Source organism: Duodenibacillus massiliensis, assembly GCF_928721995.1.
GTDB lineage: Bacteria > Pseudomonadota > Gammaproteobacteria > Burkholderiales > Burkholderiaceae_F > Duodenibacillus > Duodenibacillus massiliensis.
Genome location: NZ_OV788642.1, coordinates 1,429,009 through 1,486,679, shown reverse-complemented (window position 1 = coordinate 1,486,679; position 57,671 = coordinate 1,429,009). Strand labels below are relative to the sequence as shown.

At 54.6% G+C, this 57,671-nt stretch carries 51 protein-coding genes and 2 pseudogenes (2 of these 53 only partly in view); 27 read left to right on the top strand and 26 right to left on the bottom strand.

The features are described 5' to 3' along the window. The 7 genes and pseudogenes from NXF97_RS06825 to NXF97_RS06795 all read right to left on the bottom strand — a co-directional run. Nucleotides 1-1,271 carry the 5' portion of a Tex family protein gene (locus NXF97_RS06825; RefSeq protein ID WP_274955529.1) on the bottom strand. Its footprint begins 1,045 nt before the window's first position, so 1,271 of the gene's 2,316 nt are visible here — the first part of the coding sequence; it begins with the start codon at nt 1,269-1,271; its stop codon lies beyond the left edge, outside the window. 18 nt (nt 1,272-1,289) lie between these two features. After that, nucleotides 1,290-1,769: a hypothetical protein gene (locus NXF97_RS06820; RefSeq protein ID WP_274955528.1), complete on the bottom strand. Its 480-nt coding sequence runs from the start codon at nt 1,767-1,769 to the stop codon at nt 1,290-1,292. A 15-nt stretch (nt 1,770-1,784) separates the two neighbouring features. Further along, entirely contained in the window at nt 1,785-2,894 is a 1,110-nt protein-coding gene (locus tag NXF97_RS06815; protein ID WP_074008562.1) for an amino acid ABC transporter permease, read from the bottom strand. Between the two features lie 11 nt (nt 2,895-2,905). Then, complete coding sequence (locus tag NXF97_RS06810) at nt 2,906-4,078, bottom strand: amino acid ABC transporter permease (RefSeq protein ID WP_074008563.1); 1,173 nt, start codon at nt 4,076-4,078, stop codon at nt 2,906-2,908. Between the two features lie 182 nt (nt 4,079-4,260). Next, entirely contained in the window at nt 4,261-5,277 is a 1,017-nt protein-coding gene (locus NXF97_RS06805; RefSeq protein WP_074008564.1) for an amino acid ABC transporter substrate-binding protein, read from the bottom strand. Nucleotides 5,278-5,535: 258 nt separating this feature from the next. Next, nucleotides 5,536-8,016, bottom strand: a pseudogene (locus NXF97_RS06800) (DNA topoisomerase III); the annotation flags it as partial. Nucleotides 8,017-8,188: 172 nt separating this feature from the next. After that, on the bottom strand, nt 8,189-9,094 hold the full coding sequence (locus tag NXF97_RS06795; protein ID WP_274955527.1) for a DNA-processing protein DprA: 906 nt from the start codon (nt 9,092-9,094) through the stop codon (nt 8,189-8,191). Between the two features lie 77 nt (nt 9,095-9,171). Here NXF97_RS06795 and def point away from each other — a divergent pair, with 77 nt between their 5' ends. Then, nucleotides 9,172-9,702 carry a peptide deformylase gene (def, locus tag NXF97_RS06790; protein ID WP_022372343.1) on the top strand — a complete coding sequence of 177 codons (531 nt, stop codon included), beginning with the start codon at nt 9,172-9,174 and terminating at the stop codon, nt 9,700-9,702. Nucleotides 9,703-9,762: 60 nt separating this feature from the next. Here def and NXF97_RS06785 read toward each other — a convergent pair whose 3' ends face one another. Continuing rightward, entirely contained in the window at nt 9,763-10,671 is a 909-nt protein-coding gene (locus NXF97_RS06785; protein ID WP_274955526.1) for an alpha/beta fold hydrolase, read from the bottom strand. A 160-nt stretch (nt 10,672-10,831) separates the two neighbouring features. Here NXF97_RS06785 and fmt point away from each other — a divergent pair, with 160 nt between their 5' ends. The 5 genes from fmt (at nt 10,832) to NXF97_RS06760 (ending at nt 16,778) form a co-directional block, all read left to right on the top strand. After that, nucleotides 10,832-11,791 (top strand): methionyl-tRNA formyltransferase, encoded by a 960-nt coding sequence (gene fmt, locus NXF97_RS06780; RefSeq protein ID WP_074008566.1) that lies wholly within the window; start codon nt 10,832-10,834, stop codon nt 11,789-11,791. Next, on the top strand, nt 11,788-13,098 hold the full coding sequence (gene rsmB, locus NXF97_RS06775; protein ID WP_074008567.1) for a 16S rRNA (cytosine(967)-C(5))-methyltransferase RsmB: 1,311 nt from the start codon (nt 11,788-11,790) through the stop codon (nt 13,096-13,098). The genes fmt and rsmB overlap by 4 nt, the downstream gene beginning before the upstream one ends. 8 nt (nt 13,099-13,106) lie before the next feature. After that, nucleotides 13,107-13,700: a DUF4390 domain-containing protein gene (locus tag NXF97_RS06770; RefSeq protein WP_074008568.1), complete on the top strand. Its 594-nt coding sequence runs from the start codon at nt 13,107-13,109 to the stop codon at nt 13,698-13,700. Nucleotides 13,701-13,709: 9 nt separating this feature from the next. Next, nucleotides 13,710-15,890, top strand: a complete 2,181-nt coding sequence (locus NXF97_RS06765) for a sensor histidine kinase (RefSeq protein ID WP_274955525.1) — start codon at nt 13,710-13,712, stop codon at nt 15,888-15,890. Between the two features lie 141 nt (nt 15,891-16,031). Continuing rightward, a complete protein-coding gene (locus NXF97_RS06760; RefSeq protein ID WP_022372351.1) occupies nt 16,032-16,778 on the top strand; it encodes a response regulator in 747 nt (248 codons plus the stop codon). Between the two features lie 59 nt (nt 16,779-16,837). On the opposite strand, the gene NXF97_RS06755 is transcribed toward NXF97_RS06760, so the two are convergent. Continuing rightward, the gene (locus tag NXF97_RS06755; RefSeq protein ID WP_022372350.1) at nt 16,838-17,218 is read right to left on the bottom strand and encodes a DUF1840 family protein; all 381 of its coding nucleotides are present in this window, start codon (nt 17,216-17,218) and stop codon (nt 16,838-16,840) included. 221 nt (nt 17,219-17,439) lie between these two features. On the opposite strand from NXF97_RS06755, the gene NXF97_RS06750 reads away from it, so the two are divergent. From NXF97_RS06750 to NXF97_RS06725, 6 genes are all read left to right on the top strand, one after another. Beyond that, complete coding sequence (locus NXF97_RS06750) at nt 17,440-17,844, top strand: PTS sugar transporter subunit IIA (protein ID WP_274955524.1); 405 nt, start codon at nt 17,440-17,442, stop codon at nt 17,842-17,844. Nucleotides 17,845-17,900: 56 nt separating this feature from the next. Beyond that, nucleotides 17,901-18,170: an HPr family phosphocarrier protein gene (locus tag NXF97_RS06745; protein WP_022372348.1), complete on the top strand. Its 270-nt coding sequence runs from the start codon at nt 17,901-17,903 to the stop codon at nt 18,168-18,170. A 5-nt stretch (nt 18,171-18,175) separates the two neighbouring features. After that, nucleotides 18,176-20,167, top strand: a complete 1,992-nt coding sequence (ptsP, locus tag NXF97_RS06740) for a phosphoenolpyruvate--protein phosphotransferase (RefSeq protein WP_274955523.1) — start codon at nt 18,176-18,178, stop codon at nt 20,165-20,167. Beyond that, entirely contained in the window at nt 20,142-20,810 is a 669-nt protein-coding gene (locus tag NXF97_RS06735) for a UPF0149 family protein (protein WP_022372346.1), read from the top strand. Before ptsP ends, NXF97_RS06735 begins: the two co-directional genes overlap by 26 nt. 133 nt (nt 20,811-20,943) lie before the next feature. After that, a complete protein-coding gene (locus tag NXF97_RS06730; RefSeq protein WP_274955522.1) occupies nt 20,944-21,372 on the top strand; it encodes a hypothetical protein in 429 nt (142 codons plus the stop codon). 28 nt (nt 21,373-21,400) lie between these two features. Continuing rightward, on the top strand, nt 21,401-21,766 hold the full coding sequence (locus NXF97_RS06725) for a hypothetical protein (protein ID WP_274955521.1): 366 nt from the start codon (nt 21,401-21,403) through the stop codon (nt 21,764-21,766). A 168-nt stretch (nt 21,767-21,934) separates the two neighbouring features. Here NXF97_RS06725 and NXF97_RS06720 read toward each other — a convergent pair whose 3' ends face one another. The 3 genes from NXF97_RS06720 to NXF97_RS06710 are packed head-to-tail and all read right to left on the bottom strand — an operon-like array spanning nt 21,935 to nt 24,765. After that, nucleotides 21,935-23,257, bottom strand: a complete 1,323-nt coding sequence (locus NXF97_RS06720) for an AmpG family muropeptide MFS transporter (RefSeq protein WP_423767298.1) — start codon at nt 23,255-23,257, stop codon at nt 21,935-21,937. Nucleotides 23,258-23,272: 15 nt separating this feature from the next. Further along, the gene (locus NXF97_RS06715) at nt 23,273-23,980 is read right to left on the bottom strand and encodes a pseudouridine synthase (RefSeq protein WP_274955520.1); all 708 of its coding nucleotides are present in this window, start codon (nt 23,978-23,980) and stop codon (nt 23,273-23,275) included. A 2-nt stretch (nt 23,981-23,982) separates the two neighbouring features. Continuing rightward, nucleotides 23,983-24,765: an exodeoxyribonuclease III gene (locus NXF97_RS06710; RefSeq protein WP_274955519.1), complete on the bottom strand. Its 783-nt coding sequence runs from the start codon at nt 24,763-24,765 to the stop codon at nt 23,983-23,985. A gap of 121 nt (nt 24,766-24,886) precedes the next feature. Here NXF97_RS06710 and pyrE point away from each other — a divergent pair, with 121 nt between their 5' ends. Further along, the gene (pyrE, locus tag NXF97_RS06705) at nt 24,887-25,567 is read left to right on the top strand and encodes an orotate phosphoribosyltransferase (protein ID WP_022372715.1); all 681 of its coding nucleotides are present in this window, start codon (nt 24,887-24,889) and stop codon (nt 25,565-25,567) included. A 58-nt stretch (nt 25,568-25,625) separates the two neighbouring features. On the opposite strand, the gene NXF97_RS06700 is transcribed toward pyrE, so the two are convergent. Genes NXF97_RS06700 through gatC form a run of 4 tightly spaced genes read right to left on the bottom strand, consistent with a single transcriptional unit; the run spans nt 25,626 to nt 29,319 of the window. Continuing rightward, nucleotides 25,626-26,045 (bottom strand): DUF805 domain-containing protein, encoded by a 420-nt coding sequence (locus NXF97_RS06700; RefSeq protein ID WP_274955518.1) that lies wholly within the window; start codon nt 26,043-26,045, stop codon nt 25,626-25,628. Between the two features lie 36 nt (nt 26,046-26,081). Next, nucleotides 26,082-27,533 (bottom strand): Asp-tRNA(Asn)/Glu-tRNA(Gln) amidotransferase subunit GatB, encoded by a 1,452-nt coding sequence (gatB, locus tag NXF97_RS06695; RefSeq protein ID WP_022372717.1) that lies wholly within the window; start codon nt 27,531-27,533, stop codon nt 26,082-26,084. A 23-nt stretch (nt 27,534-27,556) separates the two neighbouring features. Then, the gene (gene gatA / locus NXF97_RS06690) at nt 27,557-29,014 is read right to left on the bottom strand and encodes an Asp-tRNA(Asn)/Glu-tRNA(Gln) amidotransferase subunit GatA (RefSeq protein ID WP_274955517.1); all 1,458 of its coding nucleotides are present in this window, start codon (nt 29,012-29,014) and stop codon (nt 27,557-27,559) included. Nucleotides 29,015-29,031: 17 nt separating this feature from the next. Beyond that, nucleotides 29,032-29,319 carry an Asp-tRNA(Asn)/Glu-tRNA(Gln) amidotransferase subunit GatC gene (gatC, locus tag NXF97_RS06685; protein WP_022372719.1) on the bottom strand — a complete coding sequence of 96 codons (288 nt, stop codon included), beginning with the start codon at nt 29,317-29,319 and terminating at the stop codon, nt 29,032-29,034. A 189-nt stretch (nt 29,320-29,508) separates the two neighbouring features. Here gatC and NXF97_RS06680 point away from each other — a divergent pair, with 189 nt between their 5' ends. From NXF97_RS06680 to NXF97_RS06670, 3 genes are read left to right on the top strand one after another with little or no spacing between them, the layout of a single operon-like run. Then, nucleotides 29,509-30,864, top strand: a complete 1,356-nt coding sequence (locus tag NXF97_RS06680) for a septal ring lytic transglycosylase RlpA family protein (RefSeq protein WP_274955516.1) — start codon at nt 29,509-29,511, stop codon at nt 30,862-30,864. Nucleotides 30,865-30,870: 6 nt separating this feature from the next. Next, on the top strand, nt 30,871-32,283 hold the full coding sequence (locus NXF97_RS06675) for a M20/M25/M40 family metallo-hydrolase (RefSeq protein ID WP_274955515.1): 1,413 nt from the start codon (nt 30,871-30,873) through the stop codon (nt 32,281-32,283). A gap of 12 nt (nt 32,284-32,295) precedes the next feature. After that, nucleotides 32,296-32,556 (top strand): hypothetical protein, encoded by a 261-nt coding sequence (locus tag NXF97_RS06670; RefSeq protein ID WP_074008524.1) that lies wholly within the window; start codon nt 32,296-32,298, stop codon nt 32,554-32,556. A 47-nt stretch (nt 32,557-32,603) separates the two neighbouring features. Here the strand turns inward: NXF97_RS06670 and ilvA are convergent, their stop codons facing one another. Further along, nucleotides 32,604-34,154: a threonine ammonia-lyase, biosynthetic gene (gene ilvA, locus NXF97_RS06665; protein WP_022372723.1), complete on the bottom strand. Its 1,551-nt coding sequence runs from the start codon at nt 34,152-34,154 to the stop codon at nt 32,604-32,606. 220 nt (nt 34,155-34,374) lie between these two features. Here ilvA and NXF97_RS06660 point away from each other — a divergent pair, with 220 nt between their 5' ends. Further along, nucleotides 34,375-38,283 (top strand): DUF3683 domain-containing protein, encoded by a 3,909-nt coding sequence (locus NXF97_RS06660; RefSeq protein ID WP_423767297.1) that lies wholly within the window; start codon nt 34,375-34,377, stop codon nt 38,281-38,283. A 12-nt stretch (nt 38,284-38,295) separates the two neighbouring features. Then, nucleotides 38,296-38,730 carry an HIT family protein gene (locus NXF97_RS06655; protein ID WP_274955513.1) on the top strand — a complete coding sequence of 145 codons (435 nt, stop codon included), beginning with the start codon at nt 38,296-38,298 and terminating at the stop codon, nt 38,728-38,730. On the opposite strand, the gene NXF97_RS06650 is transcribed toward NXF97_RS06655, so the two are convergent. Both NXF97_RS06650 and NXF97_RS06645 read right to left on the bottom strand, forming a co-directional pair. Then, complete coding sequence (locus tag NXF97_RS06650) at nt 38,724-39,368, bottom strand: hypothetical protein (protein WP_022372726.1); 645 nt, start codon at nt 39,366-39,368, stop codon at nt 38,724-38,726. The two genes, NXF97_RS06655 and NXF97_RS06650, sit on opposite strands and share 7 nt — an antisense overlap. Continuing rightward, entirely contained in the window at nt 39,365-40,135 is a 771-nt protein-coding gene (locus NXF97_RS06645; RefSeq protein ID WP_074008526.1) for a type III pantothenate kinase, read from the bottom strand. The genes NXF97_RS06650 and NXF97_RS06645 overlap by 4 nt, the downstream gene beginning before the upstream one ends. Nucleotides 40,136-40,384: 249 nt before the next feature. Here NXF97_RS06645 and NXF97_RS06640 point away from each other — a divergent pair, with 249 nt between their 5' ends. The 3 genes from NXF97_RS06640 to menA are packed head-to-tail and all read left to right on the top strand — an operon-like array spanning nt 40,385 to nt 42,753. Beyond that, entirely contained in the window at nt 40,385-41,518 is a 1,134-nt protein-coding gene (locus NXF97_RS06640) for a D-alanyl-D-alanine carboxypeptidase family protein (protein ID WP_274955512.1), read from the top strand. After that, nucleotides 41,515-41,820: a YbeD family protein gene (locus NXF97_RS06635; protein WP_022372729.1), complete on the top strand. Its 306-nt coding sequence runs from the start codon at nt 41,515-41,517 to the stop codon at nt 41,818-41,820. The genes NXF97_RS06640 and NXF97_RS06635 overlap by 4 nt, the downstream gene beginning before the upstream one ends. A gap of 6 nt (nt 41,821-41,826) precedes the next feature. After that, on the top strand, nt 41,827-42,753 hold the full coding sequence (gene menA / locus NXF97_RS06630; RefSeq protein ID WP_274955511.1) for a 1,4-dihydroxy-2-naphthoate octaprenyltransferase: 927 nt from the start codon (nt 41,827-41,829) through the stop codon (nt 42,751-42,753). 77 nt (nt 42,754-42,830) lie between these two features. On the opposite strand, the gene NXF97_RS06625 is transcribed toward menA, so the two are convergent. The 6 genes and pseudogenes from NXF97_RS06625 to dnaA form a co-directional block, all read right to left on the bottom strand. Next, nucleotides 42,831-43,499: a BON domain-containing protein gene (locus tag NXF97_RS06625; protein ID WP_022372731.1), complete on the bottom strand. Its 669-nt coding sequence runs from the start codon at nt 43,497-43,499 to the stop codon at nt 42,831-42,833. Between the two features lie 19 nt (nt 43,500-43,518). Beyond that, nucleotides 43,519-44,235 (bottom strand): hypothetical protein, encoded by a 717-nt coding sequence (locus tag NXF97_RS06620; protein ID WP_143182970.1) that lies wholly within the window; start codon nt 44,233-44,235, stop codon nt 43,519-43,521. 699 nt (nt 44,236-44,934) lie between these two features. Continuing rightward, nucleotides 44,935-45,876, bottom strand: a pseudogene (locus NXF97_RS06615) (5'-nucleotidase). A gap of 32 nt (nt 45,877-45,908) precedes the next feature. Next, nucleotides 45,909-48,461 carry a DNA gyrase subunit B gene (locus NXF97_RS06610; protein WP_274956729.1) on the bottom strand — a complete coding sequence of 851 codons (2,553 nt, stop codon included), beginning with the start codon at nt 48,459-48,461 and terminating at the stop codon, nt 45,909-45,911. 187 nt (nt 48,462-48,648) lie between these two features. After that, nucleotides 48,649-49,758 carry a DNA polymerase III subunit beta gene (gene dnaN / locus NXF97_RS06605; RefSeq protein WP_022372735.1) on the bottom strand — a complete coding sequence of 370 codons (1,110 nt, stop codon included), beginning with the start codon at nt 49,756-49,758 and terminating at the stop codon, nt 48,649-48,651. Between the two features lie 124 nt (nt 49,759-49,882). Continuing rightward, the gene (gene dnaA / locus NXF97_RS06600) at nt 49,883-51,235 is read right to left on the bottom strand and encodes a chromosomal replication initiator protein DnaA (protein WP_074008531.1); all 1,353 of its coding nucleotides are present in this window, start codon (nt 51,233-51,235) and stop codon (nt 49,883-49,885) included. Nucleotides 51,236-51,743: 508 nt separating this feature from the next. Here dnaA and rpmH point away from each other — a divergent pair. The 4 genes from rpmH to yidC are packed head-to-tail and all read left to right on the top strand — an operon-like array spanning nt 51,744 to nt 54,403. Next, complete coding sequence (rpmH, locus tag NXF97_RS06595) at nt 51,744-51,884, top strand: 50S ribosomal protein L34 (RefSeq protein ID WP_022372737.1); 141 nt, start codon at nt 51,744-51,746, stop codon at nt 51,882-51,884. A 44-nt stretch (nt 51,885-51,928) separates the two neighbouring features. Continuing rightward, entirely contained in the window at nt 51,929-52,369 is a 441-nt protein-coding gene (locus NXF97_RS06590; protein ID WP_074008533.1) for a ribonuclease P protein component, read from the top strand. Between the two features lie 4 nt (nt 52,370-52,373). Beyond that, nucleotides 52,374-52,625, top strand: coding sequence for a membrane protein insertion efficiency factor YidD (gene yidD / locus NXF97_RS06585; RefSeq protein WP_074008534.1), 252 nt, complete (start codon nt 52,374-52,376; stop codon nt 52,623-52,625). Nucleotides 52,626-52,669: 44 nt separating this feature from the next. After that, on the top strand, nt 52,670-54,403 hold the full coding sequence (gene yidC / locus NXF97_RS06580) for a membrane protein insertase YidC (RefSeq protein WP_074008535.1): 1,734 nt from the start codon (nt 52,670-52,672) through the stop codon (nt 54,401-54,403). Nucleotides 54,404-54,427: 24 nt separating this feature from the next. On the opposite strand, the gene NXF97_RS06575 is transcribed toward yidC, so the two are convergent. Next, nucleotides 54,428-54,694, bottom strand: coding sequence for a hypothetical protein (locus NXF97_RS06575; RefSeq protein WP_274955510.1), 267 nt, complete (start codon nt 54,692-54,694; stop codon nt 54,428-54,430). Between the two features lie 152 nt (nt 54,695-54,846). On the opposite strand from NXF97_RS06575, the gene mnmE reads away from it, so the two are divergent. Next, nucleotides 54,847-56,217, top strand: coding sequence for a tRNA uridine-5-carboxymethylaminomethyl(34) synthesis GTPase MnmE (gene mnmE, locus NXF97_RS06570; RefSeq protein ID WP_274955509.1), 1,371 nt, complete (start codon nt 54,847-54,849; stop codon nt 56,215-56,217). A gap of 871 nt (nt 56,218-57,088) precedes the next feature. After that, nucleotides 57,089-57,671, top strand: partial view of a tRNA uridine-5-carboxymethylaminomethyl(34) synthesis enzyme MnmG gene (gene mnmG, locus NXF97_RS06565; protein WP_274955508.1) — the 5' end (the start) only. 1,328 nt of this gene lie beyond the right edge of the window; the window shows 583 of its 1,911 coding nt (coding positions 1-583); its start codon is at nt 57,089-57,091; its stop codon lies beyond the right edge, outside the window.

Below are 57,671 nucleotides of genomic sequence, written 5' to 3'. Positions count from 1 at the left end.
ACCACTACCTTTGTGAGCCCGAGCTCGGGATAGTGAGCCAAAAAGTCCCCGGCCAGTTTGTCGGTTTCGCGGCTTGCTGTGCCGTTACCGATGGAAATGAGTTTGCTGCCGTGATGCTTTGCGTAAAGCGCGAGCATCTTGATGGACTTATCCCACTCACGGCGCGGCTCATGCGGAAACATCACACCGGTTTCCAGCACGGCGCCCGTTTCAGAAATCACGGCCACTTTCACACCGGTACGGATACCGGGATCAAGACCAATCACGCCCTTGTGCCCCGCGGGTGCGGCAAGCAGCAGATCCTTGAGGTTTGTGCCGAAAACGCTGATCGCTTTTTCCTGAGCTTCATCCCGAAGCCGCGAAAAAAGCTCTGTTTCCAGGGTTGTAAGGCACTTCACGCGCCACGTCCAGCGGATCACGGACGCAATCCACTGATCTGCCGCACGCCCCTCGTCATGCCAGCCGAGAAAATCCGCAATCAATTTCTGACAGGGATGTACCGGCAGCGCTTCCTCTTCTTCCGTCAGAAGCATCTTGAGCGTGAGACCCCCCTCCTGACGGCCTCGGAAAAGGGCCAGGGCACGGTGGGAAGCAACCTCATTTAAGGCTTCGCTGTAATCAAAATAATCACGGAAATTGGCCGCTTCGGGCGTCGCTTTCTTTGCTTCATCGACCGAAGAAACAATAAAGGCATGCTTCCAGAGCCAGGCCCGCAGCATCTCAAGCATGTCGGCGTTTTCCGCAAAACGCTCGGCCAGAATATCGCGCGCACCGTCAAGCGCCGCCTTGGTGTCGGCCACACCTTTATCGGCCGAAACAAAGGCCTGCGCTTCGGCCTGAGGATCAAGTCCGGGGTTCTTCCAGAGCTTATCGGCAAGCGGCTCAAGGCCGGCCGCGACGGCAGCCTGCGCACGCGTCTTACGCTTGGGCTTGTAGGGGAGGTAAAGGTCTTCTAGACGCTGCTTGGTGTCGGCTGCCTCAAAGGCCTGCCGCAGTTCTTCCGTCATCTTGCCCTGCTCCTCAACCGAAGCAATCACGGCGGCACGGCGCTCTTCAAGCTCACGTCCGTAAATGAGAAGTTCCTGCAGGTTTCTGAGCTGTGTATCATCAAGTCCGCCCGTGACTTCCTTACGGTAACGGGCGATAAACGGAACCGTTGCACCTTCATCGAGCAACGCCACCGCAGCGCTTACCTGCGCCGTGCGGGCCCCGATCGTTTCGGCAATATGACGGGTAATGCGGGCCTGAGCCGCCAAATCAATTTCTGTCATGCTGAATAAAAAACAAAACTAAAAACCTGCGTCGTGCGCAACGGCAGAGGCAAGTGCCTGGTCTTTTGCAACCCATGCCTTCTTCCGCAGCACTTCCTCATATTCCGGATATTTTTGTCCGGGTTCTCCTTCATAGGAGAACCTCAGCAGAAAAACACCCTCTCTTTCAATCAGACGCACTGTCAGACGGGAGGCCGGTAGCGCCTGCTGACGGCTTACGTCAAAGATGACGGCGTCCTGCGTCACGGTCACCCGATCCTCAAAACTGACTTTCCCGGCCTGCAGCGACCGGTGAAAGACGATTTTTTCCGGTTCAGAGCTGTCCTGCGTCAGAGCATTCATCTGAAGCCCTTCGGCGTGCATCTCGGGGTTTTTCACAAAACGGACAAGCCCGTCAATCACACGTGAACGCAGTGCCTCAGAAGCTCCGGCATCCGCGCAGACCACGCTGCCCAAAAGGACTTCATGCTCAAAAACAGGCTGCAGATCCTCTGTCATAAAAACACTCACTTCCTACAGCGAAAAAGAGGCATTTCTGCGGCTGCCGCGCAGACGCACTTCGAGCCACTGACTGTAGCGGCTCATCACAAAGCTCGCGGAAAAATAAATAGCGGCAATGAAAATGTAGCCTTCCCGGAAGAAATCCCGCCACTGAGCGTCGCCGAGCGCAAGCGCAAGGCTGCCCGTGAGATCAAACATGGAAACCACGGTCACAAGCGACGTATCCATAAAGGTTGAAAGCAGCGAATTCACAAAGGCCGGAATCACCGCGGCAAGCGCCTGCGGAAGGATCACATAAAGCTGACTCTGCCAGGCTTTAAGCCCGAGCGAATCCGCGGCCAGAAACTGCCCCTTGGGAATGGTCTGCAGGCCACCTCTGACGGTCTCAGCCATATAAGCAGCCTGAAAAAGAATAATGCCCCAGGCCACGCGCCAGAACGGATCAATGCGTACGTCAGAGGGCAGAAGCAGCGGAAACACGAAACTAGCCACAAAAAGGACTGTGATGAGGGGCACCCCGCGGACGATCTCAATGTAACCTGCCGAAACCATTCTCACGAGCGGCAGAGAGCTGCGCCTTCCCAAAGCCAGCACAATGCCGATGGGCACCGACACCGTCATTCCGAGAAGCGTGAGAATGACCGTCAGAGGCAGACCGCCCCAGCTGTCGCTGTCAGCGGGTTTAAGCCCGAAAACGCCGCCCGCCATCAGGGTGAAAAACGCCGCCATGACAACAACCCATCCGGCAATGAGCCACTTCACATACGGTTTTTTCCATGTGACGGGCCACGCCGTCACAACGAGCATGACAAGGATCAGAAGTGTTGCCAGTGCCGGGCGCCACTGCTCATCGTAGTTGTAGCGGCCAAACAGAATCAGCCGCCACTTTTCAGTGATAAAGCCCCAGCAGGCCCCGCCCGCTTCATAGCAGGCCTTGGCATCGGCCCGGAAAACAGCGTCAACAATGCCCCAGCGGACGAGATACACAAAAACCACCGCCAGGAAAAAACCGGCGACGATGGTGACGCCCGTGGCCGTTTTCGAATAGAAAAACCGGTTTTTGATCCGGTCGGTGAGGGTCGGCCGAAAGTCAGGGCTTAAGGTCTGAGTGCTGTCAAACATGTCTGCCGCTCCTAACGTGAGACGCCGACAACGCGGGCGTTTAAAGCATTCATCAGCACACTGATCACAAGGTTGATGCACAGATACACCGCCATGATGATGACGATGATTTCAAGCGCCTGTCCGGTAATATTGATGGAAGAATTACCCACCGCCACAAGATCGGGATAGCCGATCACCACCGCCAGCGACGAGTTCTTCGTGAGATTCATGTACTGGCTTGCCAGGGGCGGCAGTGCCAGACGCATGGACTGCGGGAAGATGACATAACTCACCACCTGCATTTTGCTCATGCCGAGCGCCCTGCCCGCATTCCACTGTCCGACGGGCACCGCCAGAATGCCGGCACGGACAATTTCGGCAATCGCGGCCGACGTAAAGAGCGTGAGCCCGAGCCAGAGCGCGAGAAATTCAGGGGACAAAGCCGCACCGCCTTCAATGGCAAAGCCGTTGATCACGGGCTTACTCCAGCCGCCCACAAAGCCGAAAAGAACCCATATGACAATGCCCATCAGCACAGCCGCACCGAGCCCAGCCAAATTCGCCGCAAGATCGGTCATCGTCTGCCGGCAGTAAAGGCGAACCAGAAATAGCGTCAGCAGAGCCGCCACCAAAGCTGCCAAAAGCGAAAGCATTTCCTGATTGGGAACGGCCACCTGAAGCCCGGCCTTGGACAAAAGGGCCCAAGATCCGGCGTGCAGCGCTTCGGTGCTCATCGGCAGCAGTTCGGTAATGAGCAGGTAAATGGCAAAAAGCTGAATGATGAGGGGAATATTGCGGTAAAACTCAACATGCGCGGTACCGAGCATGCGGATCACGGGATGGGCCGTAAGCCGCATCAGACCGACAACAACCCCCAGAACCGTCGCGGAAATCACTGCGAAAAAGGACACTCTCAGAGTGTTGAGCAAACCGATGAAAAACGCCCGCGCAACGGAGTCAGACGACGCAAAAGGCAACACTGCCTCGCCGATTTCAAAACCGGCGGCATTTTTCAGAAACTCAAAGCCGCTGCGGATATTGCGCTGCTCGAGATTGTCGGCCACGTTACCGGCAAGCCACCAGACAACAGCCGCCACGATCACAAGCACCAAAAGCTGCAGACTCCGGTTTTTTCGTTTTTCGTGCGCAGCTCTTTTTCTGTAGGCCTCATCACCGATTGTCTGTAGCTCATCTGTCTGCATCTGCTGATCCGTCTGAGAACGCCGGCTGCCGGTACTGCGGCAGCTCCTGAAAAATGAGGATTATAAAAAAGCGCCTCCGTGCGCCATACGCAAAAGCGGGCACACCTTAAAAAAAAGATGCCCCGCCTTTTTACTGCGGCAAGCGTACAAACCCGTGCCGCAGTCAGAAGCTCAAACAATGCTTACCGGATCGGAGGCGCGTACAGAATACCGCCGTTGGTCCAAAGGTTGTTCAAACCGCGGGGCAGGTTCAGAGGCGTCTGCGGTCCGAAATTCTTCGTCCAGCTTTCTCCGTAGTTTCCGACCTGTTTGATGATGCGGTAGGACCAGTCCTTGTCAAGGCCGAGAAGCTTGCCGGTATCGTCACCGGTGCCGGTCAGACGCATCACCTGGGGCACCTTGCTTGTCTTGCGCTTTTCATCGACGTTGGCAGAGGTAAGACCGTTTTCCTCAGCTTCCACCATCGTGTAGAAAGACCAACGCACAATCTGGAACCACTCATCATCGCCGCGGCGCACGGAGGGCCCGAGCGGCTCCTTGGAAATCGTCTCCGGAAGGATCACGAAGTCACCCGGATTGCGGGCACGCGTACGGGCGCCCGCAAGGTCACTCATGTCCGTCGTATAAACCTGGCAGCGGCCGGACAGAAACGCGCTTTGCGTGGCTTCCGTCGTATCAAACATCACCGGCTTAAACTTCATGCGGTTGGCGGCAAAGTAGTCAGCCAAAGCCTGCACGGAACTCGTGCCGGCCTGCAGACACACCGTAGCGCCGTTTAACTGCTTGGCGCTTTTCACGCCCAGCTTTTTCGGGACCATAAAGCCCTGACCGTCGTAGTAATTGATGGCGGCAAAAACGGCACCCATGCTCGCATCACGCGTCAGCGTCCAGGTCGTGTTGCGCGCGAGCATGTCAACTTCACCGGACTGCAGGGCCGTAAAGCGCTGCGGAGACGACAAAGGCACGGCCTTTACTTTGGAAGCATCCCCCAGAACCGCAGCCGCCACCGCACGGCACGTATCGACATCAAGACCGCTCCAGTTGCCGCGGCTGTCCACACTGGAAAAACCGGGAGCAGCGGTGTTGACACCGCAAATCACCTGGCCTCGGGCGCGGACCGCGTCCAAAACGGGGCCAGCCTGCACTGACAGTGCGGCACCGGCCAAGGCAACAGCCAAACAAACAGACTTAACCTGCATTGTTCATCTCCATAAATCCTGCCCGCGGCAGGCATTGTCCCGCCCGCATTGAGCGCAAAAAACACAACTGGATCCGCCGGAGTAAGTCTCCGGCAAATCAGACGGTTTCTGAGTTTAACAACCGCTGCCCGTCCGGGATATTTTTATAACTTTTTGTGTGCGGTCGTATTGGCCTGCGTCAACACGACTGAGTACTTATCCGTTGAGGACCGGGTGTCAGACGGCCGTTTTTCAGCTTTTTGCCGCCGTTTTTCTGCGCGTGGTTTTTCCTGCAGTTTTGCCTGCGGCTTTTCCGGCCGCCGGGCGCTCCTCAAACTCAAACCCGATCTTGCCGGTCTTTTTATCGAGCACCAGATAGGCCTTGAACTTACGGTGGCTGCGGTTGGAGACAAAGCCCGTCAGAAGGCTTGATTTTCCTTCCGTCAGGATCTTTTCGAGCTCTGCGGGCTCCAACGGCTGCTGCAGAATCACACGCCCGCAGCGGAAGTCACAGGTCTTGGCGCCGAGTGTGTTTTCACAGAAGTAAGAGGCAGCACCCGCGCGCACGCGACCTCCGCACTTGGGACAGACCCCCACGACCGGCAGCTCGGACACATCCGTGCCGTCGTCTTCTTTTTCACGGTCGCCGAAGTCAAACTCAAGCGCGTTGTCGGCATTAAGGCGCAGCAGGGCGGAAAAGGGCCGCCCCATCTTGCTGATAAAACCGTTTAAAGGTCCGATCTGACGCTTTTCAAGCAGCTCCTCAACTTCAGCCGGCTCGAATGTACGTCCGGCCGGGTGCTTGCTGATATGGAAATCGCAGTCCGGATTCGTGCAGGCAAAGCCGCGGTAGTTTTCCACCACGGCACCGCCGCACTTCGGACACGGATGCTTGATGTGCACGGGATGCTCGACCGGCACATCGTCCCCCTTGTACTGTTTGGCCGAATCCACAATGCCCGTGGTCATCCGGCGGATTTCATTCATGAACTCTTCGCGCGAGAGACGGCCCTTTTCAATCTGCGAGAGCTTGTACTCCCACTCACCGGTGAGTTTCGGATCCGAAAGCGCGGAAATTCCCAGGCCCTTTAAAAGCGAAAAGAGCTGCTGGGCCTTGGCGGTGGGCCGCAGTTCACGGCCTTCGCGCAGCATGTAGTTCTGATCAATCAGGTTTTCAATGATGGCAGCCCGCGTGGCCGGCGTACCGAGCCCTTTTTCAGCCATGGCGTCACGCAGTTCACCCTCGGAGACAAGTTTTCCTGCGCCTTCCATTGCGGACAAAAGCGTTGCTTCGGTATAGCGGGCCGGAGGTTTCGTCTGAAACGCGTCCGACTGAATATGGTCCGTCAGAACCTCCGCGGCGCCCTGCAGCGCGGCGAGGTCTTCCCCTCCCCCGGCCTTGCCGTAAATCTCAAGCCAGCCGGCTTTGACGAGAACTTTACCTTCGGTCTTAAAGCTGTCCTCACCCACCTTTGTGATGCGGGTTGTGACGTCATACTCGGCAGCCGGATAAAACACCGCCATGAAACGGCGGACAACAAGGTCATAGACCTTCTGTTCAGCTTCCGTGAGCGCCGAAGCCGGCGGCTGCAGGGTCGGAATAATGGCAAAGTGATCGCTGATTTTTGAATTATCAAAAATACGGCGGGAGGGCTTCACCCAGTTATTCTGCAAAATGCCCTGAGCGTAAGGCGCAAAAGCCGGTGAGTGCGCCACGACCGCAAGCGTGTCGCGCACCGTGCCGAGATAGTCCTCCGGCAATGCCCGGCTGTCGGTTCTCGGGTAGGTAAGTGCCTTGTGCTTTTCGTAAAGCGCCTGGGCAATAGAAAGCGTGGTCTTTGCGGAAAATCCGAACTTATTGTTGGCTTCACGCTGCAGACTTGTGAGGTCAAAAAGCTGTGGAGAAAGCTGCTTTGTGCGCTTACTGGACTCCGTTACCGTCCCCTTTTTCCCGCGGCAGCGTGCCACAACAGCCTCAGCCGCATCCCGGGAAAAAAGACGCTCGGCCTTTAATTCCGGATACTTCGGATCCTTCTTAAATTCTGCGTCAAACCAACGGCCGCTGTAAGAGCCGCCCGCAAAGGAAAAGTCGGCATTAACCTCCCAGTAATCCTTCGGCTTAAACGCGCGGATTTCATTTTCTCTCTGCACCACGATCGCAAGCGTCGGCGTCTGCACGCGACCGACCGTTGTCAGGAAAAAGCCGCCGCCCTGACTGTTAAAGGCAGTCATCGCGCGCGTACCGTTGATGCCGACAAGCCAGTCAGCTTCCGAACGGGATTTTGCGGCTTCCGCCAGAGGCTGCATTTCTTCATCACTGCGAAGGTTATGCATGGCCTCACGGATGGCGCCCGGCGTCATTGACTGCAGCCACAGGCGCTTAATCGGCTTTTTTGCCTTCGTTGCCTGCATGATGTAGCGGAAAATCAGCTCCCCTTCACGCCCCGCATCGCATGCGTTGACGATGGTGCCGACATCACTGCGGCGGATGAGTTTGCCGAGGTTTTTCAGTTTTTCTGCCGACTTGGCGATGGGCTTGAGATCAAATTCCGGCGGCAGCACGGGCAGATGTGCAAAAGTCCACTTGCCGCGCTTGACTTCATACTTTTCCGGGCAGGCAAGCTCCAGAAGGTGCCCGAGGGCATTGCCGACGATGTATTCATCGCCTTCGTAATAGTCGCCGTTTTTCTTCATTCCCCCGATCACACGGGCGATGTCCGTGGCAACCGAGGGCTTTTCCGCAATAATGAGTGTTTTCATGTCAATGATTCTGGGCCAAAGGCACCGGCCGAAAAAAGAACGGCAGCACACCGGCTGCCGGGGTCTTTCCTTGCCCTCCTGACTGCCTTTTTCGGCGCTGCTCCTTTTTTCAGGATATCAACTTTTGCCGCCGCGTGATAACCGCAACAGAGCGTAAAAGTGCTTATTTACCTCAGTCCAGGCGCAGATCTGCCTTCAGATCATCAATATTTTCGACCAGGCGCGCGCCCTCCCGGATGAGCTGATGATTACCCTTATACAGCGGCGAGTGAACCGACCCTGGCAGGGCCGCCACATCCCGTCCGAGGTTACCTGCCTCACGGGCCAGTCCGAGGATTGTGCTGCGGCGCTCAGCCTGAATCACCAAAAGAGCGCGGCTCAGAGCCGCGGCAAGCCACCGGCAGCGTCCGCGGCTTACGTCTGTTGCACCGGTTCCGGGGAATTCCGCCGTCACGATGAGTCCGTTGCTCTCGATGGCTTCATAGGCCCGCAGCCTTTGAGCTGAAACCCTGTCAGGGCCGCCTGCCGAACACACGATGATGCCGAGCCCCGGACGGGCGGCAGCACTCACCAGTACCTTTTCAGCAGCCGTCTCAAGAAATGAAACGGGCACCACGCCTGAAGCCGACAGTGCCGCAGCAAAATCAGCCGCATTCTCCTGTCCCTCTTTGTCGGCCGCTGCGGTAACGGCAAGGAGCACTCGTTCTTTTCTCAGAAGCGCTCTTTGCCCGCGGATAAAAAGCAGCGCCGGCGGTTCCCCCGCATGAATCAGTGCCTGCGGATAATCGTCATCGGTAAGAACCACGATATCGGCTGAAGGCGCACTTTCAAGCCAGTTAAAACTTTTCTGCGCCGTTTCCTCAGTCTGCATCGAAAGCAGTGCGGCGGCATCGTCCATCCCGATCACTTTTGCAAGCAGCCGTTTCGGCGCGTCAAAAACATCCTCCGGCGTGCCGAAAGACCGGATCAGCGCCGTCACGGCGCGCACATTGCCTCCGAAAACACAGGCAATTTTGAGCCAGGCAAGAATCTCCTCTCGGCTTTTGCCGCCTTTTTCTGCTTTATCTATGGTTTCCATCAGCGGTTTTATACCTGTAGAACACTGTATTTGCTGTATTCTGTCAGCCAACGCGAATTTTTTCTGGAGACAACTCCGTGGCTTTACTGCCTATCGTACAGTACCCCGATCCCCGGTTGGCCGAAAAGGCGCAGCCGGTGACCGAGTTCAATGATGAATTAAAACAATTGGCCGCCGACATGGCCGAGACGATGTACGCCGCACCGGGCGTGGGGCTTGCCGCCCCCCAGATCGGCAAACTCATCCGTATGATGGTCGTGGATATCAGTGAAGACAAAAACGACCTGAGAGTTTTCGTTAACCCGGTAATTGAGCCGCTTTCCGATGAAGTCGTTGACTGTGAGGAAGGCTGTCTGTCGCTGCCCGGCGTCTATGAGAAAGTAGAGCGCCCCGCCCGCGTCCTCATCAAGGCACAGGACCTCGACGGTAAACCCTTTGAGATGGAATGCGATGAACTGATGAGTGTCTGCGTTCAGCACGAAACAGACCACTTAAACGGCATCGTATTCGTGGACCACTTAAGCCGCCTGAAAAAGAGCCGCACCGTCGCTAAGCTTGCCAAACTGCGGCGTGAGAAAGCCCGCGAAGCCAAGGAAAAAAGACAGTAATGCATCAGGCCTTACTCTGCTAACCGTTACAAAAGCGCACCCGTAGCCGGCGTGCGCTTTTTACTTGGCGGAAAAGTCCGGTCCCGCTCCGTAACAGTGGGCCGCGACAGCACGGGCAATCTCATCGATATGAGCAGGGGGCAGGTCGTGCCCCATGCCTTCAATGCCTAAAAACCGGGCACCCCGGATGTTTTTGGCAATTTCCATACCGGCAGCCTTCGGCAGCAGCGGATCCGCCAGTCCGTGCACCACGAGCGCAGGAACAAAAAGCTGCCGCAGGGCCTTTACGCGGTTACCGGAGGCAAGAATCGCCATGAGCTGCCGGGCCGTGGCTTTTTCCGGATCTTTTTGCTGAGCCGCCGCCCTGAGGACCGCATCCAGATAATCGTCCGGGTACGTATTTCCCTTCGTTCCGATCACGGCAAAAAGTTTTCTCAGTGCCTCTCTGGCTTCGGCCGCGTCAGCGGGCGGCTTTGACGCAGGCAAAACCGCTGCCACGGCCTTAAGTTTTCCCAGGCCTGTTCTCGGATTTCCGCAAGCCGTTGACATACAGACAAGAGAACTCACGCGCTGCGGCGCCTCAATGGCCATACACTGAGCGATCATGCCGCCCATGGAAATTCCTGCCACGGCCGCCTTTTCCAGTCCGAGCCTATCCATCAGTGCAAACACATCGGCGGCCATGTCTTCGAGCCGATAAGGCGCCTTAACCCGGCAGCCGATCAGATAACGGGCAATGGCGCACACAACCTGCCGGCGGCTCACGTCTCCTTCTGCGGCGGGGCTTGCCCCGCTGTCACGGTTATCCGGAACGATCACATACAGGCCGCCCTGCACCAGATCAGCAATAAACTGCCGCGGCCAGGCTGCCGCAGGCGTACCGAGCCCCATCAGAAGAATGATCGGCGGCAGATGCGGGTCACCGTAAGTTTTATAGGCCAAATCCACAATCTGATTCTGCTCTGACACTTTTGTCCACCGGATAAACGAACAATACTGTTGCCTGCGAGACTAGCAGAAACGTCCGTATTGTGACGGTTGTGCAGGTACAATTTCCCGCTGAAGTTTCTTTCCCCGGAAGTCCCCGGACACCGGCATTTTCTGCCGGTTCTTCTCAGAGAGTTCACGTATGCGCATTGCCTTTGCTGGAACGCCTGCTTTTGCCGCCGCCGCTTTATCCGCACTGCATGAGGCCGGTCACGAAATCGTGTTGGTGCTCACACAGCCGGACAGACCGAGCGGACGCGGCATGAAGCTGCATCCGAGTGCCGTCAAAACTGTTGCCGTGTCCTTGGGACTTCCGGTTCTCACTCCGGTGACGCTGTCGGTGAAAAAGTCGCCCGAAGAAGCCGAAGAAGCCCTTAAAGCGCTGGAAAACTGCGGCTGCGACGTGTTTGTTGTGGCTGCCTACGGACTGATCCTGCCGCAGCGGGCTTTAGACGCTGCCAAGGGCATCGGCGCCGACGGCACGATCCGCAGCATCAACATTCATGCTTCGCTTCTGCCGCGTTGGCGGGGCGCCGCGCCCATCACCCGGGCCATTGAATCGCAGGACGCGCAGACCGGCATCACGCTTATGAAGATGGATGCGGGGCTTGACACCGGCGACATGATTGAAAGCCGCGCCGTGGAAATTACGGCAACGGATACCTCAGAGACTCTGACGGAAAAGCTCACGCAACTCGGCGCCCGGATGATCACTGACGCCCTTTCGCGTCCGGCCGGGCTGATGGCAGCGGCTCAGCCCGCTGAAGGCGTGACCTACGCTCACAAGATCCTTAAGTCCGAAAGCCCGGTTGACTGGACAAAAAGTGCGGAAGAAATCGCCGCCCGTATCCGGGCTTTCTGCCCCTTCCCCGGCTCGACCGCACAGCGTAACGGTGAAACGTTCAAAATCTGGTTTGCCGGCGTCTGCAGCGGTCAGGGACATCCCGGGGAAGTCCTCAGCTGCTCTGCCGACGGCGTCGTGATTGCCTGCGGCAGCGGTGCAGTCTGCTGCACCCGGCTTCAGCGACCGGGTAAACCCGCCGTTGCCGCCCAGGCCTTTATTCAGAGTTCAGGCATTCAGCCCGGTGAGGTGCTCTCATGACAAGCATTGCCTTTCGGCGCTCTCTGAAGCTCACGGCCGATGCACTGCAGCTGATGCGCACCGGCTCAACACTTGAAAAAGCCCTGTCAGCTGCGTGCGCTCAGGCCAGGCCTGAAGAAAAAGCAGCCGTTCAGTCCATGCTTTACTCCTGTGCCCGCCGCGCCTACCTGTGTGAAGCCCTGATTGATCAGCTCGCGCAGAGACCTCCGCTTCCCGCGGTGCGTAATCTCCTTTCTGCGGGCTTATGCGCGCTCTGCGATTTTCCGCAGAAAAGTTATGCCATTCTCAACGAGGCTGTGACGGCAGCCAAAGCCGATCCGGAAACGGCGCCTGCCGCGGGCTTCATCAATGCCTGTCTGCGGCGCTTTACCCGCGAGGCCGAAAAACTCACGGACTTTGTAAACCGCGATCCCTGCGTGCGTTTTAATGCGCCGCGCTGGTGGATTGAGCGTCTTGACCGGGAATTCGGCCGTGCGGCTGCCGATGAAATTTTGGCCGTACAGAAGAAAAAACCGCCGCTCACGGTCCGGGTGAACCGCCGCAGAACGACCGTTTCCGCCTGGTGTGAAACAGCCCGCAGTCAGGGGCTTACGGTCGCTGCCGTGGAAAATGAAGCCGTGGTCATTAATGAGGCCGTGCCTGTCGGAAAAATTCCGGGCTTTAACGAAGGGCTCGTCAGCATTCAGGATGCCGGCGCACAGCTTGCCGCGCATCTTCTGGCGCCTGAAAACGGAGACCGGATACTGGACGCGTGCGCTGCACCCGGCGGCAAAACAGCACATCTTCTGGAACTGGCTGATTGCTCAGTAACGGCGCTTGAAGTCGATCCCCTGCGCGCCGGCAGAATCACGGAAAATCTGGACAGACTCGGTCTTACGGCCGAAGTCCGCACCGCTGACGCCGCTGACACCGCCTCCTGGTGGGATAAGCGCCCCTTTGACCGCATATTGCTTGATGCCCCGTGCACCGCAAGCGGCATCGTCCGGCGTCACCCCGACATTGTGCTTTCGAGAACCCCGAAAGACATCGCTTCGTTGGCAAAGCAACAGTATCGGCTTCTTGAAGCACTGTGGCCGTGCCTAAAGGTTGGCGGAAAGCTGCTCTATGCCGTATGCTCAGTATTTGAGGAAGAAGGCCGCGGCCAGGTCAGATCCTTTCTTTCCCGGCACGCTGATGCAGACATCGTCAAAACGGCCTGCGGGGCTGAACTGCTGACGCTCATGCCGCACGAATCCGGAAAGGATTCCTACGGCTTTGCCGGTCCGCATGACGGCTTCTTCTATGCCCTCATAACAAAGCTTGACTGACTGCCGCCATGATTTCGCGCCGTGCGCTCTGTACCGGTATTGCCCTGTCGCCGATTCTGTTGTCGGCAGGCACGTCCGTGCGCGCAGCAACGGCAGAAGTACAGCTGATGCAGGCAGGGCTTGAGCGCATCGTGCGGGATACAACGCCCGGACTTTACCTGACGGCCGACTGGGAGTTTGATCTTCCTGACGGTCTTGTCGACAGTCTTCGACGCGGCATCGCCCTTTATTTTCTCTACGAATTCAGACTGGAGAAGCCCCGCTGGTACTGGATGGACAAAACGGTTACGTCCTCCCAGCTCGTGCAGCGTATCGGCTACAGCCCGCTCTCACGTCAGTACCGCTTCTCCCGGGGCGGTCTCACGCAGTCGTTCGGGACGCTTGAAGAAGTCCTTCCGCTCTTAAAACACATCGGCGACTGGCGGGTGGCTGATGCCAATGCCGTTGACGACACAGACAAATTCATTGCCGAAACGAAAATGAGCCTTGATGTCTCCCGTCTGCCAAAGCCGCTTCAGGTCAGTATCGGCGGCAATTCCGACTGGGCTGTTGAAAGCAGCTGGGAAGAAATCCCTCTTACGGCTGCGCTTACGAGACGCTAGGAGTCTTTTATGCCGCGCTGGTTTCGCTACTGTGTCGGCTCACTGATCTGCATAGCCGCGGTTCTGCTCTTTCTGGTTGCTGCGGGCGGCGCCAATTCCGTTCTCTTTGACCAGTGGTTTCCCATCCTTCTGGTCTGCAACATTTTTGCCGCGGTAACGCTTTTTATTTTCGTTTCCGCCGTGATCTGGCGTCTGGTCAAACGCTACCGGGAAAAGCTCTTCGGCTCACGCATGACCGGGAAACTCGCCCTGGTGATTTCGCTCATCACGGTTTTTCCCTGTCTTCTTATTTACCTCGTGTCAAGCCAGTTTATCGGCCGCTCGATTGACTCCTGGTTTGATGTCCGTGTCGAACACGCTCTGGATTCCGGCGTAGCACTTTCCGGCGAAATCATCGAGCGCGAGCAGCAGCTCGTGAAACTGACGGCGCTGCGGATGGCAAAAAGTCTTTCCTCTGTTCCCTACGCGGACCTCACGTCTGAGCTCACACGGCTTAAGGAAACCGCTGACATTACGACGGCCGAACTCTTTGACGGCAATGCCAAACGGCTTTTCACCGCGGCCGATGATGCCCCACAAAGCGGCCTGGTTCCGTCAAAAGATGAACTCGCCAAAGCCCGGGAGCAAAGAGGCATCACCTCGCTTGAGGGCGACTCCGCCGAAGGGGATGAACCTCTGAGAATCCGGGCCCTGGTTCCGGCAGGCACTGTCCGTACGCCGCAGGGAACGACCCGGCTATACCTGCAGCTCACTCAACAGGTGCCCCCAGGCCTTGCCTCCAACGTCTCCGATCTCGTCAACGGTTTTCGAGACTACCAGGAGCTTGTGCTCACCCGCGGCGCACTCAGAGACATTTACGGCGTAACGCTTACACTGGCCATGCTCATGGCAATTCTCGGCGCCGTCACCGCGGCACTGCGCTTTGCCGGCAATATGGCCGCTCCCGTTTTACAGCTTGCCAAAGGCACACGAAAAGTCGCTGAAGGCGACTTGCGGCCGATCCGCGAGTACCCGGGCAACGATGAAATCAATGAGCTCACGCAGTCCTTTAACTCCATGATTTTCCAGATTGCCGAGGCAAGAACCCTCGTGGAAAATCAGAGACTGCAGGCAGAGCAGGCCCGTGCTTCGCTTGAACGGATTCTGAGCAATATTTCTTCCGGCGTTCTGGTGGTCGACTCAAAACTGCATATCAGTACCGCCAACGTCGCGGCAAGCACCATTCTTAAAAACAAACGGATCGGCGTGGGCGCGGTCCTCCCCGACATCGAACCGGAACTGGCCGAAGCCATCCGCAATCAAATCCGGCTTGCCGACAAAGACAGCATTCACACTGAACTCGAGCTGCATAAGGGAGAAACGGCCGAGCCTCTTGTCATCTTCTTAAGAGGCGCCCGGATTGACCTTGATAACGGTGAAGGCTGGGTGATTGTTTTTGACGACATGTCGGCCATGATTGACGCGCAGAAGGCGCTTGCTTGGGGTGAAGTGGCAAGACGCCTTGCGCATGAAATTAAAAATCCGCTCACACCGATCCGGCTGGCCGCCGAGCGCCTCAACATCAAACTCACGGGTAAGCTCGATGCAAAAGACGAGACTCTGCTTCACAGAGCCTGCAGCACCATCGTGAGCCAGGTCGATGCGATGAAGCAGATGGTTAACGACTTCCGTGACTATGCAAGGCTCCCTGCGGCCGTGCTTGCTCCCCTTGACATCAATGCCTTTTTAAAGGAGCTTGAAGCACTTTACAGCGCTGCAGGCACACCGATTGAACTCAACCTGACCGAGTCCCTTCCGGCCGTCAATGCCGACAGCAACCAGCTGCGGCAGGTCATCCACAACCTGGTGGGCAATGCGCTTGACGCAACGGTTGAAACGAAGGAACCGGAAATCCGCATCTCCACGGGGATTGTGGAGACAACCGGATCCGTCCGTGTCGTTCTGGAAGACAACGGCCCGGGTTTTTCACCGGATATCCTGTCTCGGGCTTTTGAGCCCTACATCACGACCAAGGCCACCGGTACCGGGCTCGGTCTTCCTATGGTGAAAAAAATTATTGAGGAGCATCACGCCAAAGTCACCGTCATGAACCGTACGGATAAGGACGGTCATGTCTGCGGGGCTTCGATTACAATGATCTTTCCCGGCCTGCAGTCCGCGGCATCACGAACGTCCGATGCCGCATACTGAGAACCGGCCGGCATAAGCACAGAAAAGAACCGGACCTTTTGCGCAGAACCGTTGTTGTCACAACGTATGCGCTTCCGTTTTTTACAGTTAAAATCAAACACTGTTCGCTTAAACCGTCTGATTTCGAGGATTTCTAGAACAATGGCAAAGATTCTGGTCGTGGACGATGAAATTGGTATCCGCGAACTTCTGTCGGATATTCTCTCCGACGAGGGATACACCGTAGAGACCGCAGAAAATGCCGAAACGGCACGTCGTTTGATTACGACTGAACCGTTTGATCTGATCCTTCTGGACATCTGGATGCCGGATACGGACGGCGTGTCGCTTCTGAAAGAGCTCAATGTCCGGCACCTGTTGCACTGCCCGGTGCTGATGATGAGCGGCCACGCAACGATTGAAACAGCGGTTGAAGCAACGAAGTTCGGGGCGCTCGACTGTCTTGAAAAGCCCATCTCCATGCAGAAACTGCTGCAAAGCGTGGAGCACGGCCTTCAGGTACACGAGCGGATTCAGTCCATGGCCCGCTACCGTCCCGAAGAGAAGAAAGCCCCGGAAGTGAAGCTCCCTGAAGAACCCGTGATGCCGATTCCGGAAGAGCTCCCGATTTTTGAAATCAAGGGCACGGGCATCGTCATTGACTTTAATAACTCACTGCGGGAAGTCCGTGAAACCACGGAACGAGCCTATCTGAAGGCTCTGATGAACTACGAAAACAACCAGATGACGCGTGTTGCCCGCAGAGCCGGTCTGGAAAGAACGCATCTGTACCGTAAACTCAAGGCGCTCAATATTCCTATTCCGCGCCATGCCGCCAACGAGCCTCTCGCAAAACTGTCCGAAAGCGCAGAAGACGGGGAACCGGCGCAGAGTTCATCCCTCGGATAAAAGCTCATCTCTGTGTTAAGAGATGAGCCTTGCGCTGTTTCACTGCCGTTGTTTCCCGGCTAGGGCACACCCCACATGATGCTCACGCCCGCATCCTGCGACTTTTTCATCATTTCCAGCAGAGGGTACACCCGTACGGAAAAGGGCACCCGCTGCGCGGCCTCGGTGCGTTTTTTCTCGCGTTCGTCTTCTTCGGCGTAGCTCAGATAACGGCTGCTTTGTTTCTCTTCGAGTTCCTGCTGACGCTTTTCCTCGGCTAGACGCTCTTTTTCAAGCTTGACGGCAGCTTCAAGCCTGGTAATGAGATCCGGCAGGTCTTCCGGCGGAATACTGCCCTGCTCCGAATACCCCCGTCCCCAGACTTTGCAGACCTGAGAAAAACTTGCCGGCATCATGTAAAAGCCAGCGGCAGCCTTTGAACGAAACTCGATTAACGCCATGTTTCCACTCAACAAAATTAACGAGAGATAACGTAAATTACGATGTTTTTATATAGTTTTAAATAAAAATCAAACCATCTTCTTCAGTTTACCCTCAAAACAAACACCATCTTCACTGCATTTTCAGCGATTTTAGCGGTGCGGGCAGCCGATCGCTTGCTCAGGTAGACTTACGCCTGTCTGAAAAAAGGCTCCTGTCCGGAGCGCTAATTATCCGCATCGTGTCCGTCTCCGTCTTCATTATTGCTCATGCCCCGCTTGCGAGCGCACTCAAATCCTGTGCAGCGCATGTCTACAGCTTCGACAAAAGAACGGCTGAGCGTATCCGGGCCATTGACGTACTGCCTGATGCCGATGCCGATGCCGTAGCCGATCTTGCCAAGGTGGCCGTCAGTGCCGACAGCGATCATGACGGAGCGCTCATCCTCACCGATGTGGTCGGAGCAACGCCCTCAAACATTGCCGTCAAACTGCTTTCGCTCAGCAACACCGCCGTGATTGCCGGCGTCAACCTGCCGATGGTTCTCACGGCGCTCTGTCACTGGGATGATTCGCTTGAAAAAGTGACGGCTCTTGTGAAAGAAGCCGGTTCCGGCAGTATCATGCAGGAAATACTCCAACAGTAGAGGCGGTGCGCTCCTGCGCATCAGAACCGAAGCCTCTTTTCATCGGGTTTTGCACCATGCTGACGCGCAATGTGACCATCGTTAACAAACTCGGACTGCACGCCCGGCCGGCGGCGCTTCTTACCAAGACCGCCAATCTTTTTGACTGTCGCATCACGATCCGTAAGGGCGACAAAACCATTGACGCCAAATCCATTCTTTCGGTCATGACGCTTGCTGCCAAATGCGACACAGAACTTACCGTCACCGCCGACGGCCCCGGTGAAGCCGCCGCCATGGAGTCCATGGTTTCACTGATTGAGTCCGGCTTCGGTGAAGAGGAATAAAGATCATGGCCAATACCCCGCCGAACGTAACGGACGAAGCCGCCGGCAGAGAAAAAGAGCTTCCCGGGGAAGTCCCCGTAGCGCTGCCGCAGGCCCAGGAGACTGTGGCCGAGAGCTCCCGTGAGCCGGAACTGTCTTCCATTGCCATGAAGGGTATCGCCGTATTTTCCGGTGTTGCCCTGGGGCAGGCTCAGATTCTTTCCGAGGGCGACCTCGAGATTCCCCGCTTCCCCATTGATGGCTCACAGACCCGTGCGGAATCCACGCGTCTGAGAGCAGCAGTCACGACCGTTGCCAAAGAGCTTGAAGAGCTCTCCGAGACACTCGCGCAAAACGAAGATACGCCGCCCGAAGCCATCGCCTTTATTGATCTGCACCGGCAGATTTTGACCGATGAATCTCTTGTAACCGACACGCAGGCCATCATCCGCGAACGCCTCGTCAACGCCGAATGGGCTCTGTCGCTTCGTATGGAAGAGCTCCGCAAGGCCTTTGATGCAATTGACAACGAGTACCTTGCCGAACGCGGCGACGATGTCGCGCTCGTCGTGGAGCGTATTCAGCGGGTCTTAAGCGGCAGGCGGCGCCCGGCCGACACCGTACGGCTGACCATGAGTGATGAAAAAATCATCCTCATTGCCGATGACCTCAATCCCGCCGATATTCTGATTCTGAAGCGCCGCAGGGATGTTTCCATCGCAGGCCTTGTCACCGCTTCCGGCTCTCCCACTTCGCACGCTGCGATTCTTGCCCGGTCACTTGAAATTCCGACCCTGGTGAGCGTGGAAGGGGCTACCGAAAACATCAGCAGTGACGATGTGGTGCTTCTGGACGCGGATCACGGTGTTCTCACCGTGCATCCTGATCCGTCCCTGCTGCCGCAGGTTGCGCAGAGAATCCGTGATCTCAACAATGCCCGAATCCGGCAAAAGCGCCTTAACTCCCGTCCGGCTGAAACCAAGGACGGTGTGAAAATCAGCCTTTGTGCCAACATCGCCCTTCCCGAAGACGTCCGGGATGCCGAACGCACGGGCGCTGACGGTATCGGTCTTTTCCGTTCCGAATTTCTGTTCATGAACCGCCCGACGCTGCCGAGCGAAGATGAGCAGTACGAAACGTATCTGCGCGTGATACGCGCAATGAAGGGTAAGCCCGTCACGATCCGCACCATGGATTTGGGCGGCGACAAACTGCCCTCGCATGAGGCCTTAGAAAGCCTCAATCTTGATGACGGAGAAGAAGTCCCCAATCCCGCTCTCGGCCGCCGGGCCATCCGCTTCAGCATCCATCAGCCCGAGCTCTTTCTCACGCAGCTCAGAGCGATTTTGCGCGCCGCCGTTGACAGTAACGTGCAGATCATGCTGCCGCTTTTGTCCCGCCCCTCGGAAATTGCCATTACCCGTGGTTTTATCCGCAAGGCCCGTGAGCAGCTCACCGACCGCGGCATAGCCTGCGCTGACAAAATCGCCTTGGGCGGCATGATTGAAGTACCAGCCGCAGCCATTGCGTTGCCCTCTTTTTTAAAGGACCTTGACTTCATCAGCCTCGGCACCAACGATCTGATTCAATACACACTTGCCGTAGACCGTCACGATCCGGCTGTGAGCGAACTCTACGATCCCCTGCATCCGGCCGTTCTCTCGCTTCTGTACAGCGTCATTAAGACCGCCGTCAAAGCAAAAAAACCGGTGAGTATCTGCGGTGAAATCGCAGGCGACCCGACTCTGGCCCGGCTGCTGATCGGCATGGGTGCCCGCAGGCTTTCCATGGAAAGCGGCCGTATTCCCGAACTCAAGGAAATGATCCTTGCGATGTCATGCGCCGAAGCCGAAAAACTTCTGCAGCGCATTCACCGCATGCACAATCCGATCAGTATCCACGAAGCCGTCAACAGCTCGACGCAGGTCGTGTCCTACACCGCGCTGCAAAATGATTATCCCGTCGGAAAAAGCAACAAAGAGACCAAACAAAATGAGCAAAGTCAGCCTGTCGCTTGAAGAAATTGAACAGCTCGGAGAGCTGCTTGCGCGCATTCCTGAAGCGTTTACCCCGATGGAACCGGACAAACTCGATGGGTTTCTCACGGCGCTCACGCTCATGAAAAACCCTCCTGCACAGCCGGACTGGATGAACTACGTCTTTGATATCGACGGTAACCCCCGCGCCCGTCTTAGTCAGCATGAGCAGGCACAGCTTCAGAAACTGATTCTGCGGCGGGGCCGGGAAATTGAGGAAACGGTACTGTCCGAAAAGCCGATCGATCCCATTTTGTACGATACCGATGAGTTGACGGGAGAACCTCTTGAAGGAGAAGAGTCCCTTGCCGCTTTAAGCCCCTTTGCCGACGGCTTTGCCACAGCCTGCGCTCTGTGGCCGGAACTAGTCCGCAGCAAGAATAAGGCTGTGCAGGCGGCCCTTGTCGGCATCATGCGCTACAGCAGCAAAGACAACGCGGAGGACGAGTCCGCCGAAGAAAACGAGACGGAAACCATCCTCCGCGATATTGAAACCGATGTTGCCTTTGCAAATCTCGATGAAGCACTGGCCGATCTTCAGGCCTGTGTCCAGGAAATTGCGGAAGTCACCCGTAAAAGCGAAATCCGCCCGCAGTCAGACAGCAGCCGAAACAGAAAGCACTGAAAACGCATCCTGTTTCGGCCCGTCGACTGTTAGTGCGTCTGCTTGGCGGCAAACTCGTTGAGAGCCTCAAGCGAGAGCCCCAGCGCCTTGGCAACTGACTTTTTACAGCCCCGAGTGGCAGCAGAAGATTTTGGTGAGCGCGGGCACTGTCTCTCAGGAAAAGGAGATTGCGCGTCTTTTACGTGCCATGGACCGCTCCCGCAGAGACACAAATCGGGAGTGCTACAACGCGGACGGCACCGTTAAAGCCGCTGGAAAAAAGATTGTCTGGAAGGAATCCAAGACCTATAAGGCAACAAAGGCAAAACTTGCGGATCTGTATCGCCGCCAGGCGCAAACCCGCCGTTGCCTGCACGGCGAAGTGATTAACCTGGTGTTCGGCAGGGCCGGCACCGTCATCGTGGAGAAGAACTCATACAAAGCATTTCAGAGAGCCGGATACGGCAAGAGTTTGGGCAAAAGCGGTATTGCAGGATTGATAACCGGCTGTTGTGTGGTGAAAGTCAGTCCCCGCAAAACTGCGCCCGAGTCAGCACGATCCCGAAACGGGAACGTACCGTAAGAAGGCTCTTTGGGAGAGAAATCATCAGTTGGGAGACACGGACTGGTACATGGACCGCGACCTTGCGACCGCCATGAACCTGTATTTTGCGGATCCCGCCACTGACAGCTACGATCTGAAGGCTGAGCAATCAGCGCTTGCGAGGCTCAAACAAGTCTCAGGGAACGCCGGATCGATAGTGCAGTACAAACCAGCGAATCGGCAAGACGAAGCAGTCCTTCGCCGGAACCGACGGATCGAGCTGATGAAGCCCGTACCCGTAGAGCGGTTGCGTTTTAAATGTTCCTGTGGTGCAGGGGACGCCCGGGCAGACAAGGCCTCAAAAACCTTGGCTGTTACGGGAAAGCCTGCACTGTGTCAGCAAACTCCGCGCTTTCAAGCGCGGGTTGTTTAGATTGTTGTTGTCAGCAACGGGAGCGCCAAACGCCGTCGTCAGGCGGCTGACACAATTTTTGATCGGATTAGCCATACGTACCTCCTATAGGGGTCAGTGCCTTAATAAGCTTTCTTAATTTCACAAGCCAATTCGATAGTTTTTGTCTTGTTTTAAGAAAATATTAAACTATTTCAATGCATTAGCATTCTCTGTCGACCGCGTAAAAACCGCGCGGGCACGGGCTGCCAGCCCCGTCAGAATCAGCACCGGAACCCCCAGACAAGCCGTTGCAATGAAAAATCCGGAATAACCGAGTGCCTCAACAGCCACCCCGGAAAAGCCGGCCAGAAACTTCGGCAGTATCAGCATGACGGAACTGAAAAGCGCGTACTGCGTTGCCGAATAGGCTGTGTTGGTAAGTCCCGACAGATAGGCAACAAAGGCTGCCGAAGCCATACCGCCCGCAAGGTTGTCCGCGCTCACCGTGACGATGAGAAAGGCGGTGTTGTGTCCGAGCTGAGCCAGTACGGAAAAAAGCAGGTTGGTGGCTGCCGACAAAAGCGCTCCGAGGAAAAGTACCTTCATCACACCGCAGCGCATGGTGAGAACTCCGCCGACAAAGGCGCCGGCCAGCGTCATCAGAACGCCGAAAACCTTGCTGACGGCCGCCACCTCTTCTTTGGTAAAGCCCATGTCGCTGTAAAACGGATTGGCCATTACCCCCATTACGATGTCACTGATGCGGTAAGTGGCAATCAGAAGCAATACAACCAGAGCCCACCAGCCGAAACGGCTGAAAAAATCCGCAAAGGGCATCCATACCGCCTCTCTGAGCCAGGCTTTCACGCCGCTTCTCCGGGCCGGTGCTCCGGAACTTTCCTGCACCTGCGGCTCAGGGCTCACGAGCACCGTTACGATTCCCGTCAGCAGACTTGCCGCCATCACAAGGTAAGCAATCCGCCAGCCTTCTCCGCTGCCCGCATCAAAAGCTGCTGCAATCGCCAGAGCTCCGGCGCCCGACCACAGCATCGCAAAGCGGTACCCCGTCTGATACATCGCCGCAAATGCGGCCTGCTCCTTCTCGTTACCGGACTCAATACGGAAAGCATCGAGCGAAATATCCTGTGTGGCGCCGAAAAAAGCCGTCACAAGCGCACAGGCAATGACGGTATCAAGGTTCCTTGCCGGATCACAGAACGCCATGGCCGCAAGTCCGGCGGCAAGCCCGATCTGCGACAGCAGCAGCCAGGCGCGTCTTCTGCCGAGGCGCCTGGTCAGCAACGGGATTCTCAGTCTGTCCACAAGCGGAGCCCAGACCCATTTAATCCCCCAGCAGAGCCCCACCCAGCTCATAAAACCGATCGTCTTTAAGTCAATGCCGCTTTCGCGCAGCCAAAATGACAGCGTTCCCAGCACCAAAAGCAGAGGTAGCCCCGAGGAAAATCCCAGAAAGAGCATCCTCAAACTGGCCGGTTCCCGGTAGACGGACAAAGACCCGAAACGACTCACATTGCCTCCTGCGTCTTACTGTTTTTTCTGCACCAACGCGAGCTCATCCGCGTTAAGCCAGTCCCACGCACCGGGAATCAGTGTTGCCGGGAGGTCGAAAGCGCCGAACATTGTGCGCTGCAGCGCTTCCACACGGTTGCCGGCTGCCGCAATCATCCGTTTGACCTGGTGGTATTTGCCTGAGGTGATCACAAGCCTCACCGTGCGGCTGTCCGTGATCTCACAGCTCGCCGCCCGGGTAAGGTCTTTTTCTCCGTCAAGAAGCACCCCTTCGGTGAGTTTTTTACACATAGCCGGCGACACATCTTCTGCACAGCGGGCAACATAGGTTTTCGGAACGTGCTTTTTGGGGTGCGTAAGCCGGTGCAGCAGCGCTCCGTCATCGGTCAGAAGCAACAGTCCCGTGGTATCTGCGTCAAGCCGCCCCACAGGCTGCACCCCACGTCTTCTTAACGGAGACGGCAGCAATGTCATGACGGACGGGTGATGCGTGGGTTTCTGAGAACACTCGTAGCCCGCAGGTTTATTGAGAACAATGACGGCTTTCTCATGATACGGCCACGCCGTACCCTCCACAGAAAACACTTTTCCCTGCGGATTAACCTCACTGTCGGGGTCCGTGGAGAGCACTCCGTCAAACGTTACCCGTCCGAGAGAAATCAATCCACTGCACTCATGGCGCGTACCGAACCCCTGGGTGAACAGAATATCCTCAAGCCGCACCGTCACACTCCTTCGGGCCAGTCATAGTCCACAGTGAGAGGCGCATGGTCGGAAAACTTTTCATCGCGGCAAATCGATGTGGCGCGCGCCGTTGCCGCCAAAGCCGGCGTGGCAATTTCATAATCGATGCGCCAGCCCACGTTTTTGGCACGGGCCTGACCGCGCTGACTCCACCAGGTGTACTGATCCGGCCGGGGATCAAGTCTGCGGAACACGTCACACCAGCCGAGCTCATCAAAGCAGTGCGTGAGCCACGCTCTTTCTTCGGGCAAAAACCCTGTGTGTTTGAGATTTCCTCGCCAGTTTTTAATATCGATTTCCTTGTGCGCGATGTTGACGTCACCGCAAAAGGCAATCTCGCGTCCAGTCTTTCTGAGTTCAGTCACATGCGCTTCAAAGGCGCTCAGAAAGCGGTACTTTGCCTCCTGACGGTCATCTCCACTCGTTCCGGACGGAAAATACACGGAGATCACGGAAAACCCCTTAAAGTCCAGGCGTACATAACGCCCTTCGGCATCAAATTCGGGGGAACCGAAACCGATCACGACATTTTCCGGTTCAATCCTTGACCAGACACCCACACCCGAATACCCTTTTTTCTGCGCGCAGTGCAGCCAGCTGCGGTACCCTTGCTGATCTCTTACCGCGGCCTGCAGATCCTGCTCCTGCGCCTTTAATTCCTGCACACACAGAATGTCGGCGTTCTGGCCGTGAAACCATTTCCAGAAGCCTTTATCTGCGGCCGAACGGATGCCGTTGGCATTAAAGGTCATGATGCGGAGCACTTTTTATTCCTTTCCAAGATCTTTCAGACTGCCTCATTGTACTGTTTAAGCCTCTGCGCCAACACGCCAAACCGTTAAAATTCAGTGTTCTGTCGTTTCAACTTTTGTGTCGTCATTACCTATGTCCGACAATCACTTTCAGTTCATCGAATTTGCGCTTAAAGCCAACGTTCTGCGTTTCGGCGAATTCAAAACAAAAGCAGGGCGTTTAAGCCCCTACTTCTTTAATGCCGGACTGTTTAATACCGGCTCCTTACTTGATCAGCTCGGTCACTACTACGCCACCGCGCTTTTAAACGCCAAAAAAGCCGGCCGCATTGACTTTGACATGCTTTACGGACCGGCCTACAAAGGTATTCCCCTTGTCGCCACCGTGGCCATCAATCTCGCCCGGCTGGGGCTTGATGTCCCTTATGCCTTTAACCGTAAGGAAGCCAAGGATCACGGCGAAGGCGGCACCATCATCGGCGCTCCCCTGAAAGGCCGCGTCGTCATCATCGACGACGTGATCAGTGCGGGAACTTCCGCGCGTGAATCCGTGACGCTGATTAAAGCCAACCAGGCAACGCCCGCCGGCATTCTGATTGCCCTTGACCGCATGGAAAAAGGCGGCAACGCTGAAGTGATGACCGAAACCTCCGCCGTTCAGGATGTTGAGAAAACGCTCGGCATCCCGGTCGTTTCCATCGCAAACCTCAACGATCTGCTGAGCTTTATGGACGGGTCCTCAGAAGCCGCAAAGACTGCCGCCGCCTATAAAGAGGCCGTAGCGGCCTACCGCAGCCGTTACGGCGCCTGCTGATAAAGCCCCGCTCAGAAGAAAATAAACCGCGGAAACGCTCTGTCGCTGCCGCGGTTTTTTATATTCGGTCCCAACGGTTGAATCCGGCCGACGGCGCCGCAAGAAAATACGCCGTAAGCAGCCAGCCGACAACCGGTACAAAAATGAGCAGCAACCGTATTCCGCTCATACCGGCGTCATGCAGCCGTCGTCTTGCCGCCCTGAAAAGGCAGACCGAGAGCACGGCAAACAAAATAAGCCACGTACAGAGCCACACCCGCAGAAAAAGACTCTCGGGCTCAAGCTGCAGACGATAGGCAATTTCCAGAGGCACAAAAAACGTGAGTAGCAGAACCACTGCATCTGCGGCCGCTGTTTCCCAGAAAATACGGCGTGACAAACGTCCGAAACGGCAACGGTCAAAAAGCCGGCCGGCCGAAAAGCAGTGCAGCAGGTAACGGAAACCGGCAAACAAAAAGGACAGCGGATTTTTTGTCATCGCAGCTGTCCTTTCCGTTATCCCTCAGATTCGGTCTCAGGCGCCGAGTCTGGCGCGCAGAATCTCGTTGACCTGCTTGGGATTGGCCTTACCCTTGGTGGCCTTCATTGCCTGACCGACCAAAGCGTTAAAGGCCTTTTGCTTACCGGAGCGGAATTCCTCCACCATCTTGGCATTGGCGGCAAGCACTTCGTCGATAATGCCTTCAATCGCGGAAGCGTCTGAAATCTGCTTGAGGCCTTCTTTTTCGATCAAAGCGTCAACGCTCTCCGCTGCGCCGCCCCAGATGAGCTGGAAGAGCTTCTTGGCACCCTTGGCGTTGACGGTCCCGTCGGTAAGCCGCTTGAGAATTTCTCCGAGCACTTCAGCCTTCACAGGAGCCTGGGCGTAGGTCATATTCTCAACGGCATTGACGTTGGCAGCCACCTCACCCATCACCCAGTTGGCGGCAATCTTCTTGTCGGCAACGGCGCTGCTTACCTTCACAAAATAGTCCGCCACGTCGCGAGAAGCCGTCAGAACCGCCGCATCGTACTCGGTGAGACCGAAATCACGGACAAAGCGCTCGCGCATTTGTCCCGGCAGTTCGGGCATGCTCTTGGCGACTTCATCCTTCCAGCTCTGCGTGATTTTGACCGGCAGAAGATCAGGATCCGGGAAATAACGGTAATCCATCGAATCTTCCTTGGTTCTCATCTGACGCGTTTCATTGCGGTCCGGGTCATAAAGACGCGTGGCCTGCACGACTTTTCCGCCCGCTTCGATCAGTTCAATCTGACGGTTGACTTCGTAGTCAATGGCGTCCTGCAGGAACTTAAACGAGTTGATGTTTTTAATTTCGCAGCGCGTGCCGAACTTTGTTTCGCCCATGGGGCGCACCGACACGTTGGCGTCACACCGGAAGTTTCCTTCCTGCATATTGCCGTGCGAAATACCGAGCCACACGACCAGCGCGTGCAGTGCCTTGGCGTAGCCCACGGCTTCAGCCGAACTTCTCAGCTCCGGCTCCGTCACGATTTCAAGCAGCGGCGTACCGGCGCGGTTTAAGTCCATACCAGACTTATGCGCGACAATGCCGTGAATACTCTTGCCGGCATCTTCTTCCAGGTGCGCACGCGTGAGGTTGATGGTCTTGACGTAGGGTTCCCCGTTTTTCGGCTCTACCGTAAAGGTGAGCTTGCCGCCCTTGACGACCGGCAGATCAAACTGACTGATCTGATAGCCCTTGGGCAGATCCGGGTAGAAGTAGTTTTTACGGTCAAAAACCGATTTTTCAGCAACTTCCGCACCGATTGCCAGACCAAAGCGGATCGCCTTGTCAACGGCGCCGATATTGAGAACCGGCAGGGCCCCGGGCAACGCCAGATCAATGTAGCAGGCCTGCGTGTTGGGTTCGGCACCGAAAGCACAGGAGGCACCGGAGAAAATTTTTGAGGCGGTTGAAAGCTGAACGTGCGTTTCAAGTCCGATCACAACTTCCCATTGCATTTTCTGTCTTCTTCCTCAAATTCTCAGAAACCGTTCGGATGGCGCTTGTGCCAGTCGGTGGCGTTCTGCCAGGCCTGGGCAATACCGAGCATCTTGGCTTCGTTAAAGCGGGCGCAGGTCAGCTGCACGCCGATCGGACGGCCGTTGGAGTGAATGCCGCAGGGCATGCTCATGCAGGGCAGTCCCGCCAGAGACGCCGGCACCGTGTAAAGGTCTCCGAGGTAAGCGGCAACGGGATCACTCTTGGCGCCGAAGTCGTAGGCTGTGGAAACGGTCACCGGACTCAAAATGGCATCCACCTTTTCAAAAGCCTGATCGAACTCACGGGCAATCAGACGGCGTACCTTCTGGGCCTTGATGTAATAGGCATCGTAATAACCGTGCGAGAGCACGTAGGTACCGATCAGAATACGGCGCTTGGGTTCGGCTCCGAGCCCTTCATTACGGCTCTTTTTGATCATGTCCTGAATATCTTCATATTCAGCGGCACGGTAACCGTAGCGCACGCCGTCAAAACGCGAGAGGTTGGAACTTGCCTCAGCGCAGGCCACAACGTAGTAAACCGACACACCGAGATCGGCGTTGGGCAGATCAATATCCACAATCTCTGCCCCCTGCGCGCGGTACTCGGCAATCACCTTCTCAATTGCGGAGGCCACTTCCGGATCCAGCGACTTCGCAAACCAGGCTCTGGGCACACCGATGCGGGTTCCCTTAACACCCTTTTCAAGGTCACGGGTGAAGTCTTCGGCCGGCATGTTTTCGCTTGTGGAATCCCACGGTTCAAACCCGACCATGTCACCGAGAACCCAGGCAATGTCTTCAACGCTGTGCGCCATCAGACCGGCCGTATCAAGGCTTGAGGCAAAGGCAATCATGCCGAGACGGCTCGGACGTCCGTAGGTAGGCTTTACGCCGGTAATGCCGGTAAAGGCCGCAGGTTCACGGATGGAGCCGCCCGTGTCGGTTGCCGTGGCAATCGGAGCAAGGCCCGCAGCCACGCAGCTTGCTGAACCGCCGGAACTGCCGCCCGGCACAGCCTTTGGATCCCAGGGGTTGAAAACCTTACCGTAGGCAGAATTTTCGTTGGCAGAGCCCATTGCGAATTCATCGCAGTTGAGTTTGCCGAGGGTCACCATACCGCTTTCAGCGAGCTTACGGACAACGGCGGCATCAAAGGGGCTCATGTAGCCCTTGAGCATTTTGCTTGCCGCGGTCGACGCCCAGTCACGCGTCACAAAAATATCCTTGTGCGCAATCGGAATACCGGTCAGACGTCCGGCCTTTCCTTCGGCAATGCGCTTATCGGCGGCCTGCGCCTGCGCGAGCGTCACTTCCGGACGCACGTCCAGAAAACAGTTCAGTTCTTTATGCGCTTCAATCCTTTCCAGATAGGCCTTGGCAAGTTCAACGGCACTCACCTCTTTGGCCTGAAGCGCACGGGAAAGCTCAACAACGGAGCTGAATTTCACATCATTCATGAATTTTTCTCCGCCCGTTATTCCACAACACGGGGCACCAGGAAGAGCCCTTCATATTCTTCGGGGGCATTTTTCATGTTTTCCGCCCGATCGTTGCCGAAGACCACGCGGTCTTCTCTGAAACGCTGCACGCCGTCATGCGGGTGCATCATCGGCTCCACCCCTTCCGTATCGACCGCCTGAATGCGTTCGATCATCTTAAAAATATCGTTGAGTTCCCCCTGCATCTGCACGGCCTGCTCCTGCGAAATATCAATGTGAGCAAGCTCAGCAATGCGGCGGACGTCATCCAATCCAAGGGACATGTTCGTACCTGCGTTACAAGTAATGTCTAAAAAATCGATGCGCTCAGAGGCTGGAGGCTTCCGGATCTGTAAGATAGGAAGCTCAGCAGCTTTCAAAAGAGTAACAGTCTAGCATTACGCCCTGTCATGGCACGTGTTTTCAGACGTCTTCTTCGTGTTTTTCCATTCTGCTGACCGGACTTCGTTTTTATGTCTATGGCTACATCGATCAAAGCACAAAATACCTCCGGCCCCGCACGGCATATTTTCTGGCTGACACTGTTGCTGAGCTTTTGCCTGACCGGGTGCGCCGGCAGCGCCAACACCGGCAAATACTATGACCGCGACGGCCCTCCAGGACTTACGGGTACGCTTAAAGCACATAAAGCCGATGAAATCGTCATTAAATCGGAAAAGCCCAACAAATGGGCCAACCGCCCCTACACCGTCATGGGGCAGCGCTTTTACCCGATGACGGGAGATAAACCCCTGGTACAGACGGGCACTGCAAGCTGGTACGGCAAACAGTTTCACGGCAAAAAGACCGCAATCGGCGAGATCTATGACATGTACAGCCTCTCGGCAGCTCACCCCACCATGGAGCTGCCGAGCTACGCACGCGTCACAAATCTCAATAACGGACGCAGCGTCATTGTCCGTGTCAATGACCGCGGCCCCTTTATCGGAGGACGTGCCATTGACATGAGTTACGCGGCTGCCGTCAAACTCGGCTACCAGAAAAACGGCACAACCCGCGTGCGTATTGAACGCATTACGCGCCGGCAAATTGCGCTCGGCAACATTCCGTCGGCCACACACACGTCAACCCAGTTTGCCGAAGCTTCCGGCAGCAAGCTCTCCACAGTGATTTATACCGTGCAGGCGGTTGCAGCTTCAGGCTCAGAAAGTAAAACAAAGAGCGATCTTGCCGCTGTCGCCGTCAAGGAAACCATCCGTCTGATCGGGCAGAAAAAATCCGGCAGCTCAACAAATTCAGTAGCTGCTTCCGGTGAGCACATTGACAAACTGGCCGCTGTCGTAGGTACTGCCTTAGCCGTTAAGGCAACAGTCTCTGAGGCTGACAAGGATCCCCTGGCACGCATTGCCTCCGTGGAGACATTTCCCTCGGCCGTGGATGAAACACAGTCCGAGAACAGTGAACCACTGACTGAAGGCATCACAGAAACCGCGGCTCCCCCTCAGGAACCCGTCATCCCGTCCGTTTCCGAAGGTGTTGTACAGGGCGTGGTGGCAAGTTCCACTGACGTCAATGCCCCCGCGGCGACGCAGGCAGGCCAAAAAGAACTGCAGTCGCTTGACTCCGTTAAACAGGCCTGGGGCGCACAGATCGGCGCATTCACTCAGAAAGCGAGTGCTCAGGAATTTGCCGCGCACGCCGAAATGATGCTTTCCACGGAAAATATCAGAGACGGTGTGCGCATTGCGCAGTCCGCGGGCAACTGGTGTGTTCTCGTCGGCTCTGCCGCGGATGCACCGCAGGCCCGGGCCATTGTGGAAAACGTTTCAAAGATTCTCGGTATTCAGGCTTTTGCCGCTTATAAGTAAATCATCATGTTTAAAAAAGTAGATCAGACCGTCGCACAGCTTTGGAAAGAAAGCACATTGCCCGCATTGGAAGATTTCGTGAGACTTCCGGCCAAATCACCGGCATTTGATGCCGACTGGGAAGCGCACGGCGTGCTGCTTGATGCCTGCCGCAAAGCGGCCCGCTGGGGACAGATGCTTTTCCCGCAGGCAACGTTTGATGTTTTGACGGCCCCCGGCATCACACCCTGCCTTTTCTTTGACATTCCCGCTTTTGGTACTGATGCGTCCGAAGCTTCCGTGCTCTGCTACGGGCACCTCGATAAACAGCCGGAAAATTCCGGATGGACCGGAAACAGGGCTCCGTTTAAGCCGGTGGTGGAAGACGGCAAACTTTACGGCCGGGGCTGCGCTGATGACGGCTACTGTGTCTACAGTGCTCTTACCGCCGTTAAGGCACTTGAAGTCAACGCCGTTTCTCACCCGAGAATCTGCGGCCTGATTGAAACCGGTGAAGAATCCGGCTCTCCGGATCTCAGTTACTGGCTCAGGATGACGGCGCCGCGCATGAAAAACACGGCACTGATTCTGGTGCTTGACAGCACCGCCGGCGACTATGAAAGACTCTGGATCACATCAAGCTTCCGGGGTACTGTCGGCGTCACTTTGCGTGTGAAAGTTCTCAATCACGGCGTGCACTCGGGCTCAGCCTCAGGAATCGTTCCGGAAAGCTTCATGATCATCCGCGAACTGCTGGACCGCCTGGAAAACAGCCGTACCGGAGAAATTCTTCTTCCGGAATTTCACTGCCGGATTCCGGAAAACCGAAAGGAGCAGATCAGGGCTGTGGCCGATCTGATCGGCGGTGATCTCTGCAGTCACTTCCCCTGGGCCGGACAGACCGCCATGCGTTATGACTCGGCTGCTGAAAACATTCTTGAGCAGACCTGGAAGCCGCAACTTGCCGTGATCGGTGCTGAAGGGCTTCCCGAGCTACAGCATGCAGGTAACGTCCTGCGCTCTGAAACAGCGCTGCGGCTCTCCATCCGCATTCCGCCCTACACGGAACCGCAGGCTGCCCTTGACGCAATGCGGGCCAAACTGACCTCAGACGTTCCTTTCAATGCCCAGGCCTCACTTGAAGACGCAAGCATTGCCAAAGGATGGGATGCTCCGCAGGAAGCGCCCTGGCTTACCCGTGCGGTGGAACGCATCGGACGGGAAGTCTTCGGGAAAACCTCGGCCTACATCCCCGAGGGCGGCTCAATTCCGATTCTCAATCTCTTTGCCCAGACCTTTCCGCAGGCACAGTTTGTGGTCACCGGTGTACTCGGACCGCACTCCAATGCCCATGGCCCCGACGAAATGCTTGACCTTAACTATGCGGAAAAACTCACCTGCGCCGTCGCACGCTTTGCCGTTGCGGCAGGCAGCCGTTAAAAGGAGCCCGCCATGCGGCGCGATCTTGTCGTTCAGGTAATCGTCGACTACGGCGACTTTTGGGAAAACTTCGCCACGGCCTACGAAGCGGAAAGTTTCATCAACGCCAACATCGATGAACTGGATCTGCCGCTTTCGGTGTGGCTTGAGGATATGCGCGGCAATAAAAAATGGGACTACGACGTTGTGGACGACGGCTCAGGCACATTTCACCTCGTTGACCGCCCCATAGAAAAGGGACTGCGGCGGTTAATCCGCAATCCCTCAAACTGAAGCTCACCAGGAAAAGCACCGGTACCTTTTAAGACTGCCGGTGCTTTTTACAGGAACTCCCCCAAAAAGAGCTTATAGGCCGGATTTTGAGTTTCATCCCAAAAACGGTAACCAAGCGTCTTTAAAAACGCCTCAAATGCCTCGTTATCAGACTGCGGCACCTGTACCCCGACAAGCACGCGGCCGAAGTCAGCACCGTTGTTGCGGTAGTGGAAAAGCGAAATATTCCACTGCGGCGCCATCGACGTCAGAAACTTCATGAGCGCCCCGGGGCGTTCCGGAAACTCAAACCGGTAGAGCCTTTCATTGGTCGCAAGCTTGCTGTGTCCGCCGATCATGTGCCGCAGATGCAGCTTGGCAAGTTCATCGTGCGTGAGATTGACAGTGGGCAGATGAGACTTTTCAAACGCCTCCACCAGTTTGTCGGCATCTCGGGAATTAGCTGTCTGAATCCCCACAAAAATGTAGGCCTTTTTCGGATCGCTGATACGGTAATTGAATTCCGTGACGCTGCGGTTGCCGATCGATTCGCAAAAACGCCGGAAAGAACCGCGTTCTTCCGGAATCGTCACGGAAAAAAGCGCTTCACGCTCTTCACCGTATTCAGCACGCTCGGACACAAAGCGCAGACGGTCAAAGTTCATATTGGCGCCCGAGGTAACCGCCACCAGCGTTTTGTTGCTGATGTTGTTGCGGCGGACCCAGGCTTTAAGTCCGGCAAGCGACAGCGCCCCCGAAGGCTCCACAATGCCGCGCGTGTCTTCAAAGACATCCTTGATGGCGGCACAGATTTCATCGCTGTCAACGAGGATGATGTCATCGAGATTTTGCCGGCAGAGCCTGTAGGTTTCGTCCCCCACCTGCTTGACGGCCGTACCGTCGGAGAAAAGACCGACGTCAGAGAGCATGACGGGGTGACCGGCCGCAAAGGCCTGCTTCATCGCGTCACTGTCTTTGGTTTCCACACCGAAAACCTTGATGTCGGGGTAAAGCGCCTTGATGTAGGTTGCCACACCGGCAGCGAGTCCGCCCCCGCCGATCTGCACGAAAATCGCATCGGGACGCGAGCCGTCTGCGGGCTGATACTGCCGCAGAATTTCCATACCGATGGTGCCCTGGCCGGCAATGACAAACGGATCATCAAAGGGATGAACAAAGGTAAGCCCTTCTTCCTGCTGCATCTTGACGGCGTGCGCGGCGGCGTCAGAAAAGCTGTCGCCGACCAAAACGACTTCGCCGCCCAAATTCCGGACCGCCTCAACCTTCAGGTTCGGCGCAGTCACGGGCATCACAATCACGGCACGGCACCCCAGGCGCCTTGCCGCCAGTGCCACGCCCTGTGCATGGTTACCGGCTGAAGCACAGATCACGCCGCGGGCGCGCTCTTCAGCCGTCAGATGAATCATTTTGTTAAAGGCACCGCGCAGCTTGAAGGAAAACACGGGCTGCGTGTCTTCGCGTTTTAAAAGCACCTTGTTGCCGATTCGTTTGGAAAGGCGCTTGGCTTCTTCAAGCGGCGTTTCTTCGGCAACGTCATAGACGCGGGCCGTGAGAATACGGCGCAGATAATCCTGGGTTGACATGTCGGTTGCTGCCATCTGATTTTGTCTCCCGTTCAAAATAGGCACAGCATCAAAAAAGGACTCCAACTTTAGGCCACCCTCCTGCTGTTTTCAATCCGATACATTCTTTCTTCGGTGTCTCAAAGCTCGCCGACACCGGTCAGACGCAACTTGTACAATGGTTCTTGTTGCCGGCAAAAATTAAAGAGCTCTTTTCCGGCAGGCTTTGCCCCCCCCCAACTGAGACCCTAAAAACATGCAGGAAACCGGATTGACTTCTGTTACGGCTGCCGCCAATGAACGCATTCGCGAAATTCCGTACAACTACACATCGTTTTCCGACAGAGAAATCGTCATCCGGCTACTCGGAGAGAAAGCCTGGGAAATTCTGACCGAACTCAGAAACTTCCGCAGAACCGGCCGGTCTTCCCGAATGCTCTATGAGGTACTGGGCGACATTTGGGTTGTCAACCGCAATCCCTACCTGCAGGATGATCTGCTTGAAAACAGACGCCGCCGTGTGCTCCTGGTCGACGCCATGAAACACCGTCTCAATGAGATGGAAAAACGCCGGGATCCGACTGTGCCTGAGCGCGATGCCAAGGTGGCAGAACTTCTTACGCTCGCACATAAAGCCGTGGAAAAGTTTGATGCAGACTTCATTAAGACCGAACGTCTGCGCGGTAAAGCCCGGCGGCTTTTTAAGCAATTTACCTCGGAAGACAATATCCGGTTTGACGGTTTTGCCAGAGCCAGTCACGTCACCGATGCCACCGACTGGCGTGTGGAACTGCCTTTTGTCGTTCTGACACCGGACTCGGAAAAAGAAATTCCGGCACTGGTCAGGGCCTGTATTGAACTCGGTCTTGTCATCATCCCCCGCGGCAGCGGCACGGGCTACACGGGCGGCGCCGTACCGATGAGTGAGCTGAGCGCCGTGATCAACACGGAAAAAATGGACGCAATCAGCGCAGTAACGCTCGAGCAACTCCCCGGCGTTGCCGACGATGTTCCGGTGATCCGTACCGGAGCAGGCGCCGTCACGCGCCGCGTCACGGAAGCCGCAGCCCTTTATGACTACGTTTTTTCCGTCGATCCGGCCAGTGCCGACGCCTGTTCGGTTGGTGGCAACATCGCGGAAAATTCGGGCGGCAAAAAAGCCGTCCTGTGGGGTACCGCGGTCGATAATCTCGCGCAGTACCGTATGGTGACACCCGAAGGCAACTGGCTTGAGGTCACCCGCATCAACCATAACCTCGGCAAGATCCACAAACAGGAAGAAGTTGTCTGGGAAGTGACGCTTAAGGACGGTCAGGAAAAGGATCCGGAAAAAGCGCGCGTACTTCACACCGAAACGCTCAGAATGCCCGGTGCGTCGTTTCGCAAAAAAGGGCTCGGCAAAGACGTCTCCAACAAGTATCTAGGCGGGTTGCCCGGCGTACAGAAGGAAGGCACCGACGGGTTGATCACGTCAGCCACCTGGATTCTGCACAAAATGCCTCCCTGCGGCCGTACCGTATGCCTTGAATTTTTCGGTGCAGCAGGACTTGCCGGTCCCGCCATCGTCGAAATCACAAAACTGCTGGATTCGCATCCGCAGGGCTGCATGCTTGCCGGGCTTGAACACCTTGACGACCGCTATCTGCATGCCGTCAATTACCCGGTCAAAAGCCAGCGCGGCGAATACCCGAAGATGGTTTTGGTGGGTGACATCGTCGGCTATGACGAAAAAGCGCTGGATGAAGTCACCGAAAAAGTCATCCGGATCTGCACCGGCCGTAACGGTGAAGGCTTTATCGCCAAAACGGAAACCGAGCGCTTTAAGTTCTGGCATGAAAGAAGCCGTACCGCAGCGATCAGTGCGCATACCAATGCCTTCAAACTTAATGAAGACGTTGTGATTCCGCTTGATAAGATCGGCGAATACACACTGGTGTGCGAGCGCTTCAACATCGAGTGCTCCATTCAGAATAAGCTCGATATGCTCGAAGCTGTCCGCAGCTATCTGCAGGGCTACATTTCCCTCGGCAACCCCTCCATGATCACGGGCATCACCAAGCAGGAGCTGCTGGCAAAAACCGTGCCCGAAGCCCTGCGAAAGCTCGACGAAACCAAGGAGCGCTGGTCATTTGTTCTTACGCATCTGGACGATGCCTTTAAAGACGTCCTCAGCCGTCTTCTGACGCTCGGCATTGCCGCTGACAGCGAGGCCTTTAAACCCTACGCAGGGAAAAAACTCTTTGATGCGGTTTATGACAGAGTGCTGCGGATTTCCTGGAAGCGGGAGATCCGCAGTGAACTCGACCGTATTTTCGGCGGTGATGCGTTTGAAAAAGTCAGAGCCCAGATCGATGAAATCCACAACAAGGTCCTCAGAGGCCGCGTATTCATCGCGCTGCACATGCATGCCGGCGACGGCAATGTCCACACCAACATTCCGCTCAATTCCGACAACTATCAGATGATGAAGCTCGGCGAAAAAGCCGTGCATCTGGTGATGAAAACCGTAAAGGGGCTCGGAGGCTCCGTTTCCGGTGAGCACGGTATCGGTCTCACGAAAATCGAATTTCTGGATCCGGCCGATCTTGCGCCTTTTTACGACTATCTTGACCGCGTTGATCCCGAGCGGCACTTCAATCCCGGCAAACTCTTAAAAGGGCTCGAAAACGCCTACACGCCGAGTTTTAATCTTCTCACCTCTGAATCGCTCATCATGCAGCAGTCGGAATTAAAGGAGATTAACGACGCCGTCAAAAACTGTCTGCGCTGCGGTAAGTGCAAGTCCCGCTGCTCCACGCACGTGCCGCGGGCAAGTCTGCTTTACTCTCCGCGCAACAAAATTATTGCCGTGGGACTGCTCACGGAAGCGTATCTGTACGAAAGTCAGACGCGCCGCGGCCTCAATCCCGAGCATTTGAGTTCCTTTACCGACATTTCCGATCACTGCACGCTGTGCATGAAGTGTCTGCAGCCCTGCCCGGTCAAAATTAATTTCGGTGAAGTCACCGTTTTGCTGAGAAACTTTCTCTCCCGGATGAACTTCACCTCAAAAAATCCGATTAAAAAGGCGGGGCTTGATTTTCTGTCGCTCACCAATCCCCGGGGGGTGGAAATTGCCCGCAAGGCTATGATCGATATCGGCTTCAGGGCTGAGCGCAAGGCCTCAGATGCCCTGAAACATCTGGCGCAGCCGCATATGAAGCGGCCGCCCAACACCACCGGCAAACCCAAAATCAGGGAACAGATCATCACGCTCGTTAACCGCAGGCTGCCCGAGCCCCGCATGCATAAAACACTGCGTTCGCTCTTAAAGCTCACGGATCCGACCACGGTTCCCATCATCCGTAAAAAAGAATGCCGCGACGCCGAGGCCGTCTTTTACTTCCCGGGCTGCGGCAACGAACGGCTTTTCCCTGAGGTGGGAGCCGCCGTTCTCACCATGCTTTATGCCTCCGGTATCCAGACGGTGATTCCGCCCAAATTCCTTTGCTGCGGTTATCCGCAGAAAGGTAACGGTCAGGCTGAATTTGCGCGTCAGATCGTCACCAACAACCGTATTCTCTTTCACCGCATCGCCAATACGCTCAATTACCTTGACATCAAAACGGTGATTACGTCATGCGGCACCTGCCTCAAGCAGCTGAGGGACTACCACTTTGAGGAAATTTTCCCCGGCTGCCGCATTTTGGACATTCACGACTATCTCGCGGAAAAAGGTGTCTCGCTTGTCGGTGAAGAAAATACCCGGTATCTCTTTCACAATCCCTGTCATACCCCCTTTGCAGGGAGTACGCCGCTTCTGACCGTAAACCAACTCATCACGGCCGGCGACGGCACGAAGGTTGAACTCACAGACCGCTGCTGCGGGGAATCCGGCACATTTGCCGTAAGCCGCCCTGACATTGCCAACCAGGTACGCTTCAGAAAGGAAGAGGACATCCGTCTCAGAAAATCGAGGCTTGAAAGTGACGGCTTCTCCGGAGAGGTGAAAATTCTCACCGCCTGCCCGGCCTGTCTGCAGGGGTTAAGCCGCTATAACGACGCCACACAGACTGAAGCGGAGTTTCTGGTGGTTGAAATGGCGCGGCTGCAGTACGGAAAAAACTGGCTTCCGGATTTTCTGCATGACGTCAGTAAAGACGGCATCGAACATGTACTCGTTTAGGAAACTCAAACCATGAGTGAAAATTGTCCTTTATGCGCTTTGCCCGCCGGACAGATTCTCTGGCAGGACGAACTTGTCTGCGTCATCAATCCCGGTGAAAACCGTATTCCCGGCTTTACGCGCGTCGTCCTGAAAAAGCACATTGCGGAGATGAGTGCGCTGAGCGAAAAAGAGCGGATTCACGTCATGAACGCCGTCAACGCGGTTGAGACTCTGATGCTGCGCATGATGCGGCCTGACAAGGTGAATCTTGCCTCTTTGGGCAACATGGTGCCACACCTGCACTGGCACGTTATTCCGCGCTGGAAAAATGATCCCTGGTTTCCTGATTCTGTTTGGTCGGCCGCACGCCGCAGCGACAATGCCGCCGACACCAAAGACAGGCAACTTCTGGCAGAGCAGTTTTTCAAGGCACTGCCCCGGGCCCTCAACGCCGCCTTTCAGTAGCAGCTTTTGAGCTCTGCTGCGGGATAAAGCTTTGTCAGATTTCTGATGCGGTCCTCCTCCTCAGAAGTGACCGCATTAAAAACAAGATCAACCTGTCCGCTCGGCTCTCCGAGGCGGTTGGTAACCTTAATTCCCTTCATGTCGGGCGCACGCCCGCTCACCAGATATTTTTCAGCGGCCTCTCTTGAAGAAAAGGAAGCTATCTCCACACCGTAGGAAAGTTCTCCTTCAAGAATCGGTTTTACCGTACGGATACCCTGCTGACGGAATTGCTTCACAAAGGCTCTCACGGCCGTCGTGTTGTCATAGGGCCCCAGGTACGCAATAAAGCGTTCCGGCAGAAAACGGTCTGCCACAACCGCCTTCTGTAAAAGCCCACTTCGTGTCAGACGCTCCTGCACGCCGGGCAGATCCTTATGGGCAAAAGGACCGAAAAGCACGCAGCGAAGCGTCTCGCTTGCGGTCTCAGACCGTGCCGTCGGTCCCGCGGTAGCTTGCAGGGGTGCGTCATCCCGCAGCAAAGCAACCGAGGCCCGCCCCTCAAGACGCAACGCACCGTACTGAGACGCATCCTGCATCAGATAAAACGCCGCTGCCCCAGCCAGCACAACCGTTAATACCGCAAGAAGCCCCTTCATGCGGTCAGTCCCTGTTGTGAGGCCTGCTGTGCCAGACCGCGCAGCACCAGGTTATGTTTTAAGACAGCCTGAGGAAAGCGGGCCCGGATGTACGGCGCCAGAAGCGGTGCAGCGCCGCCGGCGAAAACGATTTTGACGTCGGATCCTTTGTCCTGCATTGCTGCCCTGGCGTGCTCAATAACCCCGAGGTGTGCTTCCAGAATGCCGGTGGAAATTGCGGAGTCCGTATTCTTCGGAAACGGCTCGACTGCACCGATTCCGTTCGGACGGCAGCGCGTGCCCTTTACGAGTGACTCATACATCATGGCCGGCCCCGGCAGAATCCGGCCGCCGCAAAACACCAGCCGACCGTTTTCAGAGACGACGGAATCCACAGTTGTGGCTGTTCCCATATGCACCACCAGCAGAGGCTGTCCCGGATAGAGGCTTGCCGCGCCGATGGCGGCAAACCAGCGGTCGCTGCCGAGCTGCCTGCAGTTTTCATAACCGTTGGTGAGCTCAAAATTTCCGCGAAAGACCGGTTCGGAATGAAGCCACTCCCAGGGAATGCCGTGAGCGTTAAAAAACTTCGTAAGTGAGAGCGCAAGCATTTCGCTTGAAACCATGCAGCCGACCACACGGGTTGGTTTGAGCGCTGACCAGGTACGCAGCAGTTCATCCGGAGGCGTTCCGTGTCCTCCGTGCACATACGTCTGAGGCTCTTCCGGCTTATCAAGCGTCGTCCACTTCAGAGCCGTATTTCCCAGATCCAGCAGTAAAACCGTCACAATATGCGTTTCCCGTCCAAACAAAGGCGCCGACCACGGCCCGAAACAAGACCGATTCGTCTGCACGAACTGCATTGTATGCGGCTTACCGCTGAAAATAAACGCACACGGATAACGCGTCATTGTCAGCGGTAAAATCCACTGCTTTCAAAGGATTTTCCGCTCTAAAAGCGGTCCGCAATCCTTGTTTTTTGTGAACTTTCATCATCAACTGTCGTGATCTCACGTTTTCTCGGAACTCTCGCTTTCGTGCCGGTTGTTTTTTGTCTTCTGACGACCGGTAATTCCGCCCTGGCGTTGTCACTCACGCTTTTTGACTCCGTCAGCGGCATGGTGCTCATTGAGAAAGAACAGCATAAAAAACTCAATCCCGGCGATTTTGTGCAGCTGATGACGCTATACACAGCATTGCGGCTGACTGACGGAAAAGCCCGTTTATCCCTGACGGTGACTGTACCGGAAAGCAATATTGCGGCACGGCAGAATGCCCGCAGGCTTTATCTCAGAGCAGGACAAACCGTTTCCTTTAACGGTCTTATTAAGGCGGTTGCCGTCACCAATGCCGAGGAGGCCTGTCATATCCTTGCCGGTACGAACGGACTCAATACAAGGGAATTTGTGGAAAAAATGAATTTTTATGCCGCAGAAGCCGGCATGAAAAACTCCCTGTTTACCTCCCCGGTGACTGCCCCCGGACAAGTATCAAGTGCATACGATCTGGCGCTGCTCACACAGGAAATCAGAACCCGTTACCCGGACATATTTGCCCTGTTTTCAGAAAAAACATTTTCCTTTGCCGGCAACAATCAGCGCAACAGGAATCTGCTGCTGTGGCGCGGCGACGATATTGACGGCGTGATGAGCAACAAAACATCAACCGCTTTTATCGCCTCTTCGGTTCATAAAAAAATCACAGCTGATACGGAACGCAGACTGATTGCCGTTTACCTCCCTGACAGAAATGCCCGGACCGATGTCTCGATCAATCAGGTGCTGACGCTGTTTCGCAAGGGAAGAGCCGACTTCGAAACGATCCGGCTTTTTACGGCAGGCACTCCGGTTTCAGCGCTTGAAGTACTGGGCGGCAACCGCAACCGGCTCGAAGTTGCCGCTGACAAGGATATCTGGGTTTCCATCGACCGGACCAAGCTCGCCGCACGCGGCACAGGCGGTATTACCGGCCGCGTGGAATACAAAAAGCCCGTGCTTGCTCCTGTGCGTAAAGGCGATGAAATTGCCCGGCTTCATGTGGAATTTGAAGGAAAAGAACTGTCGTCTTTTCCGCTGAGAGCCATGTACGATATCGGCGAAGGCAGTACCCTGAGCCGCTTTATTGATTCGGTGCGGCTCAAACTCAATGCCGAACCGACGGAGAAAAAATGACTGAACAGAAAACCGACCGCGTCACAATAACGGAAACCTCCGGTGAAGACTCACTTTTAAAATTTCCGACGGAGTTTCCCATTAAGGTGATGGGACTTACCACGCCGGATTTTGCCGAAGTCATCGGCAGTGCCGTCCGGGAAATCGCACCGGACTTTGATCCGGCAGGCATCAAAACCGAATATTCCAAAACCCGTAAATACACATCCCTGACGGTTGTTGTAAATGCTCAGAGCAAAGATCAGCTCGACACCATTTACCGTATGCTCACCTCGCACCCGATGGTCAAGGTTGTTCTCTGATACCAAATGACTCCGGATAAAACCGTAAAGCCCGGCAGTCTTGCTGCCTGGGTAGCCTGCGCCCGCCCGAAAACCTGGCTGATTGCCGTCTCCCCGGTATTGGTAGGGTTACTGTTTGCCTTGGCTGAGACCAAGACACTTGATATCACCACAGCCGCTGCCACGCTCTTAATTGCCGTGCTGATGCAGGTCATCAGCAATATGGAAAACGATGCCGGCTACACGAAACGAAATGCCGAGCGATCGACACGCAAGGGACTGCCCCGCGCCACCGCAAACGGCTGGCTCACGGTTAAGGCCGTGGAAAATGCCATCCGCCTGCTTGCCCTCGTTGCTGTTCTGGACACAGCCTTCCTCGTTTATAAAGGCGGCTGGGTTTTTATTCTGATCTGTCTGGCTTCCGTCATTGCCGCCTACTGTTACATGGGCGGCCCCAGACCGATTGCCTACACCCCCTTCGGAGAAGCGGTTGTCTTCATCTTTTTCGGGATTACCGCTGTCTGCGGCACCTTTTATCTGCAGACACTGTCGCTTAACACGGAAGTCGTGATTGCCTCTGCAGCTCTGGGACTGCAGGCAGCGGCCGTTTTAGCCGTAAACAATTTCAGAGATCTTGAGCATGATGCTTCGGTCGGAAGAAAAACACTCGCGGTGCTTTTAGGTCATCAAGGAATGCTGACCGCCTACCGCGTACTCATTCTCGCACCCTACGCTCTGATTGCGCTTTTAATCGCTATTGAGCCCTCCTACTGGCCCTGCCTGCTTGGCGCCGTCACCGTTTTTTCCGCACTGAAACTTGCCCGGGATCTCGGCCTAAAAAAGGGACTCGAACTTAATGATGTGATGTTCGGCACCATTAAACTGGAACTTCGCTTTGCCGTGTGCCTGATGACAGGAGCCCTGGTGACGTTTCTGCTCACAAACGGTTTTTAAAAAAGGCCGCACTGTAAAAGGCGGCCCGTCCCAAACAATACGGCCGGGGCTTTACACCGGCCGCAGTCAGTACAGAGTTATTCCTGACTCATCCGTTTCTGATGCTCTTCCTGTTCTCTGCGGATCTGCTCAAGCCTCAGGGCACTGAGTAACTCAACATGCGACACAACCCGCACGACGCCGCCCGTTGCTGCCGCCGTTCGGCAGGCTGCCTCATTTTCCTCACTGCTTAAAAGCCCCGTGAGATAAACAATACCGCGGTCCACCGTTACCTTCATCTGATTAATGGAGACGCGTTGGTTACCGATCAGGTTGGCCCTGACCTTGGCGGCCAGTGTTGAATCACTCATACGCTGTCCGAGACCGGAGGGCGTCATCACCGCAAGTTCATTAATGACGCGCTTTACGTCAAGGCTCACTCGGGCCGTGTTTTCCGCGGTCTTTCGGCCTTCTTCCGTCGGTACCTCACCGGTGAGAAGCACCCAACCGTTATAGGCCGTCACAGTGATGTGATTTTGCTCAGCCGCTCCGAGCGCACGGGAGATCTCCCAGCCGACACGCTTTTCGAGCACTTCATCATTTAAGACGGCCCCGGTGGAACGCCGGTCAGCCATTGTTGACACAGTGGTGCTCCCGACAGCCACGGCGCCGCCGAAAATCAGCGGGGCACACCCCGACATCAGTAAAGAAGTACCTGCGGTCGCGCACATCAGCACCGCGCAGACAGCTTTTCTGTTCATTGCCATATCTTTCTATCCATAACTGTTATCTTTCAACGTCAGGCATAACCATCGTATCAGGGACAGCCACCGACTGCTCGATATCTTTCTGCATCTGCAGAAACGGTTTAAGCCATACCCAGTGGTCCAGAAGCTCTGTTCTGCGCATCCATAAGGCTCCGGAGGAATGCATAAACAGATCTCTCGCGATCCAGTCCCTGATGATCTGATCAATCGTTGCGGAGGAACAGGAAATCACGGAAGCCATGAGCTTTCTTGAAGGCAGTGCCGGAAGCCGGATCCATGTGTTCGAAGACTCAAGCTTTGGAATCACGCTTTTAACAGCGCTCACCAGAGCCGCCGTCAGAAATACGCCGAGCCGCCGCTCGGGCTTGGCCACATGACACACCATAAGCCCCAGCCGTTCACTGACGGCTCTTCGCATATGGTACGACGTAAGCTCGTGATTCCATCCGGCATCAACTTCCGCCAGGCGCAGCAAAATCGAAGGATTGACCGTCAGAATCTCTGACTGCGTCAGTGCCCAGTACTTTCTCGGCAGATTATCCAGCCGGCTGAAGGCATTCGTGGTTACGGCAAAACTGCCGGGGCCGGAAAGCGTCAGCATAAACGGAGAATGGCTTCCGGGATTCAGCAGCGCCTGAGCCAAAAATCCCCTTTCCACAAAAACAACGTGGTTAAACCACGTGCGCCCTGCGGCATCCCCGGGCCACAGAGTGAGGCGTCTGCCCAGGTTATGCATGACACGCATCATCTCCGGCGATAAAACCGGCGCGAACCAAGGCATTAGTTCAGAGTTCTGCATGTACTGCTTCTATTCATACTCTAACGACAGACGGACAATACTGTCTAAAACCAAAGACTGCAAGAGCCGGAGCTGCCTTCAGCGGCACCCCCGTGTGAACAAGTCTGTGGAAAAAGCTGAGGATAAAAGAGAATGCCGAAGGGAAAAGGGAAAACTCAAAAATCAGGACAAAGTTTTACACACAGCTCTCCACAGGGTTCCCACAAAGCATTTCAAAGCTTATCCAACAGGTTATCCACAAGCTAACACATTGAATTTAAAGTGGTTTATTGAATTATCAACAGTTTTTTCCACACCTATTGTTTACTACTGTTAATTTAAAGATTTAAAAACAAATAAAACCCAAGAACAACAAAAATCTCAGGGCCGATACTCACGGAAAATATAGAAAACAAATAAAAATCAATAAGATAAGAAAAACACCCGATCGCACATAAAAAATGGAGCAACCAGTCTTCCGGCTGAACGATGTGCAGTCAAAAACAAGACGGAACTTCTATAAGGCGATGCAATCAGAAGTTCCGTCTTGTCAGGATCCGAAGATGAGTTTTTTATTAATTAACGGGAGATATCGTTATTTTGCTGTCAAATAACACGATCTTCTACTAACTATTTAAAACAAATATGTGTTTTAAATCAAGATTTCTTGCCGAAATTTGTAATTCCGAACGGCACAAGGACGCTGGGGACTGTTGTTGCCGTTTTCTCGAGGTGTGTGAGCTGATCGTCAAAGAAGATATGGGGTTTGAGCGCAGCGAGAATGTTGCTCTTCGGGAGCCCGTCCAAAAGAAAGAGCTCTGCAGCACTCATCCCCAGAGTCTTTAACGTGGTGATGAGCCGCTGTTCGCTCGGCGCTCCGCGGGAAGTCACAATGGAGACACGGATGGCGGGCTTGTAATAAGGATCATTCTTCCCCCGCTGCGCATCCATTTTCTGAAACGCTGCAATCTTGGTGAAAAGCCGGTTTAAAGGCCCCGGCGTATGGGGCGTATTGGCCTTGGTGACTTCAAGGTGCTGAAATCCGGCGAGTCACTCTTTCTGATATTCCCGTTCGGCCTCATCATCAATGATGACACCGTCAAAGTCGAAGGCGATCCGAAGCTCGTTGTCGTCTCCGTCGTCTTCTTCGGCCTTCTTTCCGCTCGGAATAACCCACCCGCCGGGCAAACCCTGCTGGATCGCATACATGACGTTTTCCCTGTTGGCGCTCAGAAAAAGCGATACGTCAAAGGATTTGATGTAGGGAAACGTAGATTGCCCGGAAGTGAAGGCACCGGCTTTGACGGGAAGATTGTAGTGGCGGCAGGAGCTGAAAAAGCGCTCACCGGTTTCCGGCGAATTGCGGCTTAAAACAACCACACGGAAGGGTTCGGCCTCGCCGAACAGTTCGTTAAGCTTTAACAGGCGTTTGATGAAGGGAAAGGCGACGCCCGGGGCAAGTGGATCGTCCTTATGACTTTCCTGATAATCCCTGTAGGCGGCGATTCCCTTTTCTTCAAACAGCCGGTGCTCGCTTTCCAGATCAAACAGTGCGCGGGATGACACCGCGACAACGAGTTGGTTTTCTGTTGTTTTCAAGGTGTCCTCCCGGAACTTAAAGGTCAGTGTGACTAGACGTCGATGTTGCTTGCAAAGAGCGCATTTTCTTCAATGAAGTCACGGCGCGGTTCCACTTCATCGCCCATCAGCATTGAGAAAATGTCATCGGCTTTACCCGCGTCTTCAAGGCGCACACGCAGCAGGCGGCGTGTCTGAGGATTCATGGTCGTTTCAAAAAGCTCATTGGCATCCATTTCCCCCAACCCCTTGTAGCGCTGTTTTCTCACACCGGCTTCGGCCTGATCAAGCAGCCAGCGCACAGCGTCTCCGAAGTTTTTCACCTGCTGTGTTTTCTCGCCGCGCACGACACGGGCGCCTTCGCCGATGACGCCCTTCAGAGCCTCTGAGCACTCCGTAAGGACGGCGTAGTCGCGGGAACGGAGAAATTCCGGTTCCAGGTAACTGTGGTGCGTGTTGCCGTAGATGTGATGACTGATGCGGATGTGCCAGCGTTCTTTATCGGTATCCCAAAGGGCTTCGGCTTTGATCTCAGGATCCCGCATATCGCTTTGAAGAGCGGCGGCGCTTGCGGCGGCCTTCTCTTCGTCACTCAGATCGATGCTTACGCCCGAAGAAATCGACAAGAGCGCAGCCCGGTCGATAACCTGGCTCAGGCGTTCGATCACGGACTTAGAGGCTTCAAATTCCTTGATGAGATTTTCCAGTTCGGTACCGCGCAGCCCGATGCCGCTTTCAAAATCGGCTTCGCTCTTATAAAGGATGGCATCCTTTAAGGCGATATTGAGCAGATAACGCGCCATTTCCGCGTCATCTTTGAGGTAAATCTTGCGTTCTTTGTTCGTCTTTTTGTCGCGGCCGCCGATCAGAACACCGTAAAGCGGAGGTTGGGCGATGTAGACGTGGCCTCCCTCGATGAGTTGCGGCATCTGACGATAGAAGAACGTGAGAAGCAGCGTACGGATGTGCGCACCGTCCACGTCGGCATCGGTCATCAGAATAATGCGGTGATAACGCAGTTTTTCGAGATTGAACTCATCCTTGAGCTGCGTGCCGAGCGCAAGAACCAGTGTGCGGATCTGCTCGGAATCGAGCAGTTTGTCCACAGAAGCTTTTTCCACATTCAGAATCTTGCCGCGCAGCGGAAGAATTGCCTGGAATTCACGCTTTCTGCCGGTTTTGGCCGAGCCGCCTGCCGAGTCACCCTCCACAATGAAGACTTCGCTTGCGGCGGGGTCTTTGCTGGAGCAATCGGCCAGTTTGCCGGGAAGGCCGCCGCCGAAAATCTGTTTACGTGTGACTTCACGGGCTTTACGGGCCGCCTCACGGGCGCGTGCAGCCCCCACGATTTTGTTGCAGATTTCCTTGGCCTGATCCGGATTTTCTTCCAGGAATGTTTCAAGGCCTTCACTGACGGCTGCGTAGACCGCGGGCTGCACTTCACTCGTGACAAGTTTGTCTTTTGTCTGTGAGCTGAAAGAAGGCTGCGGGACCTTGACTGACAAAACACAGGTGAGACCTTCGCGCATGTCTTCACCGGAAATTTCAAACTTATCGCCTTTTTTCAGAAAATCATTGTTGGCGATGTAGTTCTTAAAGACCTGGGTCATTGCCAGGCGCAGACCGGTGACGTGCGTACCGCCGTCACGCTGAGGAATGTTGTTGGTGTAGGCGGCAAGCGACTCGTTGTAGGAGTCATTCCACTGCAGAGCCACTTCAACGTAAACCGGAATTTCCTTGGTGTTGTCCTTGGCGGTTTTCTGTTCAATGGTCTTTTGGATATAAATCGGATCTTTATGAATAGCCCGGCGCGTCGTGTTTTTATAAAGTACAAAGGAGCGGACGCCGCCATCGCTTTCAAGGCGGACATGCTTTCCCGAGCGCTCGTCGCTTAATTCAATATCCACACCGGAATTGAGGTAGGAGAGCTCTCTTAAACGCAGCAGCAGCGTGTCGTAGTCAAAATCAGTGACAGGTTCGAAAATGGACTTTTCCGGCAGAAAATGAACTTCAGTGCCGCGTTTTGTGGTCTCGCCAAGATCCTTCATGGGGCTGACTTCCACCATTTCACCGGTCAGAGGCGACTTGACGGTTTCAATGCGTCTGTCGACAACGACGCCTTTTTCAAAGCGCAGAAAGTGCGTTCGGCCGTCACGGTGAACTTTGAGTTCAAGCCAGGAGGAAAGCGCGTTGACGCAGGAAACACCGACGCCGTGTAGACCGCCTGAAATTTTGTAGCCGTTGTCGTCGAATTTGCCGCCGGCATGCAGTTCGGTCAGTGCAATTTCAGCAGCCGAACGCTTGGGTTCGTGTTTGTCGTCAAATTTGATGGCGGTGGGAATGCCGCGGCCGTCATCAACAACGCTCACGGAGTTGTCCATGTGAATTGTGACGAAGATATTTTTGGCATAGCCGGCCATGGCTTCGTCGATGGAATTGTCCACCACCTCATAGACGAGATGGTGCAGACCGGAGCCGTCGGAGACGTCGCCGATATACATGCCGGGGCGTTTCCGTACGGCTTCCAGACCTTCAAGGATTTTGATGTTGGTCTCGTTATAAGTGGAAGACGTATTGCCGGCTGTGTTTTTTTCAGGAGATTCCATATCAGTCACAAAATATTCACTAGGCGGATAAAAAGCTTTTTTCCGGCGGCGGTTATGTCACTTGCGCCGGTTTGTTCTTCAGAAAAAATGTTACTCAGATACGCACTACGCCAATGCAGCTGACTCACACGGTCTGCATTGGCGCAGTTCTTGCCGGACTCTCTGACGGAGTTAACCGTCACTGCCGTCAGATGCGCATCGGCATCAGTACGTAACGGAACTGTTCGCTCTCGGGCATTGTCAGAAGCGTCGCCCCCTGAGAAGAGGAGAACGCAAAGCAGACGTCGCTGTTTTTCAGATTACCGAGCACGTCAAGCAGGTACGTCACGTTAAAGCCCAGATCGAGATCGGGGCCTTCATAATTGATCTTGATGTCTTCCGAGGCCTCTTCCATCTCGTTGTTTGCGCTCTGGATATGGAGCTTGCCCGGTGTGATGACCCAGCGCAGGCCCTTGAATTTTTCGTTGGCCAAAATGGCGGCGCGGCGCAGGGCTCCGATCAGTTCCTCGCGGTTGACAAGAAAGCGCTTGTCATTGTTGGTGGGAATAACGCGGCTGTAATCGGGGTACTTGCCGTCAATGAGTTTTGTCAGAAACTCAATTTCGCCGAACGTGAAGCGGGCCTGCTGCGGCCCCATGTCGATCGTCACGGGATCATCATTGTCAGGCAGCAGTTTCATGAGCTGCTGAATGGTCTTGCGCGGCAGAATCGCTTCGACTTTTTCCGTGACTTCCGTGTCCATTTCAGAGTCGCAGCACGCCAGGCGATGGCCGTCGGTGGCAACCGCACGCACCATTTTCCCGTCCAGCACAAGAAGCATGCCGTTCAGGTAGAAGCGCACGTCCTGCTGAGCCATGGCAAAGTGCACCATCTGAATCAGATGCTTTAAAACCGATGCGGGCAGTGTGATGTGCACGTCCATTTCGGAGACGGGCAGCTGAGGATAACCGTCAGCCGGCAGTGGCACGAGGCTGAACTTGGAAGCATTGGCTTTCAAAAGGATATGACGGCCGTCATTTTCAAGGCTGACTTCCGTGCCGTTACCGGAAATGGCGTTTAACAGTGCCGTGAGTTTGGCTGCCGGCAGCGTGGTGCTGAAATCGCCTTCTCCGCAGCCGACGGCGGCCTTGGTTTTGGTCTGAATTTCAAGATCGGTTGTTGTGAAGTAAACCGTCTCGTTTTGCTTTTCGATCAGGATGTTGGACAAGATGGCGACGGTCTGACGCCCTTCCACAATCCCGCCGACAGTCTGCAGCGGTTTCAGAAGTGCTTCGCGGGTGCACTGAATAAACGGCATTTAAGAATTCCTTCTGTTCAACAACAAGTCGTGATGACTTGAATTTTCAATATTATCAGTGGATTTTAATCGAAAAAACGTCCGAAAACCCTTGTTTTCCGTACTTTTCACGGGAAGAACCGGGTTAGTTCTTCAGGCGTTGTTCCAAAATGTTGAGTTCGTGTTTCAGAGCTTCGTCCGTATTGCGGCTTGTCATGACCTTTTTACAGGCATACATCACGGTAGTGTGATCTTTTTTACCGAAAAACGAAGCAATTTCCGGAAGACTCTTTTGAGTGAGTTCCTTAGCCAAGTACATGGCAATCTGTCGGGCATACACCACAGGGCCCTTGCGGGATTTCGAATACATGTCCGAAACCTTCAGGTTGTAGTACTCGGAGACGACCTGCTGAATATTTTCCACCGTCACGGGAACCGCACTCACATTAAAGACGTCACGCAGGGCGACTTTGGCGGTTTCAACGGATACCGGAAGATTGTGGAAATTCGTGTAGGCCAGAATCTGCTGAACGGCACCTTCGAGTTCGCGTACGTTGCTTTTAAGCCGTTTGGCAATGATGACGGCAACTTCTTCCGGCATTTCAAGCCCGGATCTGTCGGCTTTCTGCAGCAGAATCTGAATACGCATGTCCAGTTCCGGCGGCTCAACCGAGACAACCAGCCCCTGCGTCAGACGTGAAAGCAGCCGTTCCTGGAAAGCCTTCAGATTGCGGGGATAGGTATCGCTTGTGAGCACAATCTGTTTGCCGTGCGGCACCATACGCTCAAAAGCAAGGAAGAAGTTTGTCTGAGTACCTTCGCGGCTTGCAAAGCTCTGAATATCATCGATAAGCAGAAGATCGAGATTTTGGTAGCGGTTCTCGAAGGTCTGCATTTTCTCCGGATGATTGTTGTTGAGCCCGCGGACGGCATCGGTAAATTCATTGATGTACTGTTGGGCCGAAATACAGCGGACGCGGGCACCGGGATGCGTTTTGATGTACTGATGGCCGATAGCCTGCATCAGGTGTGTTTTACCCAGACCGACGCCGCCGTAGATAAAAAGCGGGTTGTAAATGGCATTGGTGCTGTTGGCCACCTGCTGAGCTGCGGCATAAGCAAGCTGGTTGGCCTTACCCTCAACAATGTTTTCAAACGTGAGGTTGGGCAATAACCCCGTATCCTGCAATGCCGTCTGAACTGCCGCCGGTGCAGACTCGGCGGTAAACGGTGCCGTAGCGGGCTTTACTTCGGATTCGCTCACTTCCCAGGTAATGTCGATTTCCCGACCGGCCGTCTGGTTGATGACCGTCTGAATCTGAGCGCCGTACGAAGTCTGCAGTGTGCGCGCCTTTGCGCCGGAATCAGCTATGAGCGTGAGCGAGCCGCTCTCAAGCCCCGTTTCATCTGCCTGAAGATCGGCAAACCAGTTTTGAAAGACTTCCTGCGCGTATCTTTGACGAAGTTCTTCTAGGCAACGATTCCAAAATTCAGACATAAAACAACCACACTTCTGTTTTTTCGGGGGCAGGACAAAATCTTTGCATAGCAGCCCGGAACGGCAGTCCGTACTGACGCAAAAAGCAGACAACACCCGGATCTTTGAAAAAAGGTTTGAAATTTTAGACGCTTGCAGGGGATTCACCAAATGCACGCAGATCTATGATAAATAAACGTATTTCTAAGTTATCCACAATGAATAGTGTTAGCGGTTTTTGATGACTACAAGATGCGGCGTTCGGAATTTTTTCCGGTGCCGGTTTCTAAAAAATTACGAGGGTTTTCAGGGTTTTGAGTTGACAGGAACACCTAAAATAGGGTGTAATATCGGGTTCCCGCAGAAGCGCGTGGGCGAAATGCGTTTCGTCCGGGCTCTGCGGTTGCTGTTCACAGACCGGTTTTTTAGTGTCTGTTGCTCCATTTTTTCTTTGGTTTTGCCGTCCTTTATCGCTGACGGGGAACCGTTGTTTTGTGACCTTTATATTCAAATAAGGTAAGGATTAATCATGGCTACCAAACGTACTTATCAGCCTTCCAAGATCAAGCGTGTCCGTACGCACGGCTTCCTGGTTCGCTCCCGCACCAAGGGCGGTCGTCACGTTCTCGCTCGTCGCCGCGCCAAGGGGCGTCATAAGCTCGCCCTCTGATCGGCTCTCGGCTGATGCCGGGCTGAATCGTGAGTTCTGATCATATGCGATTGGGTTTTCCCCGTACCGTCCGGATCATCCGGTCCGAGGATTTCGGGGAGTTGTTACACTCGGACAGCCCTGCGACCATTCGACTCGGACGTGAACTGGCATCTGTTTCAGTGATTCTGAACAGTTGTGTCGGTCGCGTCCGATTTGGTTTTACGGTGGGTAAGCACAATGCGCCGAGGTCTGTGGACCGGGCGTTGGTTAAACGTGTCATGCGGGACTGCTGCCGCAATAAGCTGCCGCAGTTTCGAGCTTTGGCTGCTCAACACGGTGTCGGACTGGAAATCGGTCTGCGCCTGAGAAGACCTCTGGGGCGTGTCGGCTCGGAGGCCATGACCGTGGATAATGCCAAGCGTCTGGTGCGCGAGAGCTCTGAACTCTGCCTTCAGGCCGTCGTCAGACGACTGCCGAAATCAGTTTCTCTGTACCGGAAGTGACGCGATGGCTGCAAAAGTGTGTATTGCCCTCATCCGTTTCTACCAGTTGGTATTCTCCGGCTGGGTCGGCTGGCAGTGCCGGTTCATACCGACCTGCTCCAATTACGCCATTGAAGCATTTCAGCGTTTCGGAGCAATCCGGGGACTGTGGCTGACGGCAGCGCGTCTGTGCCGTTGTCATCCTTTGGGCGGCAAGGGGTATGATCCTGTGCCTGAGACGTTCAGCTGGCGGTGCTGGAAGCATAGGGACAACTGAGCTTTCTGCTTTGTTTATTCAAGACTTTATAAGATAGACCGGATATGGGTAGCGATTTTCAACGTACGATCCTGTGGGTTATTTTGGCCGCTTCAGTGTTTATGTTGTGGGATAACTGGCAGGTTTATAACGGCAAACCGTCCTTTTTCGGAACGCCGACGGCACAGACCGAGACGGCTGATGGTAAGCAAGGCACTCAAACCCCTGCGGTTCCTGTTGCCGGAGCCGGTTCTGAGGCTGTTGCCAAGGGGATGGTGCAGACCACCAAGGCAGTGCAACTTCAGAATGATCTTTTAAAGCTCAATATTGATGAACAGGGCGCTGTCGTCACGCGTGCCGAACTTCTGAAGGAATACAAAGAAGCAGACTGGACTGAAGTCGGTCTTGCCGGCATGATTCTCGGCAAGACGGCTCCCAAGCGCGAAAACATCGTGCTTTTTGATGTGACCCCGAAGCACGTTTATGTGGCGCAGAGCGGTCTGATCGGCGGTGACTTTCCCAACCATAAATCGGCTTATAAATATATCGGAACGGAAACGTCCAACGCGATGGATAAGGAGCTTGGCCGGGAAGTCAAGGTGACGACGGCCAACTTTGAAAGCTCCCAGGGCGGAGTGACTGTTAAAAAGAGCTTCATCCTCTATGACGGACACTACGGCATTACGGTCCGCGATACGATCGTTAATAACGGAACCGCGTCGGTGCAGCCGAGCATTTACTATCAGCTGACGCGTGACAGCGCCAAGCCCGAGGGTGAAAGCTCCTTCTACTACACCTACACCGGGCCTGCCGTTTATACCGAAGACGATAAGTTCAAGAAGATTGACTTTGATGATGCGGCAGAGCAAAAGCCCATCAAGTCTGATAACGGCTGGGTAGCTATGATCCAGCACTACTTTGTGTCTGCCTGGGCTGATGTCCGCGGACAGAATGTGAAGACGCCGCGTGAGCTCTACACCTCCAAGCTCGACAATGATCTGTATGCCGTCGGTTCGATCATCCGCATGAATAAGATTGATCCCGGTCAGAGCGTTGTCAAGGAAGAAGTGCTTTATGTCGGACCTCAGGATCAGGCACGCCTTGCTTATATTGCCGACGGTCTGGATCTGGTGGTTGACTACGGCTGGCTCACGTTCCTTTCCAAGCCGATTTATTCAGTGCTGAATTTCCTCTACGGTCTGGTCGGTAACTGGGGCTGGGCGATTGTGCTTCTGACCTGTCTGGTGAAGGCTATCCTCTACCCGATTTCCGCTGCCGGCTATAAGTCAATGGCCCGCATGAAGGAAGTGACGCCCCGCATGAAGGCCTTGCAGGAGCAGTACGGTAACGACAAGCAGCGCTACCAGCAGGCAATGATGGAACTCTATAAGAAAGAGAAGATCAACCCTGTGGGCGGCTGTCTGCCGATTGTGCTTCAGATTCCGGTGTTCCTGGCGCTTTACTGGGTGCTGCTTGCCAGCGTGGAACTGCGCGGCTCTGAATGGATTTTCTGGGTGACTGATCTTGCGATGCCGGATCCCTGGTTTATTCTGCCTGCCGTGATGATGCTCACGATGTTCCTGCAGATTAAGCTCAATCCGACGCCGACCGATCCGATGCAGGCCAAGATGATGGTCATCATGCCGCTGGTTTTCGGTGTGATGTTCTTCTTCTTCGCTTCCGGCCTGGTGCTCTACTGGCTCACGAACAATATTCTGTCCATTTGGCAGCAGTGGTACGTGAACCGTCAGATTGTGCAGGAAAGAGCCAACCGCATTGCTGCGGCTAAAGCGAAGTAAAACAAGCTCACAATCAGATTGAATCTAAGTGCGGGAGGATGTTTCTTCCGCACTTTTTTTCGCTCTGAGTTTCCACATCAGCAAGGGAATCGGCCATAGCCAGGTGCTGATAAACCATAAAAGAATGTGACCGGCTGAAAATTTGGATTCAGCGCGGCAGGTCATTAAAAACACGGCGACAGCTCCGGTTACCACCCACAGCAGGAGGCCGCCGTAGATTGCAACACGCATGTTGTAGGTGTCGCCGAAACTGGCGCCGAGGTAAGCAGTGATCGGGACTGATGTTGCCACTGCAATGCAGGCACCGAAAAGGCCGGACAACGATATGGAAGATTTTTTTCTTAACGGCATAATGAAGGCAACTATTGTTCAAGTTCCGGGAATGTTACCTCAGACGACGAAATCGTCTGACGTAAAGCCGATAGACACAAAAAGACTCTGATATGTCCAACACTGATTACGATCCGATTGTTGCAAGGGCTACAGCCGCAGGACGCGGAGGCATCGGCATTATTCGCGTTTCAGGAAGTACTCAGGCTCTCTCCGTCATTTGTGAAGCGCTTTTTCCCGGAAAAGTTCTTAAACCGAGAACGGCCTTTCTGCTGCCTGTGCGAAGCGCAGCAGGAGATCTGATTGACCAAGTTGTTGTGCTGAAGTTTCAGGGCCCTCACTCCTACACAGGAGAAGACGTTTTGGAAATCCAGGCCCACGGCGGACCGGCGGTCTTGCAGATGATTCAGAGCCGGGTTCTGGAGGTCGGTGCAGCGGTCGAACTGCGACTTGCCGAGCCCGGAGAGTTTTCCAAAAGAGCGTTTTTAAACGGACGGATGGATTTGACGCAGGCCGAAGCCGTGGCCGACCTGATTGATGCCGGAAGTGCGTCTGCCGCGCGGGCCGCAGCCCGTTCCCTTCAGGGCGTTTTTTCGCAGAAGGTTTATGAGATAGCCGAACATCTCACCAATCTTCGTGCCTATGTTGAAGCTACACTCGATTTTCCGGAAGAAGACATTGACTTTATTAACGACGGCAGAGTTGCCAGACAGGTTGATGATATTCTGAAGGAACTGACATATCTTGAAAAACGTGCACTTTATGGAAAGGTATTGCGCGACGGCTTGACGGTTGTGATGGCCGGGGCTCCGAATGTCGGGAAAAGTTCGCTGATGAATGCTTTGGCACAAAATGAAGTTGCCATTGTGACTGATATTGCTGGAACGACCCGCGATCGTATAGAGCACGATATTGATCTGGATGGGCTTTTGATTCATCTGATAGATACGGCCGGCGTCAGAGAGACGGATGATCCGGTGGAAAAAATTGGTGTTGAAAGAACTCTGCAGGCGGTAGAGACGGCGGATGTTGTTTTGACTTTGGTTGACGGTACAGACAAAACGGCGGTCAGTGATACGGCTCAAACCTGGATCCGAAACAGACTGCGCGAAGGTGTTACAGAAGTGTTGGTCATGAATAAGATTGACCTTGGGGTTGATCAGGGCAAGATTCCGGACGGAGCCGTCTGTATTTCAGCCAAGACCGGAGAGGGTATTGATGCATTACTGGAGAAATTAAAGAAGATTTCCGGAAATGGCATTGATTTTGAAGGAAATTTCTCAGCGAGAACCCGTCACTTGACAGCGATTGCAAAAGCGAAGTCGCATTTGATTCAAGTGCAGGAATCTTTGCAGTCTATGACGCTGGAACTCGTTGCTGAAGAACTTCGCCTGGCGCTTAATGAGTTAGGTACGATAACCGGGCAGATTTTGCCGGATGATCTCCTTGGAATCATTTTCTCTAAATTCTGCATTGGAAAATAAGGCGAATGTTTCACGTGAAACATTCGTGCAGCTGAATCTGTTCCTTTATCAAAAAAATCTGAGTAGCAGAAGACTGAGAATTTGCCGTCAACAGATATCGGAATCAGTCATAAGTTCCTTAACGGTCCACGTGAAACATTTTTGTTGTACACGCCTTGCGAATGGATAACGTTAATCCACTATTAGATGCTGAAGTGATCCGATGACTTCTATGTGGACGGTTTTGATGTCCGGTGGTTGTGTTTTCGGATCTAATGGTTATTGAGCAAGGTGTAAGTGGGATTGAAATGTTTCACGTGAAACATTCATGCAGCTGAATCTGTCGCTTTATCAAAAAACTGAGTGGCAGAAGACTGAGTATCTGCCGTCAACAGAGGCCGGGATCTGGCACGAGTTTCTTTATGTTCCACGTGAAACATTTTTTATCTTGTTTCACGTGGTCTGGAAATGGATAACGTTCATTACTGTAAAGACGTTGAATCGACCTGATGAACTTCTGTGTGGCTTGTTTTTGTTGTTCGTAAGTCGGGTTCTTAGATTTGGTAAGAGTATTGTGTAGGGCGTAAAGGGAGTTGAAATACTGCTGTTGTCAGTGTTTCTGAGCTGTCTTACGGGTGTTTTACAAGGAATTGAGATAGGGTGTTTGTTTCACGTGAAACATTTTGACCGGGGAACTAAAAGAGAAATAGTGGAGGTGATAACATTCCGCCTGAGTTTTGGTAATAATTGTTTCACATTCGGAATCATGAATTGTTCCACGTGAAACATTAAAACTCCCCCGGAATCTTCTCTTGTGGATGCGGATTTGTAGCTGAATCCGATTGTACTGATTGATGAAAACCGATGTTCCACGTGAAACATCGTTCGTAAAATGAATTATCCGGATACTTTTGATGTCGTTGTAATCGGCTGCGGGCATGCTGGTGCTGAGGCGGCTTTGGCTTCTGCTCGGATCGGAGCTAAGACCTTACTTATTACACATAACGTTGAGACGATTGGTCAGCTCTCTTGTAATCCCTCAATCGGTGGAATCGGAAAGGGACATTTGGTTAAAGAACTGGATGCAATGGGCGGAGCCATGGGGGCTGTGACGGACTGTGCCGGTATCCAGTTTCGGATATTAAATAGTTCGAAGGGGCCGGCTGTACGCGCAACACGTGCTCAGATTGACCGGAATCTCTATAGAACAGAGATGCGGCGCAGAGTTGAAAATCAGATGAATTTGTGGATTTTTCAACAGGAAGCTGAAGATATTCTTCTTGAGAACGGCGCGGTTTGTGGCGTTGAAGTCAGAGCCGGCCTTCGTTTTAAGTGCCGGAAAGTTGTATTAAGCGCAGGAACATTTCTTAACGGTTTGGTCCATATCGGACTGGAACATTATTCTGCGGGCAGAGCAGGAGATCCTGCTTCGCTTCGTTTGGCGCAAAAGTTGATTGATGCTGGGCTGATCCAGG

What these genes read in the sequence shown, in the direction of transcription:
- NXF97_RS06820 (WP_274955528.1), bottom strand. Translation starts at nt 1,769, where the DNA reads ATGACAGAGGATCTGCAGCCTGTTTTTGAGCATGAAGTCCTTTTGGGC.
- NXF97_RS06815 (WP_074008562.1), bottom strand. Translation starts at nt 2,894, where the DNA reads ATGTTTGACAGCACTCAGACCTTAAGCCCTGACTTTCGGCCGACCCTC.
- NXF97_RS06810 (WP_074008563.1), bottom strand. Translation starts at nt 4,078, where the DNA reads ATGCAGACAGATGAGCTACAGACAATCGGTGATGAGGCCTACAGAAAA.
- NXF97_RS06805 (WP_074008564.1), bottom strand. Translation starts at nt 5,277, where the DNA reads ATGCAGGTTAAGTCTGTTTGTTTGGCTGTTGCCTTGGCCGGTGCCGCA.
- NXF97_RS06795 (WP_274955527.1), bottom strand. Translation starts at nt 9,094, where the DNA reads ATGGAAACCATAGATAAAGCAGAAAAAGGCGGCAAAAGCCGAGAGGAG.
- fmt (WP_074008566.1), top strand. Translation starts at nt 10,832, where the DNA reads ATGCGCATTGCCTTTGCTGGAACGCCTGCTTTTGCCGCCGCCGCTTTA.
- rsmB (WP_074008567.1), top strand. Translation starts at nt 11,788, where the DNA reads ATGACAAGCATTGCCTTTCGGCGCTCTCTGAAGCTCACGGCCGATGCA.
- NXF97_RS06770 (WP_074008568.1), top strand. Translation starts at nt 13,107, where the DNA reads ATGATTTCGCGCCGTGCGCTCTGTACCGGTATTGCCCTGTCGCCGATT.
- NXF97_RS06765 (WP_274955525.1), top strand. Translation starts at nt 13,710, where the DNA reads ATGCCGCGCTGGTTTCGCTACTGTGTCGGCTCACTGATCTGCATAGCC.
- NXF97_RS06760 (WP_022372351.1), top strand. Translation starts at nt 16,032, where the DNA reads ATGGCAAAGATTCTGGTCGTGGACGATGAAATTGGTATCCGCGAACTT.
- NXF97_RS06755 (WP_022372350.1), bottom strand. Translation starts at nt 17,218, where the DNA reads ATGGCGTTAATCGAGTTTCGTTCAAAGGCTGCCGCTGGCTTTTACATG.
- NXF97_RS06745 (WP_022372348.1), top strand. Translation starts at nt 17,901, where the DNA reads ATGCTGACGCGCAATGTGACCATCGTTAACAAACTCGGACTGCACGCC.
- ptsP (WP_274955523.1), top strand. Translation starts at nt 18,176, where the DNA reads ATGGCCAATACCCCGCCGAACGTAACGGACGAAGCCGCCGGCAGAGAA.
- NXF97_RS06735 (WP_022372346.1), top strand. Translation starts at nt 20,142, where the DNA reads ATGAGCAAAGTCAGCCTGTCGCTTGAAGAAATTGAACAGCTCGGAGAG.
- pyrE (WP_022372715.1), top strand. Translation starts at nt 24,887, where the DNA reads ATGTCCGACAATCACTTTCAGTTCATCGAATTTGCGCTTAAAGCCAAC.
- NXF97_RS06700 (WP_274955518.1), bottom strand. Translation starts at nt 26,045, where the DNA reads ATGACAAAAAATCCGCTGTCCTTTTTGTTTGCCGGTTTCCGTTACCTG.
- gatB (WP_022372717.1), bottom strand. Translation starts at nt 27,533, where the DNA reads ATGCAATGGGAAGTTGTGATCGGACTTGAAACGCACGTTCAGCTTTCA.
- gatA (WP_274955517.1), bottom strand. Translation starts at nt 29,014, where the DNA reads ATGAATGATGTGAAATTCAGCTCCGTTGTTGAGCTTTCCCGTGCGCTT.
- gatC (WP_022372719.1), bottom strand. Translation starts at nt 29,319, where the DNA reads ATGTCCCTTGGATTGGATGACGTCCGCCGCATTGCTGAGCTTGCTCAC.
- NXF97_RS06680 (WP_274955516.1), top strand. Translation starts at nt 29,509, where the DNA reads ATGTCTATGGCTACATCGATCAAAGCACAAAATACCTCCGGCCCCGCA.
- NXF97_RS06675 (WP_274955515.1), top strand. Translation starts at nt 30,871, where the DNA reads ATGTTTAAAAAAGTAGATCAGACCGTCGCACAGCTTTGGAAAGAAAGC.
- NXF97_RS06670 (WP_074008524.1), top strand. Translation starts at nt 32,296, where the DNA reads ATGCGGCGCGATCTTGTCGTTCAGGTAATCGTCGACTACGGCGACTTT.
- ilvA (WP_022372723.1), bottom strand. Translation starts at nt 34,154, where the DNA reads ATGGCAGCAACCGACATGTCAACCCAGGATTATCTGCGCCGTATTCTC.
- NXF97_RS06660 (WP_423767297.1), top strand. Translation starts at nt 34,375, where the DNA reads ATGCAGGAAACCGGATTGACTTCTGTTACGGCTGCCGCCAATGAACGC.
- NXF97_RS06655 (WP_274955513.1), top strand. Translation starts at nt 38,296, where the DNA reads ATGAGTGAAAATTGTCCTTTATGCGCTTTGCCCGCCGGACAGATTCTC.
- NXF97_RS06650 (WP_022372726.1), bottom strand. Translation starts at nt 39,368, where the DNA reads ATGAAGGGGCTTCTTGCGGTATTAACGGTTGTGCTGGCTGGGGCAGCG.
- NXF97_RS06635 (WP_022372729.1), top strand. Translation starts at nt 41,515, where the DNA reads ATGACTGAACAGAAAACCGACCGCGTCACAATAACGGAAACCTCCGGT.
- menA (WP_274955511.1), top strand. Translation starts at nt 41,827, where the DNA reads ATGACTCCGGATAAAACCGTAAAGCCCGGCAGTCTTGCTGCCTGGGTA.
- NXF97_RS06625 (WP_022372731.1), bottom strand. Translation starts at nt 43,499, where the DNA reads ATGGCAATGAACAGAAAAGCTGTCTGCGCGGTGCTGATGTGCGCGACC.
- NXF97_RS06620 (WP_143182970.1), bottom strand. Translation starts at nt 44,235, where the DNA reads ATGCATAACCTGGGCAGACGCCTCACTCTGTGGCCCGGGGATGCCGCA.
- NXF97_RS06610 (WP_274956729.1), bottom strand. Translation starts at nt 48,461, where the DNA reads ATGGAATCTCCTGAAAAAAACACAGCCGGCAATACGTCTTCCACTTAT.
- dnaN (WP_022372735.1), bottom strand. Translation starts at nt 49,758, where the DNA reads ATGCCGTTTATTCAGTGCACCCGCGAAGCACTTCTGAAACCGCTGCAG.
- dnaA (WP_074008531.1), bottom strand. Translation starts at nt 51,235, where the DNA reads ATGTCTGAATTTTGGAATCGTTGCCTAGAAGAACTTCGTCAAAGATAC.
- rpmH (WP_022372737.1), top strand. Translation starts at nt 51,744, where the DNA reads ATGGCTACCAAACGTACTTATCAGCCTTCCAAGATCAAGCGTGTCCGT.
- NXF97_RS06590 (WP_074008533.1), top strand. Translation starts at nt 51,929, where the DNA reads ATGCGATTGGGTTTTCCCCGTACCGTCCGGATCATCCGGTCCGAGGAT.
- yidD (WP_074008534.1), top strand. Translation starts at nt 52,374, where the DNA reads ATGGCTGCAAAAGTGTGTATTGCCCTCATCCGTTTCTACCAGTTGGTA.
- yidC (WP_074008535.1), top strand. Translation starts at nt 52,670, where the DNA reads ATGGGTAGCGATTTTCAACGTACGATCCTGTGGGTTATTTTGGCCGCT.
- mnmE (WP_274955509.1), top strand. Translation starts at nt 54,847, where the DNA reads ATGTCCAACACTGATTACGATCCGATTGTTGCAAGGGCTACAGCCGCA.